The organism is Methylicorpusculum sp. (assembly GCF_030651835.1).
GTDB lineage: Bacteria > Pseudomonadota > Gammaproteobacteria > Methylococcales > Methylomonadaceae > Methylicorpusculum.
The window spans coordinates 1-57,671 of the sequence record NZ_JAUSBX010000107.1; the positions used below are offsets into that span (position 1 = coordinate 1).

Sequence of the window (57,671 nt, forward strand, 5' to 3'; positions counted from 1 at the left end):
CGTCTAAGAATAGAAGGTATGGGATGTGTCTATCGAGGACCGCCGTGAACCCCTCCATGGGGGCTTGACGGCAGCAATCCCTGCTGCCGACATCCTCGCTAGCCACACCCCATACCTTCATAAAGTTAACCATTTTTTGAGTATAAAGGGAGTAAAAAGCTCAAACGGGGAATTACTGCAGCCTATCGAGTTATTGCGATGGCTTTAACTCATAGCATTTGGAGGGATGAGCAGATACTTACAAAGAACGTTTTGATGGATCAAACTCTTCAAATGTCGCATACGTCTGCATGCCGCCTGACAGATTTTTTACGTCAAAACCGTGCTGCTGCAAAATGCGCGTAGCATTATAGGCTCGTTGCCCGACGCCGCAGACCACCCAAACCTCTCTTTCCCTGGATAATTCATCAAGCCGCTGCCTTAAAGCATCCAATGGAATATTCACTGCTCCCGGAATATGCTTCTGAGCAAATTCGGCCTCGGTACGTACATCAACAATCTGGGCTTGTTCATAGGGATCTTGCAGGATCAAAGAAAGCCATTGACCAGCTTCATCCTGATCTTCACTGACGTGCGTGTTGCTGTCAAACAATTCCTCCCATTTTGCCAATGGATGATTGCCGCGCAACTGATTGGCAGCAATCATGCCCGCCAGATTGACCGGGTCTTTGGTTGCTCCGAATTGAGGCGCATAACACAGTTCGGCCTCTTCCAGATCATACACGGTACCGCCCATCTGAATGAATGACGCTATGACATCAATACGTCTGGCTACACCGGATTCACCCAGCGCTTGGGCACCCAGAATCATGCCGTTGCGAGTGTCGTACAACAATTTGATGTGAATGGGTTTGGCACCGGGATAATAGCCGACATGGTTGCCGGGATGCAGATACACTTTTTCAAAATGGGTCATGCCGGCGGCTTTCAGCATTTTTTCGTTAACACCTGTTGTGGCAACAGTAACGCCAAACAGTCCGCATACAGAAGTCCCCTGAACACCCCGGTAAGTCATTGGCGGTGTTTTGCCCGACAGCTTAGCCACAATATTAGCAGCCGCGATACGTCCTTGACGGTTGGCAGGTCCCGCCAATGGAAACAGCTGCCATTGGCCGGTCAGCACATTCTTGACTTCTATGACATCACCCACGGCCCAGATAAAGGGATCGGAGGTCTCCAAAAACTCATTGACGCGAATTCCGCCCTGCTCACCCAGACTCAATTCTGCCTGAACGGCAAGTGTCGTCTGCGGCTTCACGCCAATGGAAATCATCACGGCATCGGTGGTTATCGACCCACCCTCTGTCAATGATACTTCAAGACGATCATCGGCATTTCTCTGAAATTTTATAACCTTTGCATTCAAACGCAGATCAATACCCTGCTGAATTAAATAGGTGGTCATGAATCGGGCCATTTCAAGATCCAGCGTAGGCATGATTTGACCTGATGATTGCAGAACAGTCACCTTGACCCCGCGTTTGACCAAATTCTCGGCAAGCTCCAGCCCCAGATAACCTGCGCCCATGACCACGGCATGTTTCATATCCGGCAGTTCTGATCTTATTTTACGGCTGTCCGGTATGGTTCTTAACGCATGAATGCCGGGCAAATCGATGCCTTCTATCAAAGGCCAAACGGCGCTGGAACCCGTTGATAATACCAACGCATCATAGGGCTCGATTCTATCGACGCCCGTTTTAAGGTCGCGCACGGTCAAGGTTTTTAAATCCCTGTCAATCGCTAAAACTTCGGTATCCGAACAAACCTGAATATTGAACCGGTTCTTGAACAGCTCAGGCGTTGCAACCAACAGTTTTTCTTCTTCAACGATCACATCGCCGATAAAGTAAGGCAAACCGCAATTAGCAAATGAAACGTAGGAACCTTTTTCAAACATGATGATCTCGTATTCTTCGCACAAGCGCCGAATCCGTGTCGCACAACTGGCGCCGCCAGCAACGCCTCCGACGATCAAAATACGTTTACCGGTCATGGATCAGGGTGCCTCGCTTTTGGATAGCGACAGACAAGTATCAACTTGTCTGTCGAGAGGTGAATGGCAGGGTAAAACCTTCTTTACCCTGCGAGGGGGATAATCAATGCATTTGTTGATAATACTGCGCCAGCTCTTTAATTTCATCATCACTGAGTTGCTGGACTATCAACCTCATACGGCTGTAGATATCGTTGTGACGCTCGCCTTTTTTATAAGCCAACAAGGTATTCGCCGTATAGTCAGCTTGTTGACCGGCCAGTGCAGGAACATCCATCTTTTCGCCTCGACCATTACCACCGTGGCAGGTAAAACAGGGTGGAATAATCCGCTTGCCGTCGCCCGCCTCAACCAATTGCTGCGCTTTGGCCAATTCTTTATCGCCTTGCTTTGCCGGAGGTGGCGTCAAGGAACTGAACCAGGCAGCCAAATCGGCGGCGTCTTGCTCGCTCAAACCGCCGGCAATGGATGTCATTAATGTATTGACTCTGTGACCTTTGGCATAATCCATTAATTGCTTGTAGGTGTAATTGGCAACTTGCCCAGCCAGTGACGGATACTCTGACAGTGCGCTAACACCGTTTTCGCCATGGCAGCCGGCACAGGATTCGGCCAGCTTTTTTCCTTTGGCCAGATCACCTTTTTTGACCAGATTAAGTGTTTCCGGTGTCCAGGCAACCTCGGTCGAAGGGCCTGCATTAGCGAGCACAGGGGCGAGTAAAGAAATAAACAGAATAATATGTTTCATGATCAATAACCCCAACCGCTTGAACCAAAGGTATCCATAAAGAAAAATTGTAAAATCGGCACCCCGAAACTGATAAACATCAGTACGGCAATCACCTTGTTCCAAAGTTTAAAGTCATTGAGATATTCGGGTAACGATTCGACCGCATGAATCGGTTCAGCATATTCGACTTGCTGAACAAACTCGGCAGACGCGGAACTCAACTGAGTTTTGGCCAGATTGTAGATAAACAGACAGGCTGAACCCAACAACACAAATCCGCCGAAAATCATGACAAATTCGTAAGGATCCCAGGATAGAGTCAACAGACTGTTATACGCCACGCTGGAAATTCGGCGCGGCTGACCCAACAAGCCCAGCACATGCCAAGGCGTTGTCATAATGGCCATACCAATAAACCAGGTCCAGAGCTGAATCAGCGCCAGCGAATCCGAAAACAACGGTTTGCGGGTCAAAATCGGCCAGAAATAATAAGCAATAGCGAAATACATGATAATGGTTGTTCCACCAAAAATGAGGTGAAAATGGCCGGGAACCCATGCCGTATTATGAATCATCGCGTTCATTGCATAGCTGGCATTAACCAAACCGCCAAAGCCACCGAATATCAACATCAGTAGCGACAAAATCACAGACAGCGTCATGGGATTTGTCCACGGCAAAGTACCGATCCAGCCGAACAGGCCTTTTCCACCTCGCAAGCGACCGGCAATTTCCAAAGATGCGATGACGGTAAATCCGGTAATCAGGGTCGGAAAACTGACCACAAAGGTACCGAAGGCATGCAGCAATTTCCAGCCGCTGGCTTGCTCAGGATCCATGTATAAATGATGAAAGCCGATAGGCAATCCGAACACCACCAGAATAATAAAGGCAACTCGCGCCATTTCATCGCTAAACAGAAATCCCCCGGCTTGTTTGGGCACGAACACATAAAATGCGGTGTAAGCAGGAATCAACCAAAAGTAAACAATCGGGTGCAAAGTCCATGCAAATAGCGTTCTAGCCAGACCCGGATCAATGGTATCCATCCAGCCCAAAGCCAACGGTATCAACTGAAACAAAACTTCCAATGCCACTCCCGCACTGGTCCATAACCATAACAAGGCATTGGCAGTCGTCGCAAACATAGCCAACGGCACCGGTTGATTGGGATTCGCTTTTTTCCATTGGTAGAACATCACCACCATGATGGCGCACCAAAACCACGACCCCACAACCAGCAATGTCGCTCCGATATAAAAAGAGACGTGGGCCAGCAGCGGAGGATAGAAGGTGTAAAGAACCGATGCTTTGCCTATCAATAAGGGAATCGCCGCCAGCACTGTGCCGCCTAACGCAATCGAGAATCCAGTCCAAGCCAGGGGTTTATTCCAGATCGGTATTTTCAAGCTGGTCGATGCAACATAATACCCAAATCCCATAATAAAAAAGGTGGTCAGGACAAAAGCCATCAACACGCCGTGGGTACTCACCGAGGCAAAATACACGGAAGGAGAAGTCAGTGCTTCAATAAATCCGCTACGTTCAAGGACTTGATAAACCCCCATAAAACACGCCAGTATGAAAGCGCCAAAGGCAACCCATAAGTGGCTCAAAATAAATTTATTTTCTACCGCATCATTCATTTCGCATCTCCGGTAACAGGCGCGTTGGTCGGTGCCGTCCAGTTTTCCTTGGCGACGACAGAAATATTGCTCCACATATGATCATGACCCAATCCGCAATATTCGTTGCACAAAACAGGGTACTCCCCTGGTTTTGGAAAAGAGGTTGTAACCTGAGCCACATAGCCCGGCACAATCATTGTGCTCATATTCGTCATAGGGATATGGACGCCGTGCAATACGTCGGTACTGACCCATCTAAACGTCACTTTGGTTTCCGAAGGCACAGCAATGTGTTTGGGATAAAATGAATAACGGCCAGCCACCATTCTTACCGTGATTGCGCCTTCAGCATCAACCTTGACGCCCAGATTATCTTCGGCAAATTCCTCGCTCAAATGTAAGCGCGCCGAATCAATCGTTTCAACATGACTGGGCGCATTGATTCCATGGATCAATGCATCAACCATAATGATGCTGACAAAAAGCCCCGCCATACCCAGGGCCGTATAAGCCCATTTCCTCTCTAAAGGATCAATATGCATCTCCGCCCCCTATTGAATGCCGCCGCGCGGTAAAAAAACGCCATAATACAAAAACAGCCAGGCGACAACCATCGTAGCCCCTACTGTCAATAACAGCACCCAGGTGCCTACCGGCGCGCTTTCGAGAATTCGTTTGCGCTCTTCTTCACTCAGCTGATTCATGGCCTTCCCCTTGAATGATTAAAAAATAATTGTGAACTTATGGATTCGATGATTTGCGTTGATCTGACGAAATTATTATCAAATCGGCAATGGCATGTCTTTTAGCGAGGGGCTTAATTATAGTCATCGCACTCCAAGTATCATTCTTCTGCCCTCTAATCCCATGCTTAACCCGGCATTGGCCAATTGCTAAAGCCATATAGACCATCAACAGGCCCGTGAATTGAGGTAGCGTATTTGAAGTGCGAAAAGTATACACACAGTTTTTATTGTAATTATGGGTGCATCCTAATGTACTGGACCTAAATTTGTAAAGCCGGACAGTAAAACCGCAGCAATTCTCAGTTTGATCTTTTCGGCGTCATTTTGGGCTGGGGAAAGCCTTTTGAGGAACGCCGTAAACCCTTCCATGGAGGCTTGACAGCAGCATCTGACCGCCAAGGACGGTGGAAATGCAGATATTGTCCGGAATAAAAATCTGCCCTGCTGCCGACATCCTCAAAAAGCTTCCCCAAGCCCTTTTTCTCTTCAAATTGAGAATTGCTGGTAAAACCGTCTTGAAATGAATTATTTTCTTTGAAACTACTCGCCCGCTTTGAATTAAGGGTGTAGGTGCTTGATTTCAAAGGACGCGTAAATGCGTCCCTGTAGCTCTCTGCAACATCCCTGTTGCAGAAGCATTTTCAATCAACCACCTACAACCACTAAAATTGGAGGGGGTGAGCAGAAACAAAAATTGAATGCTTTCTCTCACTATTAATCAACTGGCTTAAACTCTTGCGCAAATTCGGCGAATTCGTTTTTCCAGGAATTTTTGTTATATCCCCAATCACCTTCTTCCAAAAGCTTCTCCGCTTGCGCCAATTCGGCTTTAATCTGGGTTAGATTTGCTTCGTCGCCCTCGGCCCAAAGCGCTCGGGCATAAAACAGGTGATTAAGCGGATGATCTGGATGTTCCCTGGCGGCTTTTTCCAACAGCTCCAACGCCTTGTCGATGTCTCCGATACCATTGGGCCAAGACGGCGCCTTGAGATAAAGCATTCCCAATAGTCTTAGCGGACCGCCACTATCAATGTCCGGATTCAAAGCCACCGCTTGCTTCATCTCGTCTTCCAGACGGCCAAGGTTCCTCATGGCCAGGGTAATATGTTCGCGAACCGAAAGACCGAGATTGGCCGCTAAATAGTAATGCACCGCTCCATCACCGCGTCCTCCTCGTTGCAAAGCGGCTTCGGCAAAGCCAACCCCTTCGGCAGCCAATTTCTCGCGCTTGTTTTGGTCCACTTCGCGTTCGGCCAAGAGCAGAGATAGGCGGCTTCCCAGCGAGGTACCAAGCACCGCAGGATCTTGAGTATTGCGAAGAACGGTCAGTGCGCAAGCTAAGGTATGAGTATCCGTCAAGGGGCCCAACTGGTTTTGCTCTTCGACCAAAGACACAGCAGAGAGATTAGGACAATCATCAGGCAATGCTATCTGCACCTGGTCACGCGGCAAACCGGTGCAGCCGGTCAGGAATATCAACATTAAATGCGGAAAAATCCGGATGTTATACACCATCTTATTGCCCGGTCGCCCACAGTTTGATCATGGGTTCAAACACTGCAGAGTCGACAGTAGCAAAGGCTTCCACCCCGAATAGCTCACATAGCTTTTTGCCCTCGCTATCGGAACACATGCCTTCCAATGCCTTGCCAAAACGGACGCGCTCGTCCGCAGTCGTGGTGGCGCTGTTGGCGACAACGCCCATCAGTGGAATTTCCTCGGAGGTAAAGACAGCGTCAAGAGTCGTATCCATTTGGAGCGAAGACAGTCCGCCAAATTGCTGCTCGTTCAAGATGACCGCATCCAGCTCTCCTTTATTTAAAGAGCGCAGGGCACGGATTGCCTGATTAGACTTTTGTAAAACAAAAAAAGTGTCCGGATCGTATTTTCCGGCAAAAACGATTTTGCCGATGAAGGAAGATTCTTCCAAGACCGTGCCGCCCAGCGTTTTACCTTTAAGCTCATCCAGGTTCTTGAACTTGTCTTTCTGGACCATTACCCGATAACGTTCATGGGTAAGGCCTTTAATTTTGGGCTGAACCACAGGCACCAGATTGTGTTGATTGCGCAATTCCAGAAATAGCCCCAAAGAGGTGATGGCGAATTTGGGTTTATTGTCGGCCATCTGTTTTCTGCATTCGTCCGATTTAGCCGTAAATAGACTGTTAAAGCTGTTCTCCTGCCATTGCCCTACACGTTCAACCACGCGCAACATCGAAGTCATTGCACCGTTGGCGTCTTTTTCATTGACCGATCCGCCGGGATAGCACACCACTATCATTTCCGGATTGGGTGCGGCATTAGTAACAAAGGAAGCCGCCAAGCCGGAAAGAATAAAGAGACAGATTTTTTGCATTAGGGTTTTCTCTTGAAATCAAGTAATTGTCCAATGGCAGGAGCCACGACGAGGGTTGCAGTCAGGCAGCATACCAATCCTATGGTTATACTCAGCCCCAAAGAGGATACGCCCCTGTAACTGGCCAAGGTGATAGCGCCCAGACCTGCCAAAGATGTACCGGCGGCCAAACCGATGGTTTTACCGACGTTCAGACTGACTTGCAACGGCGTATGGCTCTTTAATTCATTCCAGCGGTAGCTGAACCAAACACCGTAATCGACTGCCAACGCGATGACCAAGGGCAAGGCAACGATATTGGCGTAATTGTAACTCATGCCTGCCAGTGCCATTATTCCGAGCATCCAGCCCCCGCCGATTAACAAGGGCAGCGCTGCCAACGCAAAACCGCGCATGCTGCGTGTCGCCGCCATGACCCAAAGTAAACATAATCCTAGAGCCAACTGCGTGCCGTGTGTGAAACTTTCAACCACAGCCTTGGCAAACTCTTGATGAGTTGTCGGAAAGCCGGTCGCATCGGGTGAAACGCTATAAACATCGCGGATCAGCGCATCCAGATTGGCGGGGTCATACACGGTTTTTGCTGGAAAAGCATATACCGCGATACTGCCGTCAGCAGCGAAGAAACGGTCACGCAATGCGAGCGGCAATTGATTCGGCACAAGCGGTTGAGCCTGCCGCCATGCATTGATTATCTTGAGCCCGGTATCCGCTCCGGACAATAAAGCACGCAAAAAACTCTCGCTACGCACCCGGCCCTGTTCACCCTCTGTGGCGAGCTTATCTGAAATGGCCGAAAGCTGTCCGCGCATTTCTTCCAGACTTTCGACCAGATTGGAATGCCCTGTGGAAAAGGCCTGCTCCTGAGCTTCGTCTATCACACTTGCGCTGTTTTGCAATAACGCTTGCAATAACTCGAATGATTTTACAGAAAGGCCCGACTCAGTCAGTCCGGCGATCTGTTTGGCAGAGTCTGTACGGGAAAACGCTTCACCAATACTCACCGCTTTTTGCAGGCGTTGATCAGCGTCTACTGGAAACAGATTAGTCAGCGACTGCACTTGGGCTATTGTCTTGAGATTGCCAGCCTCGCTAGTGATACGCCGGGCTTCCGGCAAGTCTTTAGCAGTAAAAACAATGACTTCCGCCTGGTAATCGCTCTCCGCTACCATCCGCTGCTGGTAATAGGCCGCTTGGGAATCTTTAGGCAACATGGCCAACACATCGTAGTCGAATTGAATAGCTGAGCCCTTGAACCCGCCAAAGACAGCACCGCTTATGGCTATTATCACAAGGACCAGCGCGACAGGCATTGGAAATGCAGCGATTGATTTGCGTGTACCGACCGAAAATGAAGGCTTAGCTAGTGCGGAGGTATCGCTGAGTTTAGGCGGGAGTAAAACGTAGAGAGCAGGCTGAACCATCCAGGTACTGATCAGAATCATCAAAACACCCAAGGCCGCTATGACGCCCAGTTCGGCAAAACCGGGAAAGTCAACCGTAGCCAGGACACTGAAGATCAGTAAAGAAGCTCCACCCGCTGTTAGCACTGCTGTAAAAGATGAGCCGACGCCAACGCCTATGGCTTTAATCAACGATTTACCTTTACGACGTTCTTCGGCGATACGTGAGGACGTAAAAATACCGTAGTCCGCGCCAAGACCGAACAAAATAGCGATGAAGGCTGCGGTGATCATATTGAGATGACCGACCGTGAGCAAGGCCAAACCCAAACTCCAGAGCACGCCCAGCCCCATAGGGATGAAAATCAGCGCAGCCCAGCGCAAGCTTCTTACCACCAGCAGAATCAGGGCGGCGACCAGACAGGCGGAAGTCAATGTCACCAGCACCATGTCCTTGCGAAGGTTGACATATTCCTCATACTCGATGGCAGGCAACCCGCTTAAACCCAAAGTGGGCGGGGTTCGGCCGGAAGCTTTAGCTTGCTCAGCCAACTCCGCCGATATGTGTTTGACCTTGTCGACGAAGGGGCCAAGATTCTCGAAGTCTCCCGAAGGGTTTTTAGGGTGGACAAACAAAAACAACATCCGCCCGTCACGCGAGGTAAAGTAACCATCGTTCATGCCTCCTGCCCCATTTTTAACGAGCAAGCTGTTCCAGTCAACGCCTTCAGGAACACTTTCGGAGGACAGCCAGCGCAGCCATTCTTCCAGGAAAAAAGCGGTTATATTCAGACTTGTTTCGGCCGTCTTCAGGTCAATGTCTGTCCCTCCCAACGGAGAACTGCCTTTGCTCCAACTTAATGCTTTGAGCAGACTCTCTTCCAACCCGCCATGAATTAAGGAAGGCTGGCCCGCTATGGCTGCAAGCTTGTCAAGGCCCTCAGGCGGCATCAGTAGGTAAGCATGGTCCAGAAAAAACGCGATATCGAGACGTGAGGTTGCTTGGCCGATTTCCGGTTCCGGCCTCAATCTGGCGGCCAGATCGTTGGCAAATGATTCCAATTCATTGCGCGGAGCACCCTCCAGAACCACTATCAGATCCGAAGCTGCGCCAAAGTTTTTCAAAAAGTCGTTAAAGCGCCCGGCGACTGCAGTGTTCTGAGGGAGCAAAGCTTGTCGCGAGGTGTGGACCGGAAGTTGTGCCGTTGCCAAACCGGCCAGTATCGACAAAACCAAGGCCAGCCCCAAGATCTTCTTGGGATTTCGGGCAAAGCATTCTGCAATCGTGGCAACACGCTGGTTGATATTCATAGAAAGAAAACTGTTTAAATCAATTCGGACTACCAACTTGAGCAGTTTTAGCGCGCTCAAGATGGTTTTCCCACTTGCGTGCGGTCAATCTCTGGAACAGGGGTACCACAGGATTGAGTTCGATGGGAGGAGCATCCCAATAAGATTCATAACCTAATTGTTCAGCTTCCAGGGCAACACCGTCTTCATTGAGGATGGGTTTGAATACCAAAGGTTTGGCGATATTCAGTACCATTTGGGTCAGCCACTTAGGCGTTTTTAACGAAATCAGCGGAATGATGAGCGCATCGAAATAAAACAGGAAAAAAACTCGCGTGGTGCGCTCATCAATGGGCAACATAAACGACCAATTCTTGATACTGTCCCCGGTATTGGTCCATTGATACGGATATTCATAGCACAACTCGATGGAACGGGTATTGACACGTTTGCGGTCAACGAAAATCCCGGAAATCCGGCCACCGGCCATATACGCGTCGTAAGTCAAATACACCCTATCTTCATTATTTTCATGATGGGTCAGTTTGGCATCAATAAAAGGTTTGTATTTCCTGTGCAGGAAGGCATGAGAGAAATCGCATATATTCTCGATCACCATTGAGTGATGCGTGCGCCAGGTATAATCCACAGCGAAGTTAGCCCAGGTATCAGTGCCGGTAAGTTCGGGTATTTCCGGTATCTTTTGTTCAACGGCAAGTTCAGGTTCACCGGGAAACAGCCAGATAAGACCGTAGCGGACTTGCACGGGATAAGTCCGTAATTGTTTCTTAATCAACGGGTTACCAAAATTGTCGTGTGAGTAGTCCTCCAGCCAGCCTTCCCTGTTGTAAGCCCAGCCATGGTAAGAGCAACGCAAAGTGCACTTGTCTACCGCGCCATGGGTCAATTTTAGCTGACGGTGCATACAGAGATTACGAAGAGCCGCGAGTTCACCATCTTCACCGCGAAAAAGAGCAATAGAGGTATTGGAGAAAATCACCTCTTTGACCTGGCCTTTTTTTACTGCACTGTCGTATTCCACTACATACCAGCGATTCGGATCCATACCGGCCGCACGTGCTTTTTGCCGCGAATTTTTAGCTTCAGAAAAGGAAGGGGGTGGGGATTTCGTCTGAGCATTCTTCATTTTCGGAACTCGGTTATGTGGTTAAGAGGGGGCTATTTACCTAGCAGTAACGATTAAGCCCCTGCGGACGAAATCATCGTAGGCTTCTTGCACGGCTTGGGACAATTGAGTGGGCTGATAGCCCAATTCCTGTTTCGCCTTTTCATGACCAGCACGTCGCCGCATCTGAAGCAAGCGCACCGCACCCGGCGTAAAGCGTCTGGGCAGGTTGGGAAATACCTTATACCACGTCTTGTCTGCCACTTGGGCCAACATGGCCATCAGATAAGGAGACAATTTCAGACCGGGCAAAGGACGGCCGGTAACTTCCCTGAACATCTCCATCAGGTCGTCGACGCTGGCATAGCTGGTGCTGAATATGTATTTCTGCCCGGAGCGACCCTGTCGCATCGCTAAAAGGTGGCCTTCAGCAATATCCCGGCTGGATACGAATTCGAAACCACCGGGAATGTAGGCGCGCAAATTACCATGCGCATAATCAATGAGTACGCGGCCCATGCGTGAGGGCACGTAATCGTGAGGGCCGATGATGGCGCAGGAGGTCGCGACGACCACATTGAGACCGTTGGCGTGGGCCTTAAGACATTCATGCTCGGTCAGATGCTTGGTAAATCCATAGGGCAAATGTCGGTCGAATGGATAAAACGGCATGTCCTCGTGGCTGGAACGATCCGGTTCATATCCGGTGGCACTGAGCGAACCGGACACAACCACCTTGTCGATTCCATGGCGCTCGGCAGCCTGCAGGATATGGATTGTTCCTTTGACGTTGGTTTCGAAAATTTCGCGTTTATGGACTGCATTTCCTTCAATGGTAGAAACCAATGCCGCACAATGATAAACACGGGCACAACCCCGCAAAGCGTTCGATACCGCCTCGCCGTCACGCAGATCAGCGAACACACGCTCCACATTCAGGCCATCCAATGCCCCGTTATCGCGTTCGGCCCGCATCATCACCCGAACTTGCTCGCCTTCTTCAAGCAGGCGGCGAACGAGGTTAGCGCCTAAGTGACCGGTGGCACCTGTAACGAGCGAGATACCTGCGCTCATTGCATTAACTCAAGTAAGCGCCAGCCATTATCCAGCAGGAAGAACAGAACAAGAGATTTGGATGTCATAGTCATTGCTTTAAAAACGGTCCAGTAAATCAACTGGAACAAAGGTGTAAATTATTCTGCTCTCGGTATTTGGCATAATAAACTCGGAGTTCACTTAAAATTATTAACCTTTTGCCGGGCAACAAGCGCGAGGACAACGTGGTTCGAAATCCTCATGCCTTAAGATCTGTCAATATTTGCGCCATACCCGAAATAGGCAAAAGATTTAATTTTCGCTTGAAAAGGATACAAAAATGAAAACAACGGAATCTCATTTTTTATCAATGGCTTGATAATGGTAAACGCATCTAAAAGCAGTTTTACTGCCTTAGGTATATTCGAAATATTGTGACGGATTAAATTGCCGGCACCGAATACCGCCAAAAAACAGAATTGTTTGATCAATGAAAAATGTTTTCTGTTCAGACCGGCTAAAACAGCGATCGATTCCTGTGCGTTGGGACCTCCGCACTGTAGAAATTTGAACGCCGCCATTTTAAGCAAATCATTCGACATGACGGCATACAGCGCGTTGGCAAGAATATTAAGATTGGCATTGGCTATTTTTCGGTCTTGATAATAGGCTTCGATTTTTTCGTGAAGCAAATCGTTATTACTAAAATCAGGCATGGCCAGTAAATGCGCACTCAATATTTCAATATCGGAAAACACCGCGGTCAATCCGCCTCCGGTTAAGGGATGGCGCATATTCAAGGCGTCTCCCAGCATCACAGCACCCTTTCTTATTTTGGGTTTTGCCGCCATGTAATGATTTGGCATGACCTTAAACCCTCCTTCCTGTAAAGCTTGTGCGTAACTTTTAGCCATACAGTCGGGAATATAAGGCGTTACATTGGTCTCTAAATGCTCTTTCAGCAAAAAGTTTCTAGGTAACTGATCACCGGGAAAATCGATTAAAAGCCTGACTTCATTATTGGAAATCGGATAACAGATAAAGGGCGTCGGACCCGATAAAAACACATGGCCATGTTGCGGAAAAGGCATGTCACAGTCTTTTAAAATCAAGCCTATGAAATAAGACGTTACAGTTTTTTCGTTATTACTGAGATGCGCTCTGAAATTTGAAAAGAATCCGTCGCTGGTAATGGTTAAAGGGGCATAAACAGACTTTATCTGAGACGTATGCGATTCCCGGTAACTCACGCCGATAATTTCATTCTTTTCATTTTCGAGAAGTTGCAACGCCTTTCCATGGATTTGTGTGACTGATTCGTTTTGCAGCGCAGAGGCTCTTATTTGCTGCAAAAACCGGCCATTATGCAAACCGACTCCCTCAAGCTGTTGAGGATATGGAATAGTCGTTTCTTCGTTACCTTGCAGCAGGGCATAACCATTGACCCGCTGAGCTTCAAAACCATCCAGACAATGCTTAAGACCCATTTTCTCAAGCGACAACACGGCGCCTGGTTGCAGCAACTCACCGACGATACGCTTTTTCTCTTTATAGCAATGATCGATTAAAGCGATCCTAATGCCTTTTGGAGCGAGATAAGCACTGATGGTGGCGCCCGCCATGCCTGCACCGATAATGCAAATATCAAACTCTGATTTCATATTGAGCTACTTGATCCACATACTTTTAACTGCGTTGATTTATTTATCATCCCTAAACATAACGGCTAGAGTATCGATTTAATGCCCAGATAGGGAATATATTCCTATAGTTTGCGTAGGTAATCATACAGTTATAATTGAAAACACCGGAAATATTTTCTTGGGGCCAATCACCGATATCAGTCTGTCTGCTCAACAACACATTAATACCTGATTCGATAATACTTTTATCGCCAAAATCAGCCGCCATGAGGGTCAATAATGCCCAGGCGGTATTAACGGATTGAGAAGTCTCTGCCTCGGTATAGACCAGCTTCGAACACGATTCGAAAGTTTCTCCCCAACCGCCATCCGTTTTTTGCTTATTTACTAAAAAGGTACAGGCTTTGTTGATACTGGCTGACAAAACATCATCGTCATAAAAGCTTTTGCCTTTGGCCTTACTGATAGCCTCGACACCAAACCAGGTGGCGTAAGTAAAACAGACCGCCCAGCCACCATACCAGGATCCATCCGGTTTTTGTTGTTTAATAATAAAATGGATGCCGGAACTGATGGCATTACGTATTTCGCTGTTTTTATACTCAGGATAAGCTTCATGAAATTCCACTAATGAAATTACGCAAGCTGCCGTGCATTCTGTCCATGAATAATCAATCATAATGTCGGCAAATACTTCGGAAGGATTGAGCTTTTCCAGCCATTTAGGCGCTCGCGTCAACTCATAGGTTGCCCATCCACCATCGGCATTTTGATACGAAAGAATGACATCGACGGCCTTTTTAATGCGTATATCATCAATCGCTGGATGAACCAAACCTGAATAATGAATGGCCAGCGTCGCGCTTAAACCTTCCGCTGTGCAATCGGCAACCGGCCAACCATTTTCTGCCGTTGAAAAAGGCCAGCTGCCTATCATGGGATGACGAAAAAATTCTGCATGCGTCGAGTGTTCGGATTTGATTTGCGAAAACTCGATAAACTCATAACTTTTTGCAATTGTCTTAGGAAAAAGTTTCCCACATTCGCTTTCAAGCATCGCGCGAGTTGCAAAAGCGGTATCCCAAAGCTGAGAGCCGTTGTAGCCGTTCATTTTCATACCATCTTCGGCAACCCACAAATAATCATACCAACGTGCCGTGTGTTTTTTAAATTGTTCCGAATCCTTACCGAAGGCGTGCCAGATACAAATGGAATTAATGGCCTTATTAACCGGGCCTATGTTGATGTAGTGGGTCTGCTCATCTTCCGCATTGAGATATTTTAAAATAAAGGCAATGGCCCTTTTTCTTAACCAGCCGCAGGGGATTTTTTCATAAGCATTGGTAAAAAAGTTCATCCACTTCAATACCGGTGAGGGCGTGGTATAGCAATCTTTTTCACAAACGGCATTACGTTGTTTCGGCCAGTCAATCGTGGCGAAATCTTCGTTATAAATTTCCTGTCTCAATGACAGAATCAGGTCATTTTCCGGCGCTTTGATGCGCTGCGCATAGCAATAAGCCATGGGCAGATAAACCATGCGGCTATGGCACCAATAGCGCCAAGGGTGAACCGGCAGCCACTTGGGAAATAGCCACATTTCCGGGAACAGGCTATTAAATCCCTGCCAGTCATAAAGATTCATTATGGATAGATAAAACTTTCCCCAAGAGGGTATGCCGGTTGCACCGCCATTAGTTTTTATCCACGTTCTGGCTTTGACCAATTGCTCATGATTGTTATCGACGCCCAGAATACGCAATGAAACATATTGCATGACCGTGCCGAACATCGTCGATTCACCTTCAATGTGCATACCCCAGCCGGCATCTTGATTTTGATGATTCAATAAGTAAATCTTCATCATTTCCTGATGGGCTCTGGGGAACGGTGTCTCCGAGATATAGGCCGCAATCAGCAAGCCGGGCAAAAGAAATAGAGGGCCGCCATAATCCCCCGGCCAATTGCCATCTTCAGTTTGCAAATAGGCGTAATAGTTAATCCCCTTGATGAGCGCGTCTATAACTTTTTGCGCTTCAGGATTTTCTGACTGGGGTATTTTTCCGTCAAATTCGCGAAAATTCGAGTTTATGACCGTATTTCTAAAAACCTTATCGCCCGAATTGGGATTGCCGGATTTATCAAACTGAAAATCTTCAGCAAACCGGGCTATTTCCTCATCGGTAATCTTATCGGCATTTTGCAAATGGTCATTGATATCGCTTGAGTCCGGCTTGAAGGCCCAAATTTGCCTCCCTTTTTCAGTGAGCAGATGCCAGTTCTTCCAACCCGGTTTTACATTCAGCATAGATTCGTGTGATATGACTTTTTATCTTAACGTGTGCAACATGCCAGACTTCGAAAGGATGGCAACTATTTTTGATGATTTATTGATTAAATAGCGCGATTCGGACCATTGCTATAAAACCTTTCAGTTTTTTCCATAAACCGGGTTGTTCACGCAAACGCTCATGGCCGGGCAGTAATTGCCCCTTGGCCAATTTGCCTATTTTTCTCTTCACGGCAGGGTCCAGTTTACCGTCTGCAGCTAATTCAAAAAACAAGGCTTTCACGTTACCTAAATCAAAAAAATCACGTTGCCATTCCCATTTATAATTGCCCCCATAACGAAACCAGGAGCCGCCTATTCCAGCGACTTCATAATGCGAACCGTCTTCGCGAAGGGCTGGCGATACCTGGCGCCATAAACCGATGACTTCGCCCTGTTTTTCGTCGATTAAAATGCGGTGGTACGGATAACGCCATTCTTCAAAGCCTTCCATTTGCACGCCTAAAGCCCATTCTTCTATCTCTTTACGGCTACGCGCGACAAACTCTTCATTAGGTCCGATATTCCAGCGGTATTCTGCATCATCGGTATACATAGCCCCCAAGTACTTGGGCCAGTTACCTTCCTTTTCAGCGTTACGATTTGCCTGTAACCAGCGCTCAACCATTTCTTCAAGTTCTGCTCGGGGATATGCGGTCATTCTTTATCTTTTAAGTGGTTGGGTTCAGTAGAATTCACACTAATTGCCTTGGTTGGGCAATACTTTTCGGCTTGCCGGGCTTTTGTCAGCAAATCCAGCGAAGGGTTTTCTTGCAGCACCGTGACATTACCTGCATCGTCAACATGAAAAAGCTCCGGCGCCTCAGTCATACAGGTTGCATGTCCCTGGCAAAGCTCCCTATCTAATTTGATTTGAAAGCTCGGACTTGGCGGCTTACGATCCTGGACGATAGTATTAGTTGATTTATCAGCAGCCGCTTTAAGGTCTGTACGTTTTATATAACGAACACGGCAGGGCGAGATTGGCTGCACGACCATTTGGGTAAAATCATCCTGATAAGTATCCTTGTCGTCAATCAATTCAAAGGAGTAACGCCTCAAAAGTATGCTAAAAATGGCTTTCAGTTGCAACATGGCAAATGCGTTACCGGAACATTTGTGTTTGCCGCCGCCAAAGGCAATCCAGCTGAAGGGCTTTGCGTCCTCCTGGCGTGTTTCTGAATAACGATCAGGATCAAACTTTTCCGGATCAGGAAAAACCTCCGGGATACGATGCGATACTCGCGGCGAAGCGCAGACGTATTTTCCTGCCTTGACGGTATAATCTTTAAAGTGAAAATCCTGCATCACTTTTCGGATTAAAAAAATCAAGGGTGGATGCAAGCGCAGCACCTCTTTAATGACATTTTCCAGTATAGGAATTTCGCGTAAAGATTGAAACGTAACTTCGCCATCTACGCCAAAATGCGCATCCAGCTCATTTAACACTTCAACCATATAGGCCGGTCGGCGCGCCAATTCCAGCAGGGTCCAGGCTGCCGTCCCTGCTGTGGTGTGATGACCGGCAAATATGGTGCCGATCAACATACCGGTTATTTCATGAGCCGATAAGCCGCTGCCATCATCATATTTTGCATCGATGAGTAATTGAAATGCATCTTCACTTTTTTCAGTTTTTTGCGCTCTTTTGGCAATAATGCCGGTGACTAATTCCTGCAGTCTGGCACGTGCTTTATCGCGGCGGCGAAACACGGGTAAAGGCAAATAGGGAAAAACAAAAGCCAGTGGGTTAACGCCTTTTTCAAGATCGTGATAAATTTTTGCAAATTCTTCATTCAGCTCATAGCGGAATTCATCCCCCAGCAGACAGTGGCTGGAGGTGTAAATGGTGAGTTCTTTCATGAACTCAAGCAAGTCAATTTCGCCGGTGTCGCCCCAGCCGGCAATCATTTGCTCGACTTCCTGAACAATCACTTGAGCATAACCGCGCATCGGTTTGTCACGCAATACCGGCATAAGCATTTTAAGCTGTTGATCTTTTTTATGCGGAGGCGCGTCAAAAACCACGCCCTTACCAAAAATAGGCGTCATGATTTTATAGGCTTGGCTTTGATCGAGCTGAGCATCTGGCGCTCGAAAAAACGCCTCATTCGCTTCAGGCCCGGTCATCAGCACCATTTTTTGATGAAACATACGAAATTCACCGATTTCCCCGAGTGTTTTTCTGAGCTCCATCATATAGCTGAAAGGATTTTTGCCGAATTCGAGCATATTGCCTAACAAAGGCAAAGCGCGAGGCATTTTAGGCGGCACTTTGCCTGGCGAATCTGGTTTTTCGGTATTCGTCGTAGTCATAACTCGATCTTGATGTGTTTATCCATTTAGGAACGCTGATGTTACTGGTTCCTTCAAGAGCATTAGCCTTTGAATACTGCCAAAGACAAAAGCCAATTAAACGCTGATTTTACGCGGTGCATTCCTAATGTACAAAACTTTCTCGAAACGACTTACTCATCAGCCCCTGCGATAACGATGTAACTGATTGCCTGACAGGCTGTTCGCTGAAATACAGGGACAGAGTCAAACTATGGAATTGAGAAATAATGTCTTTGGAGCGCGTTTTACATTTTAATGCGCCCTCTACCGCAAAATAGGCAACGAGCCTTATGGTTTAAAGTTAACGGCCAGCTATTTTCTAGAAAATCGGTCATACACTTGGCTACCAAGCCATTTCACAATAAGCTCTTGCAGCTCAGGTTTGCCCATATAGTCTGTAAACAAATCCTCGTTCAACTCCATGCGTTCGATAAACAAAGATTCAAGCACCTGACTAAAAACCAATTGAAACTTATCCTGAGAATTCACCTTAGCAGCTTTTCGCAACAATTCATTTTGCAGTGCAGCTTCAGCGATTTGATCGAAAAACAACTGATCCGCTTCATTCAATTCACCACCAAAACGCTCATTGATAATATCGATTAAGCGTGAAAGCGTGACTTGTTCTTCCCTGACCATACCTGAGCCGACTTCCGTTGGGCCATCCAATGGTTTGGCGTAGCCTTCGTTAAGGCTGATCGAACCCTCGCTGATCTTTTGCAGCCGGTAATATTCCAAATCAACTTCTTCGTCAAACTGATAGCCGGCACCGGTTTTTCGCTTGGGCAGTTTCAACGCCAAATGCCGCAGATAGGTAAATAGCTTTTCCAGATCGCTGTCCTGATAAGGAATTACCTGACTCAAAAAACTGTAAAGGTTTCGAAATGCCTGAATCTTACCACGCCATTGTTCAGCGACTTCCTCTTCCGACTGCTGTAACAAGGCAAACCGAGCAACTGCCTGATCCAGAATGGCATTCATGGCCTTATGATCAGAGGGACTTTGCCGGCGTTTGGGTGCAAAAAAAACCTTGGCAAAGGCATCCACCTCTTCATCAAGATAAATCGCAGACGCATCCAGTTCGGTTTTGATTTCGTAAAGATGGTCAGGATCGACTTCCTCGCCCATCACAGAGCCATCGTAATATTGCCGAAAAGCCTCCTGGATTTCACTGGGATCGTTAACAAAATCCAGCACAAAAGTATCGTTTTTCAAAGGGTGCGTTCGATTTAGCCGGTTAAGCGTCTGCACCGCCTGAATACCCGCCAGTCGCTTGTCGACATACATCGTGTGCAGTAAGGGCTGATCGAAGCCTGTTTGATATTTTTCCGCCACCAATAACACGCGAAAATCCGACTTGGAAAAAGTCTCCGGCAATTCCTTTTCCTTTAACCCATCGTTCATCGCCACTTCGGTATAGGTTTTTTCCGGTATTTTGTCATCTTCGACCTTACCGGAGAATGCCACCAGGCTTTTGATGGCATAACCTTTTTCTTTGATATATCGATCGAACTCCTGTTTATAACGCACCGCTTCCAATCGAGAGCCGGTGACCACCATGGCCTTGGCATGACCGCCAATCTTGTGCCGAGTGAAGTGCTGAAAGTGTTCGATGATAACTTCAGTTTTTTGACCAATGTTATGCGGATGCATACGCATGAAGCGCGCCAAGGCTTTTGCTGCCTTTTTGCGCTCAACGTTGGGATCGTCTTCCGCTTTTTTGATCAGTTTGTAATAGGTTTTATAGGTAACGTAATTACGCAAAACGTCTTTAATAAAACCTTCCTCAATCGCCTGCCGCATCGTATAGCGATGAAACGGCTCTCCGTTGCGACCAAAGATTTTTAAGGTTTTGTGCTTGGGCGTTGCGGTAAAGGCGAAAAAACTCATGTTGGCTTGTCGGCCACGCTTCAGCATGGACCGATACAGCCGTTCAAAATGAACTTCGCCTTCTTCCTTAGCCATCTCCATGGCCTTTTGTCGCAGGTCCGCGCCGCCCAGAACACCCTTCAATTCGGTCGCCGTTTCGCCGGATTGAGAACTGTGCGCCTCGTCGATAATGACTGCGTAATGGCGTGTCGGTAAATGACTCAAACCCGTTTCGCCGCGTTCCTCATTCAATTTGGCCAATTGGCCGGCAACGAAGGGAAATTTCTGCAAGGTGGTAATGATGATCGGCACTATTGATTCCAAAGCCTCGGCCAGTTGCCGGGAGTCTTCATCGATTTTTTGCACCACACCTTGGCGGTGGTCAAATTGGTAAATCGTGTCTTGCAATTGCCTATCCAACACCACCCGGTCGGTAATCACGATCACACTGTCGAAAATCCGTTGATCGGTAGCGTTATGCAAACTCGATAAGCGGTGAGCCAGCCAGGCCAGAGTATTACTCTTACCGCTACCCGCTGAATGCTCAATCAAGTAGTTATGGCCAACGCCCTCAGTTGCCGCCGCATCGACCATTTGCCGAACCGCTTGCAATTGATGGTAACGCGGAAAAATCATGGTTTCCTTGCGAAATTTTTTGCCTTCGTCGGTTACCTTTTCTTCAATATTCAAGTGTAAAAAACGTGCCAGTAAATCCAGCAAACTGTCACGCGTTAACACTTCTTCCCACAAATACGCCGTTTTGTAATTGCGTCCAAACTTATCCGGCGAATTGCCGGCACCGCCGGTGTTACCCCGGTTAAACGGCAGAAAATGGGTATTTGAGCCGACCAGCCGGGTGGTCATGTGGGCTTCTTCGGTATCGACGGCAAAATGCACTAAAGTTCGCTTGGTGAATTGAAAGAATAATTCGCGCGGATCGCGGTCGTGACGGTATTGATGGATAGCATTTGCAGCTGTTTGGCCGGATAACGGGTTTTTTAATTCCAAGGTCACCAATGGAATGCCGTTGACCGACAACACCACATCCAGCGAATTTTGATTGTTGGGACTGAAATGCAATTGCCGGGTCAACCCCAAGCGATTCGCCCGGTAACGTGCGTCTAACTCGGCATTGAGACCATGAGCTGGCCGGAAATAAGCAATCCGCAAGGTTTTGCCGAAGCATTTGAAACCGTGGCGTAAGGTAGCCAATGCGCCATGCGTATCCAGCCATTTGCACAAGGCTTGTAAAACCCGTTCGCCGGTTTCATCGCCATGCAAAGATTCCAACTTGTCCCAGGTTTTGGCTTGGGTGCTGCGGATGAAGGTTAAGGCAATTTCTGGAAATATCGCTCGTTCGCGGTCGAAGTGGCTGGACGATAAATTTTCGTAACCATCGGCCAGCAGCACGGCTTCGATTGCGGTTTCGAAGGCGGCTTCCGAAGTGGGTCTCATGCTCTATTCCTTGCAATTTTTTTCTCCAACCAAAACACCATCACCTGCGCATATTCTGGTAATTCGCCGGGTTGAGAGCCATTCCATTTTTCCAATTCGCGTGCAGCGTTGAGTGGACCTTTTCCCAACCGCTGTTTAAATGCATCAAGAACAGCTCTTCTGTTGGTAACGAGTTGGTCACGGTTGAGATTCAAAATATCATTTATCGCGTTTTTTATATTCACATTATCAGAGGTAATCTCGCCGTTACCAAGAAATCTGATTTGGCGTTCGATGGGATGAGCCGGGTCGGTGAGGCAAAAACAAAGATCATCATTGTCCTTACGGGTATCACAATACTGCTCACGTTTAGTTCGACCTTTTCCTCCTAAACAGGCTCCTAAAAGGTTTTGGTAATCCAATTGTCGGCCTGGATAGTTATCCTGACACTCCCAATGTTCGATTTTCATGCTCGAAATATTCGGGTGTATCCGCGATTGACAGTAGCAGCAAAGTCCGCGCTGCTCCTCTACCAGTGATTGCCGTAATACATCTTTATCTCGGTAATTGTCGTAATCGGAATACGGACTCTGGCGGTGGACAGTTAATGAAGTTGGTTCAGTATTTTTGCGGATCGTGCGCATTATTCCGCGCCCTCAAGAAAGGTGATCAGCGAATGCGCGCGTGTCAGCTCTGGCTCACTCTCGCCAAGCTGTTGTTCAAGTGCAATAATTTTCTCACGCGCTTGATCAAAATTTTCTTCGTCTATCAGTTCAAAAAGATTTCGTAACTCGACTTCTATTTTCTTATTGCGTACTGGTGTATCCATCAGCTCTAGTAAAATGCGGTTGGCATCCATACCGTAGGCATCAGTGGGAGTAATGGTAACCACTTTGCCATCTTGATATTCCAAGAAACGAACGCAATGAGCTTCAACCTCTCCAAGCACTAAAGGCGAATGGGTAGTTACAACAAACTGGCAACTCTTAAAAGTTTCCCTCAGTCTTAGAAGCACTTCTCTTTGCCATTTGGGGTGTAAGTGCAATTCAACCTCATCAATTAACACCAACGCTTCACCTTCAGCGATGGGGTTTTCACTATTCGGATTGGCGATGGCAAGGCGGCGGGTGAGGTCAAATATCAGAGCAATCAGGCCACGCTCGCCGTCTGATAACTGCTCCAAAAACAGCTGCTTTCCTGTGTTTACACCGTTCACCTGCTCATCTATCGTCGAAACTTTCATGACGGAGTAGCGAGGTGGATTTTCCTCATGGAACCAAAATTCTTTGATCTGAGGCATGAGGCCTGTAATCGCCTCTTGAAGAAGTTTCAGGATTATTGGACCCTGTTGACCGTCTCGTCCAATTGCACGAGACGAGTTCATCGCTCGGTGCCACTTGGCGAAGTCTTTGAGCGATATTTCCAGCTGCGTCAGAGATTTTGCGAAAGCAGCCGATTGCTTAAAGGGTGATTCTACTAAATGTTTTTGGAGCGACATCGAAAGCAAGCGGTATGTCGAGTAGTAAATAACCAGTGGCTGCGTAGGGCTGCTCTTCAAGTGCCGCTTCGTCCACGCCTCTGACTCATACGTATCGGTAAACAGCCAGTTTAAACGTCTCTCGAAATTTCCCCCCAATCGTTTGTCTATCCAGGTAATTTCATTTTTCAGGTTTTTGTAATCGGGCGACCCTTTTTCAAGAAGACGTAGCTTCTTCTTCATTAGCGATTGTTTGTTCTCAAGAGACAGTTTTTGATCGAAATCAAGGCTTTCCTTGGAAAGAAAAGTGATCAACGTGGCTGCCGACAAGTTGGCGGTTTCCATCTCGATGATGCAGGAGGATTTGCCTTGCTGAATATCTGTATTAAGGATTGGCAACGGTTTCTCCCGCGAAACAGTAAACTCCCGCAATGTGTGGGAATAAGCTACTGCGATGGCCTGCAGGATTGTTGATTTACCAACCCCATTGACGCCTGCAATCACGGTCATCCGGTCGTCAAAATCTATATCCAGGCGATCAAAGCCTCGAAAATTGGTCAGACCTAAACTTTTCAGTTTCATTCAGTCATCTCCTCCAGCGGGATCTGCCCACTAACGGCAGCGGTGATCAGAGCTGCGCGGCGTTCTAAAAGTCGAGAGATGGAGTTTCGGATTTCAGTCAATAACACAGCGCTCTTCTGACCTATTGTTTCAAGATGTTCGATGATTGCACGTTGCTCACTTACTGGCGGTATTACTACACTGAAATTTCCGAGAGACTCAAAATTTAAGCCTTCCCGACCACTTCCTGATTGAGAAAGATCAATTTGATGTTGGCCGAGGTCAGAGCGAAGTGTGAAATAGAGAAACTTGGTTTCAATTTGACTTGAAGGTCTTACGATGCAGACATGTTGGTTAACATTAGCCTCACCTTGCATCTCTTCAATGTAAAAACAGCGACCTATTGAAGCACCTGTGATATTGATCAAAACATCACCTGCGAGTACCTTGCTATTGCTCATGGAGTCATGTGTATCGGAATCAATAAATACAATGTCATCCATTCGCAAGCCATCAAAATGGATGTTTTGGCTCCTGAAAAGTGGAACACCTTCTGACTGATATGATTCGGCTCCACCTCTTGGAGTTACACCGCTGCCGATTTTGGAAACAACATACTTTAATTTCCAAACATCCCAATGCGTAGGAATATCGCCCAACCAATCGAGGCCGGAGGGTTTTAGCGGCGCATCGGGATTCAAGCCGCGAGTGACGGCGCGGCTAATCAGCGCGGCGCGCTTTTCTTCCAGCAAGGCCAGCATTTTTTCCTTTTCCGTGACCAGCGCGTCGATACGCGCGGTTTCGCGGTCGAGGTAATCGGCGATTAGGCGTTGGGTTTTTGGAGGGGGGATATGTATCCGTAGCTCTCGGAATTTCTCTACCGTGAAATGGGCAATCGTTGCTCTATTACATAAAACATCGAACCAACCTGATTCAGAGGCTTGTTTTAGGCAATATTTCAAATACCGAACATCATTTGTTTCAGAACGAACTCTGTGGAGAGCGTTTTGATAAATGCAATTATCAGGAGTTGTATTGCTCAAAATTGAAGCGCGACCCACTTCACCACCCTCGCAAACCAACAAATCATCAATTTTTAGATTTAGTGCTTTTATTTCAGATGAGCTTGCCCACATGGTTGGTAAATCTTCGGTGTTAATACCGCTCCATTGAACATTGATAGCCTTAATATATGGTGTTTCAACATCATCAGGATTATTTGGACTTGGCTGAAGCATTTTTCCAAGCGAAATATCAAAAACATGCTTTGCCTGAGTCGCTGGCCATTCCGGTAATAAGCAAGGCTGCCACAGAACTGAAGTTATTCCGCCAGCCTCTTGTCGGGTTACGCTATCGTTAACCCGACCTACAATATTATTCATCCCGTTCATCCTCTATATTTTCTCCCCACTCCGTCAATTTCCGTCGCAGCAATTCCTTGTCCGGCAAATAAAGCGAATATTCCCGCGCATGGATGTTGGCGTCTTTGGGCAAGGTGATTTCCACCAAGGCATCGTGTTTCTTTTTACACAACACAATGCCGATGGTCGGCTGTTCATCCGCAAGCTTGACGTAATGGTCGAAATAGTTGACGTACATTTGCATTTGCCCCAAATTGCCGTGGCTCAGTTTGCCGATTTTCAGGTCAATCAGCCGCGTAGGTCGGGTTAGCGCAGCGTAACCCGACATTTCACCCGACACCACCGAATCGGCCTCTTGTCGGGTTACGCTATCGCTAACCCGACCTACGTAATTGTTTTGATTGTTGGGTTTATTCATGACCTATGCCTTCGAATTCAATAACATTCTCGCCCCAATTCAACGGGTACATGCCGGCTTCGACATAACGGTGGAAACTGCTGTGTGGCCAATCTTTCGGCGCGGCTACATAACCGTGTTTAACCGGGTTGTAATGAATGTATTCGATGTGTCTCATGAAATCGGCTTCATCACGCAAGGTATGCTCCCAATATCGATGCTGCCAAATGGCCTGCTCGTGTTTATTTTTTCTTGCCCGGTTCGGCGTCGATTTAAAATCGGCGTTGCAATGTTTGGTAAACCAAGTTTTGATCAATCGCCAACGCGTAGGGTAATCCAAGTCGGCGGTCGGCAAGGTCCAAATGCAATGAATATGGTCGGGCATGACGACGATGCCGTCGATGTCGAAAGGCCTGCTCTGTTTAACTTGGCGAAAGGCGTGACGCAAGGTAGCGATATTTTCCGCCTCATCGAAAATGGGGCTTCGCCGTTCAGTCACCAGCGTGAAAAAGAACGAGCCGCCGGGAATAAATGCGCGTCGATATTGCATGTTGATTACCTATGTCGGGTTATACCCTTAGGGCACAAGCGACTATCGCTAACCCGACCTACATTGTTATTCATCCTCAATATTTTCTCCCCACTCCGTCAATTTCCGTCGCAGCAATTCCTTGTCCGGCAAATAAAGCGAATATTTCCGCGCATGGATATTGGCGTCTTTGGGCAAGGTGATTTCCACCAAGGCTATAGGGTTCTTTTAGCAAGTCTTCGGGGCGGGCAATGCCCTGTTGGTCGCGGCTGAGTGCGAGACGTTCATAAAGACTGGCATTAAATTGGCGTTTGAGTTCGGGCAGCGTCCAGCCGTTGTTGGCAGACTCGATTTCGTAAAAGCTGCGCTCGTCGGGGTTGTCGATGGCAATCAGAAAGACGTATTGCGACCAACCCAGCTTGAAGGGTGAAACCAATTTGCCCAATGCGATTTGGGAATCCTGCGGATTCGTTGCGTTTACGGGCAAGGTTTTAGGCTCTTTAAGTGGCAGCCCGGATTTCCCAGATGCCATCTGGGAAATCCGGGCTGCCCGTTCTTGATAGGTCAGAAAGAATTTTCGCATGTATTCCAAGTTGGAACGCGAAAATCCTCGACCAAATTCGGCGGTCAATTCGACGGAGAGCGCCTTGAGCAATGCTGATCCATACTCGGCCCGTTCTTTGCCCTGTTGTTCGTGCTCTACAAGGCGGCGGCCGATTTCAAAGTTGGTTAATACCTGAATTAAATCAACAGAGCGGACTATCGTCTTGCGCGCGGCGAGTATAAGGTCGCGGATGTCAATTAATAGGTCGTTCACTCCGTGACCTCGCGCAACAGACCCATAATCCGTTTCTCCACCGACTCCAATTCCGCATCAATTTCATGCAATGGTCTTGGCGGTTGATATTGGAAAAATTCGCGGTTGAAGTTGATTTCGTAACCGATTTTACCAATTCCGCCGTCTTGTTCGTCCAGGGCTTCGCGATCGATCCAGGCGTCGCCGACATAGGGCAAGACTTCGCGTTTGACGTAGCTGAGAACGTCTTCTTTCAACGGGATGTTTTCAAAATCTTTCAGGGCTGAATCAGCTTCGTATTCGTAAAATTTGCCTTTGCCGGCTTCATACTGGCCCAGTAAGGCATGCAATTCGTTGGGTTGTAGTTCCGGCAAACGCTGGCCCGGAAACAAAGCCGCCGTATCGGGCGCATCGGCTTTATGCAGTTTGGCAATCACCGGTTTGGCGTCGGGGTCAACAGTGGTAAAGGCATCGCGGAACAGTTTTTTCTGCGCCGTGCCTTTGGCGCCTTTGGCCCAGCCTTCCCTATCGCTCGTCAACGCTTTGACGATGTCCTGAACCTGTTCCCAAATGTTATTCCAGTTGTCGTAAGCGTCTTGGCCGAGTTTATCTTCCACGGCGACCAGCGCATCGTAGAGTTCCGGGCAGGCATTGAGATAGCGTTCCTTGGCGTCCTGGCTGATTTGAAAACGCAAACGCAACGGGCGCTGGATGGTGACACGGCGGTAGCCAAAATCGGTGTTGTCGAATTGCTTGCTAGTGGCGCGCTCGATCCATTTTTGACCTTCCGGTGCCTCGGTATCGGTCGGAGTAGTGCGCCACTCGACTGGTTTACCGTCTTTATCCAGTCTTAACCAGGCTTTGCTGCTTAACGCCGATGAGCCGTGTTCTCTGGTGATTTCGTCAATCGCATTTTGGTCCAGATAACGGCGTTTATCGCCCAGGCTGCGCTTCATCGGCAGCCAGCGTTCGCGAGCGTCGATCAGTTGAATCTTACCTTGGCGGTGTTCAGCTTTCCTGTTGCTGACTACCCAAATAAAGGTGCCGATGCCGGTGTTGTAAAACATTTGCTCGGGCAAGGCGACGATGGCTTCCAGCCAGTCGTTTTCGATAATCCAGCGGCGAATCTCACTTTCGCCGCTACCTGCGCCGCCAGTAAATAATGGCGAGCCATTGAATACGATGGCGGTACGCGAGCCGGGCTTGTCGCGATTGCCTGCTTGATAGGGCTGGAACTTGCTGATCATGTAGAGCAAAAACAGTAATGCGCCGTCGTTAATGCGCGGCAGTTTACCGCTATAACCGCGAAAATTCGGCCAGCGGTCGATCAGCTTTTTTTCGGCCTTCCAATCCACGCCAAAGGGTGGATTCGCCAACAAATAATCGAAGCGCTGGCTTGGAAACGGGTCTTCGGTTAGGGTATTTCCGAGAGCTACCCAGCTATCCTTATGGCCTTTGATCAGCAAGTCGGAGGCGGCTACCGCATAAGAACGCGGGTTGTAATCTTGGCCGTAAACTTTGACAGTGGCTTGGTCGTTATGAGCGCGTATCCAATTCTGCGCCTCGGCCAACATACCACCAGTGCCGCAAGCCGGATCGCAGATCGTGGCGATAATACCTTGCTGGGTTAAGACATGGGTATCGGGTTCCAGCAACAGATTGACCATTAAGCGGATCACTTCACGCGGGGTAAAGTGATCCCCGGCGGTTTCATTGGCGGATTCGTTGAAACGGCGGATCAAGTCTTCAAACACCAAACCCATGGTGATGTTATCGACCCGGTTGGGGTGTAAATCGATCTCGGCGAATTGGGCGACCACTTGATAGAGTCGGTTGGCTTCTTCCAGTTTTTCGATTTCTTGGTCAAAATTAAATCGTTCAAAGATTCTTTGAATATTTTCAGAAAAACCTTTGATATAGGTGATCAGATGTTGACCTATGTTATCCGGGTCGGCTTTGAGTTTATAAAAATCCAGTTTGCTGTGATTGTGAAAGCCTAATGGAGTGCCGTTTTCGTCCTTGGCTACCTCGTTAAGCAGCCGGTCGATCAATTGCGGTTCTTTGCCTTGCAGGGTTTCAAAGCGCGCCAGGACTTGATCTTTGGTTGGTGCAAGCACGGCATCGAAGCGGCGCAAAACGGTCAATGGCAACATGACGCGCTCGTATTGCGGCGGTCGATATGGGCCGCGCAGCAGGTCGGCTACCGACCAGATGAAATTGGCCAGTTGTTGGAAATTAGTTGAACTCATTATTTATTCCAGAAGGCATATTGTTTTACCTGAACTATCCATGTCTAAAAAGAATACTAGGGCGTAAACCCAAAAGTACCTGCCGCATGTCGGCTGAGCAGGTCATAAATCATTGTGCAGTTCACACCAAAAACATAAGCAGCATCAGGAATCAGAACGCGTCGTTTAGTTTCAGGCTTACTAAGTTCGTGGGTGGCTAATTTGAAGCCGTGAGCCTTTGCGGTAGCAATTAGAAACACATCAGCTCTATCTGAGCGGGCAAATTCATTTTTTGCTTGCTGTGTGTAATGGTTGTTGGAAAAATTCCAGGCCATTATCTGGCCATAAGCTTGTATGACCGAAGCATCATGTGTATCTGGGATGAAAAAGCTATCAGGCAATTGATTGGCCCATAACTTGACTTGATCATCGTCATTGCCGTCGTTGAGTTCTTGAAACACTTTAGCGGTACTAAAAAGCAAACCCGCATCATGGCCGTCAGCTAACCATTGCCAAAATCCTTGGCAAAATTCAAAACGGTAATGAAAATTTTTAGCCTGGATAAAAACGTTGGCGTCGATCAAGTAACGGGTGTCGGGTATCATTTAATCCCCAATCTCTTACCTAGCTCAAGCACCGTTTCTGGGCGAATGTTTAACAAGCTCGCGGCTTCACGTAGCATTGTTTGACCGTTAACGGCATTTGCCACAATAGCATTGGTTAACCGTTTGCTGTTCCTGATCGGATAACTACGGAATGGACTACCACCATCGGATTTACTGGCGCTTTTACTCGCAGTGGCAATCGTTTGATAACCAATCCAATCGATTTTTCCTAAATCCAAAGCTCTTCTGGCAATAACCAGTTGGCTTACTTTGAATTTTTTGCTGAGCAGATCGTATTGATTGGGCGTTTGCTCCCATGCAGGCATAAACTCGCGCTCAGGTGTTAATAATTCTGCGGCTATTCGATTGCAGTATGTCTCTAAGTTAACCTGGCTGGGCTGAATGGGTGCTACGTCGGAAACGCCACTTTCTCCCAGCCATATATGCGCCAGTTCGTGGGCCAGGGTAAATATCCAGGCAGCTTCGCTATCTTTACCGTTGATAAAGATGACAGGTACGAGAGGGTCATAAATGGCAAAACCTCTGAATTCATCTACAGATAAACCTCGTTTCGTATTGCTTTTGACTATGCCGCTTCTAAATACTAACACACCGATGCTCTCAATTTTTTCGCTAAGCAGATTGTAAAAGGCTTTGTAATCTTTGGATGTTTGGCGATCCTGCTCGTTAATATTCAACGCTTTACGAATATCGTTGGCAATTTCGACAGGAGCATGTTGATCATGGAAAGCGAATTTTCCAATAAAAGATAGTGGATGCGCGCCTTGGTCACGCAAGTAATCCTGATACCACTGTTGTTTACGCAACACGTCATCTAAGGTATCGAAAAAATCAATGCTAAGTGGTGCGTGATCGGGTAGCTGTCTTAAATCTGGCAGACTACGCTCGATCTTAGCCGGTGGTGTCTCCAGAAAGAAATAGCCGAAGGGTATATGAGTTTTTTGTGCAAGCGTTTCCGTTTGAGCGACAGATAATTTTCCCGCTTTGTAATCATCCATCTTACTTGGTGTACCCAGCAAACCAACCAGCACATCAAGGCTAATGCCACATTGATCGGCGGCCCAGCGTAAGATGTTTGGAGAGATTTGTAGGGTTTGCATTACATTTATCTTAAATTGTTAATTAAGTGAATGATGTCTATTATAGGAGCCTTCTGGTGCCAAGCCCATACAACAAGCTATTTTTGTTTGTATATCAAACTTCACACCCTTTTTGTAGTCAGCAATTCAAAAATGTTGCTGTATTTGTCGCGCTGCCATGGCCTTAACAATAGCTATCCAGTCCGCCACAATTTGCTGAATGTCATCCCCGACGGGAATGAAGTATGTGGTGAAACTTTTACAGAACTTGGTTTTAACTTCACGGGCATCCTGGAAGATGCAATTTGCAGCCAGATCGACATGCTTTAGCTTCATTGAGGCATTCTTGCTGTCTCTGGCGCTGGTAACCGGAGTCCACTTTAGGCTTTAATTGAGAAATAATGTCTTTGGATCGCGTTTTATTAACGCGCATAAAAAAACCGCTTAAAAAGCGGTTTTTTTATATCAATAAGTGGAGGCTGCGGCCGGAATCGAACCGGCGTAGATGGCTTTGCAGGCCACTGCATAACCATTTTGCTACGCAGCCATACTAAAAACAAAAAAGCCGCGATTACGCGGCTTTTTGAAAACTTTATTGGAGCGGGAAACGGGACTTGAACCCGCGACCCCAACCTTGGCAAGGTTGTGCTCTACCACTGAGCTATTCCCGCAACACCTTCAATGACGAGCATTATATAGAAAATATCACAGTAGTCAAGCATTATTTTCTAATTACTGAACATTAATCGCTAGCGTCCATGCAGTCTGTCCACTGCACTCACCTTCTGAAAGAATTTTGACATTAACGAATGCATTTTTCTTTCCATAAGCGTCCTGAAATCCTTCGACTGAAACAGGTGTTCCTTGTGGCATATGTTTACAGCCACCACTACGGTCATCTTCTTCGGTATCATCATAAGCAGCAATGGTACCTGGCACGGCCACAAGCCTGATTGAGGCATTAGGATCGGTTGCATTAGGGCCTTTCAATACATATTTTTGACCCATTTGAAGATCCTTGATTACCGGACCGCTTACTGTGGAATCTGAACCCCCACTAAATAAAGAAATTACAATTAATAAACCAACAGCGCCTAAACCGCCATAAAATATTTTGGGCTGGTCTTCTTTTAGTTTAAGCAAAGTATCCGTTAATTTGCCGATAGCAGCTTGGGACTTTTCTACTGCTTCAGTAGCTTTTTCTTGAGTTGTATTTTCTTCATTACTCATTGTTTCTCTCACTCTAAAATTATTATCGTAGTGGTTAAGGCCTGAAATTTTTTGGGTTATCAAGGTTATGACTCAGGTTTGATAACTAATTCAGCCCCCTTTATTTATTATTATAAGGGTCTTAATAATTTAAAATTTTACGTATTCGATGTTAAGCAAGTAACAAATTACCATGTTAATAAAACTTTTCAAGTATTAAGTGATCGGGCTATTTTCGTTGATTGCGAATAAAAAATAAAAACGTGAGGAAAAAAACGATTTGATATTCATTTATTTTGTGGTCTGGAGCCCTCTTCCAAGCGTCTGCATTCAAACTGCCAGTATCCTAAACCTATATTTTTACGGCCTCTCAAAATAATTGGAAAAGTATTTTTATTCATGAACATTCTTACTATATCGCCATCTTTTAAATTATAAGATTCAATAATAATGTAACTTTTGTCAGGCCCATTATCTTTTACCCCATAAATCAAGGCTCTAACAGGGGGCGTCAGATGATCAAGCGGCTGGTAAAATACGGCGTACACTTGAATTGCCAACAATTCAATTTCGAAACTTACTTTTGACGTTGACTTTGTAATTGTGATTTTATTTACAATCCCTAATGAACGCTTATTCACCGGAGCATCAGGCTTCCTGATACTCACCAGACTACCAATAGAAATAAGCTCTGTATTTTCAAAATCACAGGCTAATGATCTTTCTGATGCTGACTGTACACGATACTCCAAGCTTTGAATGTTCGCATCACTCGGTTCTGATAGTAAATCATGTGTATTATCGAGGCCAATGCAAATACAACGATCCAGACGATCCGAAAACAGGGCATAACCTTTTAACTCGATACCCTGCCATCTCAGACTGAGATAATCCAGCAACTCGATTGGCAGTTTGTTTTTTGGTACTTTTTCCGCCGTAATAGCGCTAAATCGAGCGTGATCTTTATTGACAAATTTGTCTTTTTGAAAAAGGATCTTATTTACTTTTTCAAAGCCCAGGTACAGACAAGAAGAATCAGTCCGATATTTAGACTCTGAGCTAAATTGAGGTCCTAGATCTTCATCAGTTAGCACAATACATTGGTTTTTTGCTTGATCACCTGCAAGTTTGGTATCAACAATCAAATACGGCGTCAATTGTTCTATAAAATCGAAAACCGGCAGGACTTCTTTTTGCGTCAAGCCCGCCGGCTGAGCCAGACTCATCATTAATATTTGCCGGTAGCAGTCATCCACAGAAACGGTTTTACCCAAATCACGCTGAAGCCTCGGAACTTTACTGGTCTCTTTTTTTATTTTTACGCTTAATCTGTAAATTGAGTGGATATCTATCCACACCCAATCAGGAACAGGCATGACCATTAAAAAATGACTTAGAACTATCTGACAAAGACCGCTGATTGTTCTCTGCAAAGATAAAACGACATGTTTGCCCTGAAACCAGCTGACATCTCTTTTGGTTTGCTCTTTTAAAGTAATCCAATACCCAATCGTGAACTCTTTCTGGAGAGTTATCAGAAGATTAAAAACTTTTAATGCTTCTTCATTTTGAGGAAAGCCTTGTGTTATTAGCTTGGACCTCAAAAATTCTTCTATACCTAAATAACTCAGCCTCAATATTTCAAGGGCATCCAGGCGAAACTGGGTGGCCATTGTGAGACCATTCAATTCTTTTAATAAATCAAAAAAAAGGCGCGTCGATAAACCAGGGTTAGTAACGGGGAGTTCACTTAACCAATGCTGTAGGGATTTTGGCTCAAATAATCTAAGCCGCTCCGGCAGGTCCCTTTGGACTGGGATTACCAGATAAAAAGAATTCTTCACTCAGCCCTCAGGTATATGAACATGATTGGCAATCTATAGAAATGCCCATTTTAGGGCTAAACAGTGTTTATCGGGCTAAAGGTCAGCAATTCCCAGTTTGAACTTAAAATATGGCTTTAAGGAGTGGCGTAAGCCTTACAAGGGACGCCGTAGACCCATTCATGGGGGCTTGACGGGCAGCATCCCTGCTGCAGACATCCTCGCAAAGCTTAAGCCACCCCTTTTTTTCGTCAAACTGGGAATTGCCGGCTCAAGGTAATAAAACTTGAGAGGTTTGGATCAACAGAAATAATATTCAGATGTTTCGATTAAAATTTTGTGACTATTCAGCGGAGCAACAAAACAAAGGTGCTGCACGGTGTAGGTTGCGGTTAGCGATAGCCAACCCAACATTTCAAGGACATGGCCTTAATTGTTGGGTTACGAAAAACATGCCGCCCAACCTACGCTGGATAAATACCCTTCGTCTGTCCTGATGACCAAAACAGCGAAGTGCTAAATCCAATCAGCCTGCTGACCACTATACGCTTACACCGTATCAGTTCTGTTTACCTTGCAAACCTAATCGCTCTCCACGATAGCTGCCATCTAAAATATTTGTCCACCAATTCGGGTGATCAATATACCATTGGACGGTTTTTCTTAATCCGGTTTCAAAAGTCTCTTCAGGCTCCCATCCCAACTCATTTTTTATTTTCCCTGCATCTATTGCATAGCGCAGATCATGCCCCGGCCGATCGACGACAAACTTGACCAATTGTTTATGAGGGCGAAATGATGAATGAGGCAAAAGTTCGTCCAAAAGCGAACACAGCGTGTCGACCACTTCTACATTGGTTTTTTCATTATTACCGCCAATATTGTAGACCTGCCCGACCCGGCCTTTGCACAACACTGCCTCTATTGCCTTGCAATGGTCCTCAACATACAGCCAGTCCCTAATGTTGAGCCCCTGACCATAAATGGGCAGGGTTTTTCCCGACATAGCATTCAAAATCATCAAAGGAATGAGCTTTTCAGGAAATTGATAAGGTCCGTAATTGTTTGAGCAGTTTGTTGTCAGTACCGGCAAGCCATAGGTATGATAATAAGCTCTAACCAGATGATCAGAAGCGGCTTTGGATGCAGAATAAGGAGAATTGGGTTGATAGGGCGTATCTTCGGTAAACTTACCCTCATCGCCCAGTGAACCATAAACTTCATCGGTTGAAACATGCAAAAAGCGAAAATTATCACGTGCGCTTCCATCCAACTGTTGCCAGTAGTTTTTCGCCGATTCGAGAAGACCGTAAGTACCCACAACATTTGTTTGTATGAATGATCCCGGATCATCTATGGAGCGATCGACATGACTCTCAGCTGCAAAATTGATGATTGCCTCCGGCTGGTACCTGGACAGTAAATAATCGACCAGACTTTTGTCGCCAATGGACCCCAGCACAAAACGATGGTTAATATCATCATCGACATCGGCAAGTGTTTCCAGATTACCTGCATAAGTCAGCGCATCCAGAGTAATGACTTTTGTGTCACCTTTCTTCAGCATCTGATGGACGAAATTACTTCCTATAAATCCTGCACCACCGGTAACGATGATAGTTTTGTACTGTTGCATTAAGCTCCCCCTTTTCTGGTCATCATGCCTTTTGATGGATTATAGCCAAAAATTGCCGCAATCATAAAAATGACGAAAGCAACCGATACGTAAATAAAAGCTTCAAGATTGAATTGACCGTAGAGTGCAAAACGAATCAGTTCAACTGCTTGGGAAAAAGGATTGTAGTATGCCAAGGTATACAGTAATTCGCTAGATTCCTTGAGTTTCCAGAGGGGATAAAGCGCTGTAGATAGAAAAAACAGGGGGAAAATGACAAAATTCATCACCCCGGCAAAGTTTTCCAATTGCCTGATAAAGGAAGAAAGCAATAATCCCAAAGCTCCCAGCATCATTCCCGCCATTAATAAAGCCGGCAACACCCAAAGATAACCCTCCAATGGCGCTTCAATTTCATAAAACCAGGCTATCAGAAGAAAAACATAGGCTTGCAAGACCGAAACAGCCGTTCCCGCGATCAATTTGCTGGTTAACAAGAACCATCGCGGCAAGGGCGAGACCATAAGTATACGCATGCTGCCCATTTCCCGATCATACACCATGGATAACGAACTCTGCATGCCGTTAAATAGTTGAATCATGCCGATTAAACCCGGCGTGATATAAACTTCATACAAAATATAGGTTTCGTAAGGCGGTGATATGGCGAGTCCCAAAGCTGAACGAAAACCTGCTGCAAACACAAAAAGCCAAATCAACGGCCGCACAAGAGCGGAAATAAATCGTTCTTTCTGCTTAAGGAAACGCCATAACTCCCGCCAGATAATCCCCCACATGGCTCTCCAGAAATGGAGTAATTTCATGATGCTTCTCCTTGAGTCAGCGCATAAAAAGCCTTGTTAACGGTATCAGCCGATGTTGTTTTAAGTACCTCTTCAACGCTACCTTGAGCCCGAATAATGCCTTTATGCAAGATCACCAAACGATCTTGAGGATAAATTTCGTCCGTCAGATGGCTCGCCCATAAAACGGCGATATTGCCATCAACCGCTAACTGATGCACGTAATCGACAATAGCCTGACGACTGGGTATGTCCAGGCCTACTGTAGGTTCATCCAGCAGCAGCACAGAAGGCTTATGCAGTAAAGCTCTGGCAATTTCAACCCGGCGCCTGTGACCACCATTCAATTGCCGAACTGATTCAAAACGGCGCTCAAACATGTTTAAGCGTTCCAGTTCCTCTTGAATCCGCGATGCCGCTGCTTTTCGGCTTAAACCGTGTAAAGCGCAGTGGTAGCGCAGATTCTGGATAACCGACAAATCCATATCCAGCGTCGTCTGCTGAAAAACGACCCCTAACCGGGCTAAAGCCTGGGTACTCTGTTTTTTGATGTCAAAACCGGCAAGCGAAATACGTCCGTGATGACTGTCATAGAGGCGGGTAATCAAGGAAAAAAGCGTGCTCTTCCCTGCTCCATTAGGACCCAGCAGCAAGGTGCATTCGCCTGAATTAACCGTGAAGCTGACTTGATCCAACGCGGGCTTATTTCCGTAAGCAAAACTTAAATTCTGAATTGTCAAGGCGGGTGAATTCATGGTTTTGATACCACTCCCCAGGGATAGCGCCCTACACCGATAGATTTAGTCACTTTGTGATTATCCAGATCAATAATGGAGACATCATTGCTGAGGCCATTCGTTGTATAAAGTCTTTTTTGATCCGGTGAAAACGCCAGATTCCATACTCGTTGTCCCACCAACAAGTATTTTTCAACTTCAAAGGTTTTTGCATTGATCACGGCAACCCGGTTGGCCGGTCCCATGGCAACATAAGCCCAACGCTGATCTTTATCTATAGCAACACCTACGGGCTGAATAGTGTCATCGGTAACCCCTTGAACGGATAGTTTAATTTTTTTTATGATTTGCCGGGTTTTGGCATCAAGAACAGTGACTGTTCCCGCCATTTCGGATGTCACCCATAAAAACTGACTGTCTGAGGTAAAACTCAGCGCCCTGGGTCTTGGATCCACCAACGTGTTATCACTGATTGTCAGTGTTTTAGCATCTATCCAATGCAGCATATTGGTTGCCTCAGTCGCACTGACAACCCACTGGCCATCAGGGCTTGCAGCAATTCCTTCAGGTTCCACGCCAACCGGTATTTGTTGAAGCGCTTGTTTTGTCGCGATGTCGATCACAGTGACGGTATTGTCGTCTTCATTTGAAGCGAAAAGCCGTTTACCATCGGGCGTGAGTGCAAAAGTTTCCGGGTCTTCACCGGAAGGAAGCCTGCCAATCTCAAGCAGCGTTTCTGAGTCAATTACTTTGATGGTATTGTCGTCACTGGTTGCTACAAACAGATATTTATAATCATGGCTGATTGCAATACCCCTTGGCCGCTGACCTACAGGAGCGGTTTTAAGCAGAGTACCTGCGATGGGGTCGACAACAGCAATTGCATTATCTTTTTCCAAAGTCACATATACCGTCTCGGCATGGGCGGCCCAACTCAACGCGGCAAGTAGACCCGCGCTTATCATCCAAACATTCATTAATGTAGCCTCATTTACAAAGTGATTCAGGTTGATCGAAACCCAAGGTATCCAATTCTGTTTTAGGGTGTAAAAAGCCCTCTATCGGAGCAACAGCGACCAGTGAGCGTGGTGCAGCCAGTAAAACAGGCTGCCGCATCTGGCCATCCCAAACCCGAAAGGATAGCGGTTTGCCTTTATAGCCCTGCAGAGCAAAGTCTTTACTCAGCATATAGGCTTTGATATCAGCCAAATTGACGGAACCGGTCCGCGTTGCCGCTTCACCTATGGCTCTTACGGCAATGTAAGCGCCATAATCGGCTTCTTCCATCCAGCGGCCTATTTTATCTTTGAAGCGGTTTTGCATTTGTATCGCGCCCCATTGCTCATGCGTTTTGTGCCATGCAGTTGCAATAAGACCCTGTGTTCCGATTACCGGCCTGGGAATCCAGGTGCGATAATCCAAATACTCGCCGAATGCACCTTGTTCATCGGCAACAATCAAAACATCATAATCCCCGGCTTGCGTAAATGTTGGAATATCAGACTGTTCAGTTTTACGGGCATCGAAGGTATGTTCCCATTTTTTTTCAGCTGTTATCTTGATCCCAAAACGTTTTGCCGAACGTTTAATTGCTGCCGCATAAAGTTCGTCTTCTTTTGCAGGTCCGACGACCAGGAACCACTTTGACCAACGCTTTTTCATCATGTATTGCGCAAGAGCATCTGCTCGCATTGCGCGACTGGGGAGAATAAACAAAACTTGCGGCAAGCATTTTGCTCTTAAAGCGTCGTCCGAAGTATTTGCATCAAAAATGAGCATCTGATCCGGCTTAGCCAGTTCACTGATTTTTTCTAATTCAGCAGCAGGTAAATTAGAAATGACAAATGCGTATTTATTGAGAACTTTATCTTTAAATAGCTGATAAGTGTCGCCCTGAACAGGAACGGCTATCTCATCTATTGCATAGACTTGTCCTGTGAATCGGCCGGTTGTATTGTTATCGGCCACACCGAGTTGCGCACCTGGAAAGCCTTTATCTTTAATAAAGGGATCAAGATTGGACAGTGACTGCGGAGGGGCAAGATCTTGACTGAAATAGGCAATTTTGATCTCTTTTTCATTTGCCGCACCGGCTAAACCAACCCAACATAAATAAAGAAAAAGTACTCTCAAAATAAAAGAATAAGCCATGATTTATTCCTGGAATTCTGTCAAAAATAAGGGGTGGTTAAGGCGAATTTTTGTAAGCTTACCCAACAACCTGGGCGTGTAAAAACTTAACTCAGACTCGTTTCAGTATGCTTGAAAAAATCGGAGGATAATAATACTTTGCTTAAGCATTGTAACGTAATCGACTAAAAACAAGTTTATTTCCCGAAAAGCAGTTAACCAGATTAAAGCAAGATAACAGGCAATTGGGCAGCAATTCCCAGTTTGATATTTTCAGCGTCACTTTGAACAGGGAAAAGCCTTTCGGGGAACGCCGTAAACCCCTCTTTGGGGGCTTGACGACAGCATCCCTGTTGCCGACATCATCGAAAAGCTTCTCCCAACCCTTTTTTCTTCAAATTGAGAATTGCTGGGCAATCGGATGTCTTGACTTTTCTGCTACCAAAACATAAAGCCTGCTTTCGTGAGTTTATTTAAAACCAATATTTCAATGCAATAACCAACAAAAGCCAATTATATTACGCTACGGCTGTTAAATCAGCCCTTATCCATAAAGCTTTGTGATTGAAAAGAAATAATTTTATTTTGACCGTTTCACTATTTCTTTGATTCTACGATAATTAACAATAAAGAAAATTTAAGGAATACCCTAATGCCGTCAACCCCGAGTAAAGATGTTGATGACCCAATACCCTATGCCGACGATCTGGTTCATTCCAATAGAAGAAAATCAGTGCGTTATGTCCGCAATGACGTTCAAACCACACTCTTGATCCGAAATTTTATGGGCTTAAAAAGCTCAATGGACGTCAAGCTTTTCGATATAAGTAGCCGAGGTGTAAACATTGCATCGGCAAAAAGGCTAAAAATCGGAAAACCCGTCTGCCTGATTTTTAGATTCGAGGACGGTATGGAATTTAAAATTAATGCATTTATTAGAAATTGCTGCATCAAATCAGAATACCAATACGGAATCCAGTTCGAAAAACAAGAAAATAATTTGGCTGATCATTTACTTAAGACTCAAGTAGATCTAGTATTCAAATAGATAAAATTAATTTCATCATCTTTTACGATCCAACCAGGAAAAAGTCATGGAAACCTCCGCTATTAACTCATCCCAATCAGCCCCCCCATTGACAGCCTCCAAAGCAAACTTTCAGACAACACCGACGGCAATGGAAAAAGAGGACAGGCCAATCCGGACTGAATCTGAAAATAAAGTCAAACTGTCTGATGATGCGGTCAAATTATCCAGGCAGTTTCAAAAAAACGAAACCGAACAGACAAAAACTCAAATTTCTAACAACGAGGAAGCCCAGGCTACAATCAATGACATTAAAATTGCCATGCAGAATGATCCGGGCCGCTCTTTTTCAGCTCAAAGCAACTTTACCTCAAATATGGTAAAAAGCCTGACCGGTTAATCAGTCAACTGCTATGCATCTCAAGTCAATTTATGTCTATCCGGTTAAATCACTAAGCGGTTTTAGCGTCAAATCCTGGCCGGTTAACGAAAAAGGATTGTTGCACGACAGAAGATGGATGATAGTTGATACGGAAAACCGTTTTATTACGCAACGGCAATTTCCAAAAATGTCATTAATCAGTACGTCATTATCCAAAGAAGGGTTGCATCTTTCGGCGGCCTCCATGCCACCCATCACCGTCCCTTTTGAATCCGATCCTACGGCTACTTTCAATGTTGAAATCTGGAATGACAGTTGCTCAGCCAAGCCCGCATCTGAAACAGCCAACAACTGGCTAAGCACGTTTTTAGAAACTGATTGCCGTTTAGTCTATCAACCCGAGGATGCAGTTCGTGTTGTTGATCCAGACTACGGAAAACCAAAAGACAAAATATACTTTTCAGACGGATTTCCTTTTTTAATCATTTCAGAAGCTTCACTTGCAGCCTTAAATCAGGAAATGAACGAAACCTTTTCAATGACTCGCTTTAGGCCGAATCTTGTAGTAACTGATTGCGAGCCTTATGCAGAAGACACTTGGCGAACCATTCGAATTGGTGCAATTGACTTTCGGCTACCTAAACCCTGTTCTCGCTGTTCCATCACTACGATTGATCCATCAACCGGACAACAAGGTAAAGAACCGCTAGCCACACTAAATCGAACCAGAAAATGGAATAAACAAGTCTTTTTTGGTCAAAATGCACTTCATGATAAGACCGGCGAATTGCACATTGATGACGCGTTAATTGTCCTGACTCAAGGACCAAAACAACCCCCGCTCATATAAATCAGCTCGCTAGTCAAGGCTTACAAACCTTCTTAATACGGGCTTCAAGCTATTCCGTTGCGCCAATCCTGCAAATCCTTTTATCAAGCCATCTCACCCTCCTAATGCAAAACATTCTGCTCATCCTCGGCGTCCCCTTACTAATTTATGGCTTTTGGCTCAGTAAAGACTTTACAGGTATTGCCGCAGGTATTTCGATTTTTTTATTTGGCATGCTGGCCCTGGAACAAGGGTTTAACGCATTTACCGGCGGCACACTGGAACGCATTCTAAGAAAAACCACCCGGACAAATTGGCGGAGCCTATGGTTCGGGATTCTTGCAACGTCGTTAATGCAATCCAGTTCGTTGGTCTCTATCATCACCATTTCATTTATCAGTGCCGGACTGCTTGAACTCGCTGCGGGTATAGGCGTTATCTTTGGTGCAAATCTGGGCACGTCTACAGGAGCCTGGCTGATTGCAGGCTTTGGACTTAAAGTAAATCTATCTGAATACGCCCTGCCGCTGTTAGTCTTCGGCATTCTGTTTATTTTTCAAGGCCATAAAAAAATAAAAGGTCTGGGTTATATTCTGGCAGGCCTGGGCTTTTTATTCCTTGGCATTCACTATATGAAAGAAAGTTTTGAAGCCATCAAGGAGACCCTTGATCTGGTTGAATACGCCATACCTGGAATTCGTGGCTTACTGATTTATACCCTGATGGGCTTTGCAGCGACCATCATCATGCAGTCCAGTCACGCGACGATGGTTTTGATTATCACCGCACTAGCCGCTCACCAAATAACGTATGAAAATGCCTTGGCCTTGGCGATAGGATCCAATGTTGGAACAACGGTAACCGCAATATTGGGATCGCTGGGCGCCAATGTGGAAGGAAAACGGCTTGCGGCGGCCCATTTTTTATTTAATATGGTTACCGGTTTACTTGCGCTTGCTCTGATCAAGTACTTTGAGGTCTGCGTTGATTGGGTTGCACAGATTTTAACCATTGCAGATGATAACTACACGCTTAAGCTGGCTATTTTTCATAGTTTATTTAATCTGCTTGGCATCATGGTGTTGTTTCCGTTTATCGACAAATTGGTTAAAGTGCTGGAGAAAACCATTAAACCGGCCAAATCCAATATTTTTAAGCCCAAATATTTAAACAACTCCGCCGCTGGATTTCCCGAAACTTTTGTCGAATCGGTCAGACTGGAAACCATCCATCTTTATGAAAACGCCATCCACATTGTGCTCAAAACGTTTGGCTTACACCGGCGGGACATACTCGACAATGACTTGCTTTGGGCTGCATTGCAAAAAGAAAGCACCCGCTCTTATTACGATATCGATGGGGGCTATGAAAAACGTATCAAAGGTATCTTCAGCGCAATTATTGAATTTATAAGTCAAGCCACGTTCAGCCGTGAACTGGAACAATCATCCAAACTCTATTGGCTCAGGAATTCGGGCCGTCATATTGTCGAAGCGATCAAAGATACCAAACACCTACAAAAAAACTGGATTCGTTACGGTCGCTCACCATCAACAGAAGCTCGGCATGAATATCAAAAAATAGCGTTTCAGATTGCGTTAATGATCAGGGAAATCGAACAATTCAGGCAGAAAATAGATCAAAATGAACTGCCTCTGCTGTCGCTGGATTCATTAAAATCAAAAATAGAAGACGATGACCTGCAAGTGACCCGCCAAATAGAAAAGCTTATCAGAGAGAAAAAAATCACCTCTCAGACCGGCTCCTCTCTGATCAATGATAGCGCTTACATGTACAGCATTAAGTCAAATCTTGTAAAAGCTGCGGAGACTTTATTTCTGCATAAAAGCCCACAAATGTTCCGCCCCGAACTCAAATTGACTTTGGATGACTCGGAAATAAAACAGGTAATAGAAAAAATCAACCCCGCTTACGGACAAAATTCCGATATCAACTGATCCAATAGCCTTTCTTGCCCCGACTAAGATAGAGTCTTTAAAGATGAACATAATCAAATTAGTAAGCAAGTTACAGCGTTTTTTCCGGCCCGAGCTAAAAAAAAATAAAGCTCACGCCAAAGAGTTGCAAAACATATTGGATAAACTAAAAAAGAAACAACAGGCACTTGAAAATGAGATCCTGCTGAACCAGGATCCTGAACTGATAAAGCTTTTTCAGACAGAACTTGAAATCATCCGAATGCAACACCAAAAAGGAATCGCCGCATTGCATGAAATTTATCAAAACATTAAAAGCCTGAGCTGATAATCTGCATAAAATAGCAATATTTTAGGAGCGAGCATGAAACAACTGCTTCAAAAACTGGAAGGGGTTCGGTGGCTCGATTGACAGGTGTCGGCGTCAGGGATTGACGCAGTCAAGCCTACACGGACGTATTCACGGCGTCCTGTCAGGCGAGTGACCGAACCTCACAAACAGTCCTGCTTGTAGAGGTTATTTTGTGTTTAGTTCTTAGAATCAGAATGATCAATTAAGATATGGCAAGCATCTTGATTGACTTTTAACTCAGGCTCTTCAAAATGCAAGTTCTGTCGGCCTTTAGCAAATTCACGGCCTTTAACGCTTGTCTTTACGCAGTAGGCTTATTACAGTAGTATTTTGCCAACCTTAAGAATGTTGCTACGTTCTAAAAACCGGACCTGTGCGGCTTTAAGCTGACTCATTTCACAACTCAACCGCGTTAAAATTTAACGCATTCAATGTAATAAACCCCATGTCAACAAACGAAATTCAAACGGCTTCAAATTTTATCCGTCACATCATCAACAATGATCTGAAACAAAACAAGAACAATGGCCGGGTAGCCACCCGGTTTCCTCCCGAACCCAACGGTTATCTGCATATTGGTCATGCCAAATCGATTTGCCTGAATTTCGGGACAGCGGCTGAGTATCAGGGTACCTGCAACCTGCGTTTTGATGACACGAACCCTGAAAAAGAAAGCATCGAGTATATGGAATCCATAGAAAGAGATGTCAAATGGCTGGGTTTTGAATGGCGCGAATTAAGACACGCTTCGGATTATTTCGAACAACTTTACCAGTTTGCAGTCGATCTGATTAAACAGGGTAAAGCCTACGTTGACAGCTTGTCGCCCGAAGAAATAAGACAATATCGGGGTACGCTTACTGAACCCGGCAAAGAGAGCCCGGATAGAAGCCGCAGCATCGAAGAAAACTTACGACTGTTCGAAGGGATGCGAAATGGCGATTTTGCTGATGGTCAGTATGTGCTGCGGGCAAAAATCGACATGGCTTCACCGAACATCAACATGCGCGATCCTGCCATTTACCGGATCCGCCGCGCACACCACCATCGAACCGGCGATCAGTGGTGTATTTATCCGATGTATGATTACACCCACTGTATTTCCGATGCACTGGAGAACATCACTCATTCATTGTGTACACTGGAATTTGAAGACCATCGCCCTCTGTATGACTGGGTCCTGGACCAACTCGATGTGCCCTGCCATCCACAACAAATTGAATTTGCGCGCCTGCAACTGGAATACAGTATTGTCAGCAAACGCAAACTCAATCAACTGGTTATGGAAAAACATGTCGATGGTTGGGATGATCCACGCATGCCCACCCTTGCGGGCCTGAGACGAGCCGGTGTTACCCCCAATGCCATTCGCGATTTTTGCGAACGTATCGGTATCACCAAAAAAGACTCCTGGATTGAAATGGCTGTACTTGAAAACAGCATTCGTGAAGATCTGAACGAAAACTCACCCAGAGCCATGGCGGTCTTGAAACCACTTAGAATCGTTATCGAGAATTATCCTGACGATCAGGTCGAGTCGCTTGAGATCAGCAACCATCCGCAACACCCGGAAATGGGCTCACGCAATATTCAGTTTTCAAAAACCGTACTGATTGAACAAGATGATTTTGCCGAAGTGCCGCCATCAGGATTCAAGCGTTTGATCAAGGGTGGCGAAGTGCGTTTACGCGGGGCTTATGTCATTAAATGCAATGAAATCATCAAAAATGAACACGGTAACATCGTTGAACTCCGTTGCACCTACGATCCTGATACGCTTGGCAAAAATCCTGAAGGCCGAAAGGTAAAAGGCGTTATTCATTGGGTATCCGAACAGCACTCGGTACCGGCTGAATTACGTTTGTACGATAGGCTGTTCAATCATCCCAACCCGGATACATTAAGCAACTTCCTGGATGCGCTGAATCCACATTCACTTGAAGTACTAAACGATTGTCGCGTGGAATACAGCCTGGCATCATCGGGACCCGGCAGCCGTTTTCAGTTTGAACGCATGGGTTATTTTTGCCGCGACCTTCATGATACCGACAAAGGCGTCATGGTGTTTAACCGGACGGTGACTCTCAGAGATACCTGGGGAAAATAGCTTCTGACGGGGTTACGGCTATGTCTTATCAACCAGCCGGGTTGATGTCTGTAGCCCTAACCCTGACTAAGGAACGGGCATGAAACAACTTATTCAAAGACTGTAAGGGGTTCGGAGGCTCGATTGACAGGTGTCGGCGTCAGGGATTGCCGCCGTCAAGTCTACACGGACGCATTCACGGCGTCCCGTCAGGCGAGTCACCGAACCCCACAAACAGTTCTGCTTGTGGAAGTTATTTCATGCTTATTCCTAAGCCAATCTGATCAAAAACATCCAGTTTCCTGAGTATCTGTTCACCCCTTCCGATTTAATGGGGTGTAGGTAATTGATTGAAAAGGCTTCTGCAACAGGGATGTTGCAGAGAGCTTCATGGACGAATTCACGCGTCCTTTGAAATCAATCACCTACATCCAAAATTCAACGCGGGTGAGTAGTTACAAATCTGTGTCTGAAACCGTTGCCGCAGGCAACAACGGTCAACCCGTTCATTCACAAATGAATGTCGCCAAATTGTAAAGCCGCCAGCCGCGCATAAAGTCCGCCTTGCGCTAACAGTGCCTGATGCGTTCCATTCGCTACAATTCTGCCTTTATCCATCACCACAATGCGATCGGCGTTTAATACAGTAGCCAAGCGATGCGCAATAACCAGCGTGGTGCGATTTTTCATGACTTGCTCCATCGCTGCCTGTACCCATTTTTCACTCTCCGCATCCAATGCGCTGGTCGCTTCATCCAGTAGCAGGATAGGTGGATTTTTTAAAATGGCTCTGGCAATGGCGATACGCTGGCGCTGGCCTCCGGAAAGTCGGATGCCTCGCTCGCCTAAAAAGGTGTTGTAACCCTCAGGAAGATGGCTGATAAATTCATCCGCCGCAGCCGCTTTTGCCGCCGCTTTAATCTCATCATCGCTAGCATCCAGTTTACCCATCCGAATGTTTTCCATGACATCTGCAGCAAAAATAACCGTATCCTGAGGAACAATACCGATACTGCGACGCAACTGATCAATATCAGCCTCGGTTATATTTGTTCCTCCCAAACGAATACTACCGTGCTGCGGGTCGTAAAAGCGCAGCAATAATTGAAAAACGGTACTTTTCCCTGCTCCGGACGGCCCCACCAAAGCCACAGTCTCACCCGGTTCAATCGTTAATGAAAAAACGTCCAATGCGTATTGTTCGGATCTTGACGGATAACTGAAGTACACCTGATCGAATTGAATCCGGTCAATAGTCCGCGGATTAATGACTATCGGATGCTCAACCCGGCTCAGTGTCGGCAACTGATTCAACAGCTGTAAAATACGCTCCATGGCACCAGCCGCTCTTTGAACATCACCCCAAACTTCAGTTAATGACGCAGTATTGGAAGCCACAATGATCGCATACATCAAAAACTGGCTTAACTCTCCAACAGTCAACTGACCCGCCATCACGAAACGGGCGCCGATCCAGATAACCGCCATGATCGCGCTGAACACAATAAAGAGTGCAAATGCGGATAATAAAGCGCGGGCTTTTAAACGGCGCCTAGCCGTGGAAAAAGCAGTTGCCACCGAATCATTAAAACGACCGGAGTGATAAGTCTCCAATACATAGGCTTGAACAAGATGAATCGCATTCAGCGTTTCACCGGCTATCGCACTGGATTGTGCAATAGAATCCTGATTGATTTTGGACAAATACCGGACCTTTCGGCCAAAGAAAATGATCGGAAATATCACCAAAGGCACAATCACAACAATCAGTCCGGTCAACTCGGGACTGGTTAGTGTCAACATAAAAAGACTGCCCATCAGTAAAAACAGGCTGCGCAACGTGACCGAAAGACCGGCGCCGACCACCGACTGCACCAATGTGGTATCGGTGGTCAATCGGGACAAAACTTCACCGGAGGGCGTCTCTTCATAAAAGACCGGATCCATCGCCAAAACATGTTGATACAAAGTTGAGCGAATGTCGGCAACTATACGCTCACCCAGCCACATGACCAGGTAATATCTCAGTGCTGAAAACAAGGACATCACGACAACAATTGCCAGCAGAATCAAAAAATACCGGTCGATAACCGCTTGCTGATTAACAAAAAATCCCTGATCGACAATATTCCTGATAACTAAGGGGAGAGAAAGCGATGAAGCTGCAGCTATCACCAGTGCAACAAACGCCATCAGCATTCTGAGTTTATAGGGCTTGAAAAAAACGGACAGCCGGCTGAATATTTTGATTTTTGCCGAGGCTACACGGGCAATAGATTCATTCAATGAAGTGAGTTCTCTTGTCGTAGTTAAGATAATAAAAAAGCCGATCACGGTTAGACAAACTAACCCTGACCGGCTTTACTCTGTAGCTTTAGACGAACTAAAGTTCAAACGGGGTTTATTACATTTTATGATTTTTCATCATTTGCATCATATGCATATGATGCGATTTCATGAGTTCAATTTGTTGATCTTTTAGTGCCTGTTTTTTAGCAGGGTCGGTTTCTGCGAGAATTTTATTGGAAAGATCATGCATTTTAAGGTCATGTTCTTGCCTCATCTTCATATGCTCCATCATTTTGGATTCATCCATGTTCCCCATGCCGCCTTCTTTACCGCCTCCCATACCGGCCATACCTTCTTCTTTACCAGCACCCATGCCAGCCTTATGTTTCATGGGTTTATCCATTTTCATATCGGACTTTTGGGGCATATTATCTTCCATCGCCACAGCCAGCGGTCCAAACTGGGTCAGCACTAAAAATAAACAGGTTTTCATTATTATATTCATGGTGTCTCTCCTCGTTAAATTGCATACCGAACATAACACGTTAATCAGCATCAGTCATCTGTTGACAAGGTTGAATTCATAAAAATCAGGCACTCATTTAGTGCTAAAAGTATTTTACGCACCACTATGAAACAAAATAACTCCTTTACTTTCTCCTTAGCGCCTTTAAATCCCAATTAATTCAAGTAATTGCCAAACAAGATGAGTAAGGAACATTTATTGCTATATAGTGAGCTAACGCGCCCCATTATGAATCGTTCCTATACTTTGCAAGCCTGTTTCTGTCGCAAACAATTAACCGTCCGTTGCCTTTTTGTTCAGCTAATGCCCAATATAACCGTCTTGAGTTCATCGCAGCCGGGCATCCCGACACCTGATATCATGCCAACAAAATGAGCCGTCCTATTCATCAAACCATTTCAAAAATTCGCCGGGATTATAATTCCTGGGTTGCCGATGAAACGATGGAAGATTACGCGCTCAGATTTGCACCGCGCAGTTTTCGTAAATGGTCTGAATTTCAGGTAGCCAACACCGCATTCGGATCGACATCATTTTTAGTGCTTGAGGCTATTGGCGGATTTTTGTCCATCAATTACGGATTCACCAATGCTTTCTGGGCCATTTTAGTGGTGGGTTTGGTCATTTTTATTACCAGCTTTCCGATCAGCTATTATGCGGCCCGCTATAACATCGACATTGATCTGCTAACGCGCAGCGCGGGTTTTGGCTACATTGGCTCAACCATAACCTCGCTGATTTACGCGTCGTTTACGTTTACCTTATTCGCACTGGAAGCGTCCATCATGTCGCTGGCGCTGGAATTATATTTTCATATGCCGCTGGCTCTCGCTCATGTGGTCAGCGCTGTCCTGGTGATACCACTGGTGACCTTCGGCGTCACCACGATCAGTAAATTACAATTATGGACGCAACCCGTCTGGCTCATCATGTTGATTGCCCCTTATGTCGCGGTTTTTGTACATGAACCGGAAGCGCAGTTAACCCTCTCCACTTATTTCTGGATCGCCGGAAGCGGCAAGGGATTCGATGCATTGCTGTTTGGCAGCGCGGCAACGGTGGCTTTTTCGATGATGGCTCAGATCGGCGAACAGGTGGACTTTTTAAGGTTTATGCCTGAAAAAAAACATGAGAATAGATTTCGCTGGTGGGCCGGAGTTTTTGCAGCCGGCCCCGGCTGGATTTTATTCGGCATGCTCAGACAATTAGGCGGTGCCTTGCTGGCTCATCTGGCAATCCGAAATGGAATAAGCCCGGAGCATGCGCATGAGCCGACACAAATGTACCAAATTGCCTACGGTACGCTGTTTAGTAATCCGGAATGGGTTGCAGCCTGCACTTTAGTGTTTGTAATTATCAGTCAGCTCAAAATCAATGTCACCAATGCTTACGCCGGATCGCTGGCATGGTCGAATTTTTTCTCCCGCCTGACCCATACCCATCCGGGGCGGGTTATCTGGCTGTTCTTCAATGTCGCGATTGCTTTGCTGTTGATGGAGTTTGGCGTATTCGGCGCTTTAGAAAAAGTGCTGGGCCTTTTTTCGCATATGTCTATCGCCTGGATCAGCGCTGTAGCCGCAGAGTTTTTAATCAACAAACCGCTAAAATTAAGCCCCCCAATCGTCGAGTTTAAAAGAGCCTACCTGCCGGATCTGAATCCGGTCGGCATCATTGCAACCCTCGTGGCTTCGGTGATATCGATTTTGTCTTACATCGGTCTGTTTGGTGTCTATCCTCAAGCTTTTTCGGCTTTTATCGCGCTTGGGCTGGCTTTTCTATTAAGCCCTCTGATGGCCTGGCGGTTCGGTAACAGACATTACCTCGCTCGCGACCGACATGAAAATAACAGTGCCGCACATCAAAAATGCAGCATCTGCGAAAACCAATTTGAACAGGAGGATTTAGCTTATTGTCCGGCTTATTCGGGTTCTATCTGTTCCTTGTGTTGCACTCTGGACGCCCGCTGTCTCGATGCCTGCAAACCTGGTTTTAGGCTGGACGATTACCTGGAAGTGTTTGCCAACCGGATCTTCCCGGCCAGCATGTCACTGCACTCCAAATTAAGATTACTGCGCTTTTTTCTGTTATTCGGATTTTTGACCATACTCACCAGTATTTTCATAGGCATTATTTATTACCAGGATTTATTGGTTGCGCAAAAGTACTTGCCCTCTTTCGACCTCTTATTAGCCAATTTCGTCAAAATTTATGCCTCTCTGCTGGTCTTCATCGGCTTGTGTACCTGGTGGTTGATATTGAACGACGAAAGCCGCCGCTTTGCGCATGAAGAAACCGCCAAACAAACGCAATTATTATTGATGGAAATCGACGAACATAAAAAAACCGATATAAAACTGGAACAGGCGCTGAAAATGGCTGACCAGGCCAATAGCGCGAAAAGCCGCTTTTTAAGCAATATGAGTCATGAAATAAGAACACCGCTCAACAGCATCATAGGATATGCCTATGTCTTGCAAAAGGACCCGGCCATCCCCGAACATCGACGCTCCGCCATCGACATTCTCAAACGCAGCGGCGAACATTTATCCTCGTTAATTGAGGATATTCTGGATATTGCCCGCATAGAAGCCAGAAAGTTTGAATTAAAATCCGAACCTATCAACTTTCCGGTATTTATTGAACATTTAGTGAGAATTTACAAAGCTCAAGCAGAGGATAAAGGCTTGAATTTTTGCTGCCAGATCACTCAATCATTGCCGCAACGCATCAAAGGTGATGAAAAACGCGTTCGGCAAATATTAATTAACATATTAAGCAATGCGGTTAAATTCACTTCTTCAGGAGATATCCTGTTCCGTATCGGCTACAGCGGTGAAGTGGCTACCTTTCAGATAACCGATACGGGCCGGGGTATCAGGGAAGAGGAATTACAAAATATTTTCCAGCCTTTTACGCGTTTGATGGATACGGCCGATCATCCTGTTTCAGGCAGCGGCTTGGGGCTCACAATCAGCAAAATACTGGCAGAAATCATGGGCGGTGAACTCACAGTAAAAAGCCTGCCTGAACAGGGATCCACCTTTACTGTCCGTTTGTTTCTGCCCAATCAGGGCGGGGATAACTACATCGAGCGAGAGGCCGACATTATCGGTTATCTCGGCCCCCAAAAGACGGTCTTAATCATTGACGACCAACCCGAACACCGTGATCTGATGTGCTCCATTCTGCGGCCTTTAAGGTTTAATACATTACAGGCTGATTCCGGCGAAGCCGGCTTATTGGCGGTTGCTCAACAGATTCCTGATTTGATCCTGCTGGATATCAGCATGCCGGGCCTGGATGGCGTTGCTACGGCGATACAACTGCGCCAGCAGGGCCATACCTTCCCGATCATCGTACTAAGTGCCAACGCCTACAGCTCAGACCGGCTTGCAGCTATCCACGCCGGATGTAACGATTTTCTCAGTAAACCGATACAGATAGCAGATCTGCTATACAAGCTCAAACTGCATCTTGCCCTGGATTGGGTTTACGAAGGCGAAGAAGATCCTGACAACAAGCCCGCAGTTACTATCGCGCTGATTCCTCCAGACTCGGAAGTTCTCGAAATATTGCAGGCTTTTGTTAGAATTGGCGACATTTTGGGATTGAAAGCCGCGATTCATCAGATGCAAAAAAACGGCAGGATACATGAAGGCTTTTCAACAAAACTGATCGCACTGGCCGATGATTTTAAACTTTCAGAACTCAAACAAATACTGACTTATGCAACATGATAACTGAACCCCTTTTCCATAACGGGACGGTCATGATTGTCGATGATACCCCCGGCAATCTGGCTATGCTGTCTGACCTGCTTTCCGAAGCGGGTTATCGCGTTCTGGTCGCTACTGACGGTGTCTCAGCCATCGAACAAATCGGCTTTTTAAAACCTGACATTATATTGCTGGATGTGATGATGCCCGGCATTGACGGCTTTGAAACCTGTCAACGTTTGAAATCAGACCCTGCAACTGGCGATATTCCGTTGCTGTTTATGACTGGTTTGACTGAATTAGAGCATTTGCTGAGAGGTTTTGAGGAAGGTGGTCTGGATTATATCGTCAAACCCGTTCGTCCCCCTGAAGTGTTGGCCAGAATTGAAGTGCACCTGAATCAAGCCAGACAGATGCAACAAGTTCGAATGGCATTGGATCATAGCGCAGTCTCGGTGGTGACGGTCAATACAAGCGCTGAAATCACCTGGATGACCGTGGCGGCCAAAACCATACTCCATTCAATTACAGAAAGACAAGTGGCGTCTGAACAAAATGATTTTGCTGATGCCCTGCCATCGCCCATTCACGATTGGATCATGCAAGCCATCAAACACTCTGTTACTTCAGGAGCCGATCAAATAGGGACAGATTTTGCCTATAAAGGCATAGTATTCACCCTAATGCCTTGTGAACATTCTCCTGAATATCTGCTTTTTCTTTCAAAACGACAGGAAACATGGGATTTGGACGCACTGCGGGAATCACTCGGTCTGACCGGGCGAGAAGCTGAAATACTGATGTGGATTTCACGGGGTAAAACGAATAAAGAAGTGGGCATCATCCTCGGCAGCAGTCCCCGCACGGTCAATAAACACCTTGAGCATATATTCGAGAAGCTGGGCGTATCAACCCGAGCTGCGGCAGTTGCCAAAGCATTTCAATCAAGTTAATGATCGCAGTTGAAATCAGATTTTCAAGACCTTGCCTTCATATGAGGATGGCTAATCGCTTGACGGAATTAGACTAAGACCGAAGGCGTATCGCAGCCGTAACCTTGAACATAGTCCACCTTCAAATCCAGCAGCATTTTTAAAACTGCATCATTTTCGACAAATTTGGCAATGGTTTTTTTACCCATCAAGTGAGCGATATCGTTGATTGACTTGACCATCTCCAATGAGACTGGATCGGACTCGATATTACGGACATGGATACCATCCATTTTAAGGAAGTCGACTTGAAGATTTTTAAGATAAGCAAACGATGAAAAGCCGCTACCAAAATCGTCCAGAGAAAACAAGCAACCCAACTCTTTAAGCGAGATGATGAATTCTGTTGCCGAAGTCAAATTGGCAATAATGGCGGTTTCAGTGATTTCAAAACAAAACTTATCGGGCGGCAAACCCGTTTTTTTAAATTGTTCGACTAAAAATCCAGACATATTTTTGCCCACCAGACTGGAAGCGGAAAGATTAATCGAACACAACGCTAAGGCCTGCAAGCGATCAGGTTGCTGGAGGAACCAGTCGAATAGGTTACGGATTACCCATTGGTCCAGCTCAACAGCGAGTTGATAACGTTCTGCTGCAGGAATAAAAGCGCACGGCAAGATCACATTGCCATCCTCGTCTTCCAAGCGAATCAATATTTCGTAATGCTCGCCCTCTTCCACGCTGGAATTTAAAGCCATGATCTTTTGCCGGTAGAGCTTGAATCGATTTTGGCTTAACGCATCCTTGATTTTTTCAGGCCAGGGCAACTCATTTTGACGCAGGATATTGGCCTGATCCTGTTCGTCAAATACGTGAGATCGGTTACGACCGCCTTTCTTGGCAAGGTAGCAAGCCATATCCGCACGCTCCAACAGATCATCAAAGGCGCCGTTTTCAGCATTAATCAATACCAGACCGATACTGACGCCGATCCGAAAACATTTGTTTTCCCAATAAAACTGAAATTGTTCGATTTGCTTGTGGATACGCTCCGTTGTCACCAGCGCCTGCTGCAGCGAACAATGTTCCATCAAAATAGCAAACTCATCGCCTCCCAAACGGGCAATAGAATCTCTGTACCGGATCAGTTTTGAGAATTGGCCGCTGATTTGGCGCAGCAGTTCATCTCCGGCCGAATGATTACAGGTGTCGTTTACAATTTTAAAATTGTCCAGATCCAGATAGCATAAAACATGCTCGGAATTATTGATTTTCGCCGTATTGATAATCCGTTTTAAGCGCCGGTCGAACTCACTGCGATTGATCAGGTCAGTCAATGAATCGTGAGTGGCCTGATGAGAAATTTGTTCTCGCTGAAGAAGTGCTTCTGTGACATCTTCCTGGATTGCAACGTAATGAGTCACGCACTTATCGGAATTCAGCATGGGGGCTATGGATTGTTGAGCCCAGTACAATTGACCTGTTTTCTTTCTATTTTTAAAAACACCCCGCCAAATTTGACCTGAAGAAATAGTATCCCAAAGCATCTTGTATTCAAACGGGGGCGTTTCGCCTGAACTGAATATACGAGGATTTTGACCTAACACTTCATCGGCGGTATAACCTGAAATATCAACTATTTTGGGATTGGCATATTCAATCGTTCCGTTACTGTCGGTGATGTATATCAGATTAGGGCTGTTTTCAACCGCCAGATTGAGTTTACGCAGCATATTTTCGGAAAGTTTACGGTCATTAATATCCCTGATGACACCGTAAGTGCCGACAAACTCTTTATTGTCCTGTTTCTTTTTATAAATGCCTTTGGAACTGAGTACAATCGTGATCGAATTGGCTTCAACATATTTTGGCTCGTCACTGTTCTTGCAGCAAAGCCGCAATTCAATCGCTTTGGTCGAACGGTCACCTGTCCTGCGTTCATTAAAAGCATATTTGGCCTTTTCCATATCAGGTTTGTAGACGAGGTCGGAATAATGTTTACCAAGGACTTCCTGTTTTTCGTAACCTAGAATTTTGGCTATAGCGTTATTCAAAAATACAAATTCCCCTCTATCGTTCAGCATATAAATGATATCGGGCGAACTGTCGACGAAAAAGCGATGCAGTTGCTCGGACTTTGACAACTGCGCCTGGATCTTGCTGTTGACCTCTTTTAAGCGGATTTTTTCAGCCGCCATTTCAACCGAGTGTAACAAGGCTTCAACCGCATAGGGTTTTTTAATGAATTCCTGAACAAAGTTGAAACGCAAGGATCTGGAGGCTTGAGAAAAAGTGGCTTCACCACTGATAATGACGACCTGAACGTCTACCTGTTGACGGTCAATATATTCCAGCAAGTGGTGCCCGTCGTGAATGGGCATATTCAAATCGAGCAGAATCAAGGTGACATCACGCTCGTTGATATATTGAATAGCCGCTTCCACATTACCTGCAGTGACGACACGATAACCTGAAAGCCTCAAAATATCTTGAAGGCTATCCCTTACTTTAGGTTCATCGTCGATAACGAGAATCTCAATATCGGAATTTAAATCAGGTCTTGCATCCATTTTATGGCCTTTATTATGAGATGCTTATTATAGTAGGGGTTATGTTTTACGGGGTAGAAAAATCTGAAAGCTTGTTCCTGCGCCAGGCACAGAACTACAACTTATCGTACCGGATAATTCATCGGCAAGATTTTTGGCAATAGTCAGGCCAAGTCCTGAGTGCCCTGCACCTTTAGTACTGATCACGGGGCTGAACAAGTTATTGCTGATCTTTTCCGGAAAACCGGGACCATCATCTTTTATTTCAATTTGAACGCAGCATTTACTGCCCAGATAAACCCGGTCCTGGGTAGTAATCGTGACATCCCCCCCCCCGGAAGAGAGGGCTTCGGCTGCGTTTTTGATCAAATTAGTCAATAACTGTTTAAGTTTGGGTTTGCTTAGCGCTATTTTTGGGAGCTTATCATCCAGCTTTAAAACTGAATTCACTCGATAAGACGTAAACAGACCGCCTTTAAACAATGAGACCAGATCTTGTATCAAGACGTTAATATCAACGAGGTCGTTGTCCTCGTTGATAGCCCCCTGAGTATCCGAAAGGGTAAGAATCAACTCACCGACACGATTGATTTCCTGCTGGATAAGCCCTATTTCCTGAGGACTGTTCTCTCCGAGTTTTTGGCCCAGTAAATAAAGATAATTATTGATAATACTCAGCGGATTATTGGCCTCGTGTATAACCTTTTTTGCCTGTAGCTGAAAATCTGTCTGAATAGTATTGAGGCGGTCAAGAATGAGCTCATCAATCTGACGGTGATTTAAAAAAGATTGTGCCGCTTCGCCTGAAAACATCGCAATCAGGCCCAGCTTAGCTTTCAATTTAGGCAGATCGGTTGCTTCTAATCCTGCTGCAACCACGCCCAAACAGTGATTTTTTGCAATCAACGGAATCACCACCATGCCTTGAGCTGCCAGCAGACGGCAAATTTGACGGTCGACAACAGGAAACGGGTCCGGCAGTACCGTGTTAAACGAATCCAGTATCCGTTTTTGTAACAAGGCATTGGCAGCCAGACTCCGATTTTCTTTAAAATCGATCGATAGCTTGGATAAAGTCTCGTCTTTTGATGAGGAATAGCCCTCGAGCACCATGTTTTCCTTGTTTAACAGAAAAACAGCGGTTGCGCTGAATCCGAACAGCACTTTTAAATCTCGGCGCATCTTGCCGATGACATCATCGATCTGGTCGGAGTAGTCATTATTACGAGTTATTGCGCCGATGAATGCCAAATCCTTTGTGTGCTCTCCCAAACGTTTCAAAATGGCATTGCGCTGATCCACCCTGGCTTTAATGACCGCCGTGCTGTCGTCCCGTTTAACGAGTGAGATACCTAAACTTCCCGCGGTTTTATTCACTTGCGCCATCACATCGGATGATATTTCCTCCAACAAGGGCTGACTCAGCCCGAATAATGCATAGCCGCTTTCAAAAACCCGTGCCTCGCGTGGGCTATCGAAGCGGCTTAATTGTGCTGCCAAGTTAACCAGTTTGACTAACGCAGAACTGTCCAAAATAGCGGATATTTCTTGGTTTTGATAATGAACAGCATCGGCAATGAATCCTTGAACATTCCAGGTATCTATTATATGAGCTCCAATTTCATTATGGGAAATGCCGATAGCCTTTTTTTCAAGCACCTCGATAACGTCTTCGGAATGCTCGCTTAACAAGGCAGAGTATTCTTTGGGAAAACATTGCAGTAAGACCAATTGTCCCAAACGGTGCAGC

Annotated in this window: 45 protein-coding genes and 2 tRNA genes (1 of these 47 running past the window's edge); 8 read left to right on the top strand and 39 right to left on the bottom strand. The window is 46.0% G+C overall.

All coding sequences use genetic code 11. The annotated features are described in order from the left end of the window. Nucleotides 1-238: 238 nt before the first annotated feature. The 35 genes from Q7V32_RS13940 to Q7V32_RS14110 form a co-directional block, all read right to left on the bottom strand. Nucleotides 239-1,996 carry an FAD-dependent oxidoreductase gene (locus Q7V32_RS13940; RefSeq protein WP_304897593.1) on the bottom strand — a complete coding sequence of 586 codons (1,758 nt, stop codon included), beginning with the start codon at nt 1,994-1,996 and terminating at the stop codon, nt 239-241. A 103-nt stretch (nt 1,997-2,099) separates the two neighbouring features. Then, nucleotides 2,100-2,744, bottom strand: a complete 645-nt coding sequence (locus tag Q7V32_RS13945) for a cytochrome c (RefSeq protein WP_304897594.1) — start codon at nt 2,742-2,744, stop codon at nt 2,100-2,102. A gap of 2 nt (nt 2,745-2,746) precedes the next feature. Beyond that, nucleotides 2,747-4,372 (bottom strand): b(o/a)3-type cytochrome-c oxidase subunit 1, encoded by a 1,626-nt coding sequence (locus Q7V32_RS13950; protein ID WP_304897595.1) that lies wholly within the window; start codon nt 4,370-4,372, stop codon nt 2,747-2,749. Next, nucleotides 4,369-4,896, bottom strand: coding sequence for a cytochrome C oxidase subunit II (locus Q7V32_RS13955; protein ID WP_304897596.1), 528 nt, complete (start codon nt 4,894-4,896; stop codon nt 4,369-4,371). The genes Q7V32_RS13950 and Q7V32_RS13955 overlap by 4 nt, the downstream gene beginning before the upstream one ends. Nucleotides 4,897-4,905: 9 nt before the next feature. Beyond that, the gene (locus tag Q7V32_RS13960) at nt 4,906-5,058 is read right to left on the bottom strand and encodes a hypothetical protein (protein ID WP_304897597.1); all 153 of its coding nucleotides are present in this window, start codon (nt 5,056-5,058) and stop codon (nt 4,906-4,908) included. 341 nt (nt 5,059-5,399) lie between these two features. Continuing rightward, on the bottom strand, nt 5,400-5,684 hold the full coding sequence (locus tag Q7V32_RS13965; protein ID WP_304897598.1) for a hypothetical protein: 285 nt from the start codon (nt 5,682-5,684) through the stop codon (nt 5,400-5,402). Nucleotides 5,685-5,814: 130 nt separating this feature from the next. Beyond that, nucleotides 5,815-6,582 (bottom strand): sterol transporter outer membrane protein BstC, encoded by a 768-nt coding sequence (gene bstC, locus Q7V32_RS13970; RefSeq protein ID WP_304897599.1) that lies wholly within the window; start codon nt 6,580-6,582, stop codon nt 5,815-5,817. A gap of 34 nt (nt 6,583-6,616) precedes the next feature. Further along, a complete protein-coding gene (gene bstB, locus Q7V32_RS13975; RefSeq protein ID WP_304897600.1) occupies nt 6,617-7,456 on the bottom strand; it encodes a sterol transporter periplasmic substrate-binding protein BstB in 840 nt (279 codons plus the stop codon). Continuing rightward, nucleotides 7,456-10,230, bottom strand: a complete 2,775-nt coding sequence (bstA, locus tag Q7V32_RS13980) for a sterol transporter cytoplasmic membrane protein BstA (RefSeq protein ID WP_304897601.1) — start codon at nt 10,228-10,230, stop codon at nt 7,456-7,458. Before bstA ends, bstB begins: the two co-directional genes overlap by 1 nt. Beyond that, nucleotides 10,190-11,296 (bottom strand): Rieske 2Fe-2S domain-containing protein, encoded by a 1,107-nt coding sequence (locus tag Q7V32_RS13985; RefSeq protein ID WP_304897602.1) that lies wholly within the window; start codon nt 11,294-11,296, stop codon nt 10,190-10,192. The genes bstA and Q7V32_RS13985 overlap by 41 nt, the downstream gene beginning before the upstream one ends. A gap of 36 nt (nt 11,297-11,332) precedes the next feature. Further along, nucleotides 11,333-12,349 carry an NAD-dependent epimerase/dehydratase family protein gene (locus Q7V32_RS13990; RefSeq protein ID WP_304897603.1) on the bottom strand — a complete coding sequence of 339 codons (1,017 nt, stop codon included), beginning with the start codon at nt 12,347-12,349 and terminating at the stop codon, nt 11,333-11,335. A 227-nt stretch (nt 12,350-12,576) separates the two neighbouring features. Continuing rightward, a complete protein-coding gene (locus tag Q7V32_RS13995) occupies nt 12,577-13,971 on the bottom strand; it encodes an FAD-dependent monooxygenase (RefSeq protein WP_304897604.1) in 1,395 nt (464 codons plus the stop codon). 52 nt (nt 13,972-14,023) lie between these two features. Continuing rightward, complete coding sequence (locus Q7V32_RS14000) at nt 14,024-16,261, bottom strand: terpene cyclase/mutase family protein (protein WP_304897605.1); 2,238 nt, start codon at nt 16,259-16,261, stop codon at nt 14,024-14,026. A gap of 79 nt (nt 16,262-16,340) precedes the next feature. Further along, nucleotides 16,341-16,943: a nuclear transport factor 2 family protein gene (locus tag Q7V32_RS14005; protein WP_304897606.1), complete on the bottom strand. Its 603-nt coding sequence runs from the start codon at nt 16,941-16,943 to the stop codon at nt 16,341-16,343. Next, a complete protein-coding gene (locus Q7V32_RS14010; protein WP_304897607.1) occupies nt 16,940-18,598 on the bottom strand; it encodes a cytochrome P450 in 1,659 nt (552 codons plus the stop codon). The genes Q7V32_RS14005 and Q7V32_RS14010 overlap by 4 nt, the downstream gene beginning before the upstream one ends. Nucleotides 18,599-18,931: 333 nt before the next feature. Next, nucleotides 18,932-21,943, bottom strand: coding sequence for a type I restriction endonuclease subunit R (locus Q7V32_RS14015; RefSeq protein ID WP_304897608.1), 3,012 nt, complete (start codon nt 21,941-21,943; stop codon nt 18,932-18,934). Next, nucleotides 21,940-22,566 carry a retron system putative HNH endonuclease gene (locus Q7V32_RS14020; protein ID WP_304897609.1) on the bottom strand — a complete coding sequence of 209 codons (627 nt, stop codon included), beginning with the start codon at nt 22,564-22,566 and terminating at the stop codon, nt 21,940-21,942. Before Q7V32_RS14020 ends, Q7V32_RS14015 begins: the two co-directional genes overlap by 4 nt. After that, nucleotides 22,566-23,981 (bottom strand): AAA family ATPase, encoded by a 1,416-nt coding sequence (locus Q7V32_RS14025; RefSeq protein ID WP_304897610.1) that lies wholly within the window; start codon nt 23,979-23,981, stop codon nt 22,566-22,568. Before Q7V32_RS14025 ends, Q7V32_RS14020 begins: the two co-directional genes overlap by 1 nt. Continuing rightward, complete coding sequence (locus tag Q7V32_RS14030; protein WP_304897611.1) at nt 23,978-25,342, bottom strand: restriction endonuclease subunit S; 1,365 nt, start codon at nt 25,340-25,342, stop codon at nt 23,978-23,980. The genes Q7V32_RS14025 and Q7V32_RS14030 overlap by 4 nt, the downstream gene beginning before the upstream one ends. Next, nucleotides 25,335-25,739 (bottom strand): PDDEXK nuclease domain-containing protein, encoded by a 405-nt coding sequence (locus tag Q7V32_RS14035; RefSeq protein ID WP_304897612.1) that lies wholly within the window; start codon nt 25,737-25,739, stop codon nt 25,335-25,337. The genes Q7V32_RS14030 and Q7V32_RS14035 overlap by 8 nt, the downstream gene beginning before the upstream one ends. Beyond that, a complete protein-coding gene (locus Q7V32_RS14040) occupies nt 25,732-26,268 on the bottom strand; it encodes a transposase (RefSeq protein WP_304897613.1) in 537 nt (178 codons plus the stop codon). Before Q7V32_RS14040 ends, Q7V32_RS14035 begins: the two co-directional genes overlap by 8 nt. Before the next feature lie 76 nt (nt 26,269-26,344). Then, nucleotides 26,345-27,064, bottom strand: a complete 720-nt coding sequence (locus tag Q7V32_RS14045; protein ID WP_304897614.1) for a DUF1016 N-terminal domain-containing protein — start codon at nt 27,062-27,064, stop codon at nt 26,345-26,347. Beyond that, nucleotides 27,061-29,292, bottom strand: a complete 2,232-nt coding sequence (locus Q7V32_RS14050; protein WP_304897615.1) for a class I SAM-dependent DNA methyltransferase — start codon at nt 29,290-29,292, stop codon at nt 27,061-27,063. The genes Q7V32_RS14045 and Q7V32_RS14050 overlap by 4 nt, the downstream gene beginning before the upstream one ends. Before the next feature lie 56 nt (nt 29,293-29,348). After that, nucleotides 29,349-29,876: a DUF4411 family protein gene (locus Q7V32_RS14055; protein WP_304897616.1), complete on the bottom strand. Its 528-nt coding sequence runs from the start codon at nt 29,874-29,876 to the stop codon at nt 29,349-29,351. Next, the gene (locus Q7V32_RS14060) at nt 29,873-30,997 is read right to left on the bottom strand and encodes an ImmA/IrrE family metallo-endopeptidase (RefSeq protein WP_304897617.1); all 1,125 of its coding nucleotides are present in this window, start codon (nt 30,995-30,997) and stop codon (nt 29,873-29,875) included. Before Q7V32_RS14060 ends, Q7V32_RS14055 begins: the two co-directional genes overlap by 4 nt. A gap of 126 nt (nt 30,998-31,123) precedes the next feature. Continuing rightward, on the bottom strand, nt 31,124-31,312 hold the full coding sequence (locus tag Q7V32_RS14065) for a hypothetical protein (protein ID WP_304897618.1): 189 nt from the start codon (nt 31,310-31,312) through the stop codon (nt 31,124-31,126). A 137-nt stretch (nt 31,313-31,449) separates the two neighbouring features. Beyond that, nucleotides 31,450-31,523: transfer RNA gene (locus Q7V32_RS14070), tRNA-Cys, on the bottom strand. A gap of 49 nt (nt 31,524-31,572) precedes the next feature. Then, nucleotides 31,573-31,647 (bottom strand) — tRNA-Gly (locus tag Q7V32_RS14075). 61 nt (nt 31,648-31,708) lie between these two features. Beyond that, nucleotides 31,709-32,206: a hypothetical protein gene (locus Q7V32_RS14080; protein ID WP_304897619.1), complete on the bottom strand. Its 498-nt coding sequence runs from the start codon at nt 32,204-32,206 to the stop codon at nt 31,709-31,711. Between the two features lie 266 nt (nt 32,207-32,472). Continuing rightward, on the bottom strand, nt 32,473-34,029 hold the full coding sequence (locus Q7V32_RS14085; RefSeq protein WP_304897620.1) for a hypothetical protein: 1,557 nt from the start codon (nt 34,027-34,029) through the stop codon (nt 32,473-32,475). A gap of 538 nt (nt 34,030-34,567) precedes the next feature. Then, complete coding sequence (gene rfbB, locus Q7V32_RS14090; RefSeq protein WP_304897621.1) at nt 34,568-35,644, bottom strand: dTDP-glucose 4,6-dehydratase; 1,077 nt, start codon at nt 35,642-35,644, stop codon at nt 34,568-34,570. Further along, nucleotides 35,644-36,447: an ABC transporter permease gene (locus Q7V32_RS14095; RefSeq protein WP_304897622.1), complete on the bottom strand. Its 804-nt coding sequence runs from the start codon at nt 36,445-36,447 to the stop codon at nt 35,644-35,646. Before Q7V32_RS14095 ends, rfbB begins: the two co-directional genes overlap by 1 nt. After that, complete coding sequence (locus Q7V32_RS14100; RefSeq protein ID WP_304897623.1) at nt 36,444-37,181, bottom strand: ABC transporter ATP-binding protein; 738 nt, start codon at nt 37,179-37,181, stop codon at nt 36,444-36,446. The genes Q7V32_RS14095 and Q7V32_RS14100 overlap by 4 nt, the downstream gene beginning before the upstream one ends. Beyond that, nucleotides 37,178-38,140 carry a PQQ-dependent catabolism-associated beta-propeller protein gene (locus Q7V32_RS14105; RefSeq protein WP_304897624.1) on the bottom strand — a complete coding sequence of 321 codons (963 nt, stop codon included), beginning with the start codon at nt 38,138-38,140 and terminating at the stop codon, nt 37,178-37,180. The genes Q7V32_RS14100 and Q7V32_RS14105 overlap by 4 nt, the downstream gene beginning before the upstream one ends. A gap of 10 nt (nt 38,141-38,150) precedes the next feature. Then, a complete protein-coding gene (locus Q7V32_RS14110; RefSeq protein WP_304897625.1) occupies nt 38,151-39,314 on the bottom strand; it encodes an ABC transporter substrate-binding protein in 1,164 nt (387 codons plus the stop codon). A 631-nt stretch (nt 39,315-39,945) separates the two neighbouring features. Between Q7V32_RS14110 and Q7V32_RS14115 the strand changes: the two genes are divergently transcribed. The 6 genes from Q7V32_RS14115 (at nt 39,946) to Q7V32_RS14140 (ending at nt 45,927) form a co-directional block, all read left to right on the top strand. Next, nucleotides 39,946-40,341 carry a PilZ domain-containing protein gene (locus tag Q7V32_RS14115; protein ID WP_304897626.1) on the top strand — a complete coding sequence of 132 codons (396 nt, stop codon included), beginning with the start codon at nt 39,946-39,948 and terminating at the stop codon, nt 40,339-40,341. Between the two features lie 46 nt (nt 40,342-40,387). Beyond that, nucleotides 40,388-40,720: a hypothetical protein gene (locus Q7V32_RS14120; RefSeq protein WP_304897627.1), complete on the top strand. Its 333-nt coding sequence runs from the start codon at nt 40,388-40,390 to the stop codon at nt 40,718-40,720. 13 nt (nt 40,721-40,733) lie between these two features. Next, the gene (locus tag Q7V32_RS14125) at nt 40,734-41,552 is read left to right on the top strand and encodes an MOSC domain-containing protein (protein ID WP_304897628.1); all 819 of its coding nucleotides are present in this window, start codon (nt 40,734-40,736) and stop codon (nt 41,550-41,552) included. Between the two features lie 104 nt (nt 41,553-41,656). Then, complete coding sequence (locus tag Q7V32_RS14130; RefSeq protein ID WP_304897629.1) at nt 41,657-43,489, top strand: Na/Pi cotransporter family protein; 1,833 nt, start codon at nt 41,657-41,659, stop codon at nt 43,487-43,489. Between the two features lie 43 nt (nt 43,490-43,532). Continuing rightward, entirely contained in the window at nt 43,533-43,796 is a 264-nt protein-coding gene (locus Q7V32_RS14135; RefSeq protein ID WP_304897630.1) for a hypothetical protein, read from the top strand. A gap of 469 nt (nt 43,797-44,265) precedes the next feature. Further along, the gene (locus tag Q7V32_RS14140) at nt 44,266-45,927 is read left to right on the top strand and encodes a glutamine--tRNA ligase/YqeY domain fusion protein (protein WP_304897631.1); all 1,662 of its coding nucleotides are present in this window, start codon (nt 44,266-44,268) and stop codon (nt 45,925-45,927) included. Between the two features lie 489 nt (nt 45,928-46,416). On the opposite strand, the gene Q7V32_RS14145 is transcribed toward Q7V32_RS14140, so the two are convergent. Continuing rightward, nucleotides 46,417-48,192, bottom strand: a complete 1,776-nt coding sequence (locus Q7V32_RS14145; RefSeq protein WP_304897632.1) for an ABC transporter transmembrane domain-containing protein — start codon at nt 48,190-48,192, stop codon at nt 46,417-46,419. Nucleotides 48,193-48,310: 118 nt separating this feature from the next. After that, complete coding sequence (locus tag Q7V32_RS14150) at nt 48,311-48,700, bottom strand: hypothetical protein (protein ID WP_304897633.1); 390 nt, start codon at nt 48,698-48,700, stop codon at nt 48,311-48,313. Nucleotides 48,701-49,092: 392 nt separating this feature from the next. Here Q7V32_RS14150 and Q7V32_RS14155 point away from each other — a divergent pair, with 392 nt between their 5' ends. Together Q7V32_RS14155 and Q7V32_RS14160 are read left to right on the top strand one after the other, a co-directional pair. Then, nucleotides 49,093-52,458 (top strand): ATP-binding protein, encoded by a 3,366-nt coding sequence (locus Q7V32_RS14155; RefSeq protein WP_304897634.1) that lies wholly within the window; start codon nt 49,093-49,095, stop codon nt 52,456-52,458. Next, nucleotides 52,455-53,390 (top strand): response regulator transcription factor, encoded by a 936-nt coding sequence (locus Q7V32_RS14160; protein ID WP_304897635.1) that lies wholly within the window; start codon nt 52,455-52,457, stop codon nt 53,388-53,390. Before Q7V32_RS14155 ends, Q7V32_RS14160 begins: the two co-directional genes overlap by 4 nt. A gap of 68 nt (nt 53,391-53,458) precedes the next feature. Here the strand turns inward: Q7V32_RS14160 and Q7V32_RS14165 are convergent, their stop codons facing one another. Together Q7V32_RS14165 and Q7V32_RS14170 are read right to left on the bottom strand one after the other, a co-directional pair. After that, nucleotides 53,459-55,942, bottom strand: coding sequence for a GGDEF domain-containing protein (locus Q7V32_RS14165; protein ID WP_304897636.1), 2,484 nt, complete (start codon nt 55,940-55,942; stop codon nt 53,459-53,461). A gap of 39 nt (nt 55,943-55,981) precedes the next feature. Next, a protein-coding gene (locus Q7V32_RS14170; protein WP_304897637.1) for an HDOD domain-containing protein crosses the window boundary here: on the bottom strand, nt 55,982-57,671 show its 3' portion. It continues 428 nt past the right edge of the window; only the last 1,690 of its 2,118 coding nucleotides appear in the window; the start codon falls outside the window, past its right edge; the stop codon is at nt 55,982-55,984.

Coding starts and splice junctions, on each gene's coding strand:
- Q7V32_RS13940 (WP_304897593.1), bottom strand. CDS start 1,996: ATGACCGGTAAACGTATTTTGATCGTCGGAGGCGTTGCTGGCGGCGCC.
- Q7V32_RS13945 (WP_304897594.1), bottom strand. CDS start 2,744: ATGAAACATATTATTCTGTTTATTTCTTTACTCGCCCCTGTGCTCGCT.
- Q7V32_RS13950 (WP_304897595.1), bottom strand. CDS start 4,372: ATGAATGATGCGGTAGAAAATAAATTTATTTTGAGCCACTTATGGGTT.
- Q7V32_RS13955 (WP_304897596.1), bottom strand. CDS start 4,896: ATGCATATTGATCCTTTAGAGAGGAAATGGGCTTATACGGCCCTGGGT.
- Q7V32_RS13960 (WP_304897597.1), bottom strand. CDS start 5,058: ATGAATCAGCTGAGTGAAGAAGAGCGCAAACGAATTCTCGAAAGCGCG.
- bstC (WP_304897599.1), bottom strand. CDS start 6,582: ATGTTGATATTCCTGACCGGCTGCACCGGTTTGCCGCGTGACCAGGTG.
- bstB (WP_304897600.1), bottom strand. CDS start 7,456: ATGCAAAAAATCTGTCTCTTTATTCTTTCCGGCTTGGCGGCTTCCTTT.
- Q7V32_RS13985 (WP_304897602.1), bottom strand. CDS start 11,296: ATGAAGAATGCTCAGACGAAATCCCCACCCCCTTCCTTTTCTGAAGCT.
- Q7V32_RS13990 (WP_304897603.1), bottom strand. CDS start 12,349: ATGAGCGCAGGTATCTCGCTCGTTACAGGTGCCACCGGTCACTTAGGC.
- Q7V32_RS13995 (WP_304897604.1), bottom strand. CDS start 13,971: ATGAAATCAGAGTTTGATATTTGCATTATCGGTGCAGGCATGGCGGGC.
- Q7V32_RS14000 (WP_304897605.1), bottom strand. CDS start 16,261: ATGCTGAATGTAAAACCGGGTTGGAAGAACTGGCATCTGCTCACTGAA.
- Q7V32_RS14005 (WP_304897606.1), bottom strand. CDS start 16,943: ATGACCGCATATCCCCGAGCAGAACTTGAAGAAATGGTTGAGCGCTGG.
- Q7V32_RS14010 (WP_304897607.1), bottom strand. CDS start 18,598: ATGACTACGACGAATACCGAAAAACCAGATTCGCCAGGCAAAGTGCCG.
- Q7V32_RS14015 (WP_304897608.1), bottom strand. CDS start 21,943: ATGAGACCCACTTCGGAAGCCGCCTTCGAAACCGCAATCGAAGCCGTG.
- Q7V32_RS14020 (WP_304897609.1), bottom strand. CDS start 22,566: ATGCGCACGATCCGCAAAAATACTGAACCAACTTCATTAACTGTCCAC.
- Q7V32_RS14025 (WP_304897610.1), bottom strand. CDS start 23,981: ATGAAACTGAAAAGTTTAGGTCTGACCAATTTTCGAGGCTTTGATCGC.
- Q7V32_RS14030 (WP_304897611.1), bottom strand. CDS start 25,342: ATGAATAATATTGTAGGTCGGGTTAACGATAGCGTAACCCGACAAGAG.
- Q7V32_RS14035 (WP_304897612.1), bottom strand. CDS start 25,739: ATGAATAAACCCAACAATCAAAACAATTACGTAGGTCGGGTTAGCGAT.
- Q7V32_RS14040 (WP_304897613.1), bottom strand. CDS start 26,268: ATGCAATATCGACGCGCATTTATTCCCGGCGGCTCGTTCTTTTTCACG.
- Q7V32_RS14050 (WP_304897615.1), bottom strand. CDS start 29,292: ATGAGTTCAACTAATTTCCAACAACTGGCCAATTTCATCTGGTCGGTA.
- Q7V32_RS14055 (WP_304897616.1), bottom strand. CDS start 29,876: ATGATACCCGACACCCGTTACTTGATCGACGCCAACGTTTTTATCCAG.
- Q7V32_RS14060 (WP_304897617.1), bottom strand. CDS start 30,997: ATGCAAACCCTACAAATCTCTCCAAACATCTTACGCTGGGCCGCCGAT.
- Q7V32_RS14065 (WP_304897618.1), bottom strand. CDS start 31,312: ATGAAGCTAAAGCATGTCGATCTGGCTGCAAATTGCATCTTCCAGGAT.
- Q7V32_RS14080 (WP_304897619.1), bottom strand. CDS start 32,206: ATGAGTAATGAAGAAAATACAACTCAAGAAAAAGCTACTGAAGCAGTA.
- rfbB (WP_304897621.1), bottom strand. CDS start 35,644: ATGCAACAGTACAAAACTATCATCGTTACCGGTGGTGCAGGATTTATA.
- Q7V32_RS14095 (WP_304897622.1), bottom strand. CDS start 36,447: ATGAAATTACTCCATTTCTGGAGAGCCATGTGGGGGATTATCTGGCGG.
- Q7V32_RS14100 (WP_304897623.1), bottom strand. CDS start 37,181: ATGAATTCACCCGCCTTGACAATTCAGAATTTAAGTTTTGCTTACGGA.
- Q7V32_RS14105 (WP_304897624.1), bottom strand. CDS start 38,140: ATGAATGTTTGGATGATAAGCGCGGGTCTACTTGCCGCGTTGAGTTGG.
- Q7V32_RS14110 (WP_304897625.1), bottom strand. CDS start 39,314: ATGGCTTATTCTTTTATTTTGAGAGTACTTTTTCTTTATTTATGTTGG.
- Q7V32_RS14115 (WP_304897626.1), top strand. CDS start 39,946: ATGCCGTCAACCCCGAGTAAAGATGTTGATGACCCAATACCCTATGCC.
- Q7V32_RS14120 (WP_304897627.1), top strand. CDS start 40,388: ATGGAAACCTCCGCTATTAACTCATCCCAATCAGCCCCCCCATTGACA.
- Q7V32_RS14125 (WP_304897628.1), top strand. CDS start 40,734: ATGCATCTCAAGTCAATTTATGTCTATCCGGTTAAATCACTAAGCGGT.
- Q7V32_RS14130 (WP_304897629.1), top strand. CDS start 41,657: ATGCAAAACATTCTGCTCATCCTCGGCGTCCCCTTACTAATTTATGGC.
- Q7V32_RS14135 (WP_304897630.1), top strand. CDS start 43,533: ATGAACATAATCAAATTAGTAAGCAAGTTACAGCGTTTTTTCCGGCCC.
- Q7V32_RS14140 (WP_304897631.1), top strand. CDS start 44,266: ATGTCAACAAACGAAATTCAAACGGCTTCAAATTTTATCCGTCACATC.
- Q7V32_RS14150 (WP_304897633.1), bottom strand. CDS start 48,700: ATGAATATAATAATGAAAACCTGTTTATTTTTAGTGCTGACCCAGTTT.
- Q7V32_RS14155 (WP_304897634.1), top strand. CDS start 49,093: ATGAGCCGTCCTATTCATCAAACCATTTCAAAAATTCGCCGGGATTAT.
- Q7V32_RS14160 (WP_304897635.1), top strand. CDS start 52,455: ATGATAACTGAACCCCTTTTCCATAACGGGACGGTCATGATTGTCGAT.
- Q7V32_RS14165 (WP_304897636.1), bottom strand. CDS start 55,942: ATGGATGCAAGACCTGATTTAAATTCCGATATTGAGATTCTCGTTATC.